Source organism: Pseudomonas sp. SWRI50, assembly GCF_014269095.1.
Classification (GTDB): domain Bacteria; phylum Pseudomonadota; class Gammaproteobacteria; order Pseudomonadales; family Pseudomonadaceae; genus Aquipseudomonas; species Aquipseudomonas kermanshahensis.
Genome location: NZ_JABWRW010000022.1, coordinates 1 through 57671, shown reverse-complemented (window position 1 = coordinate 57671; position 57671 = coordinate 1). Strand labels below are relative to the sequence as shown.

Here is a 57671-nt window from a genome sequence, read left to right as displayed (position 1 = left end):
CCGCTGCGTTCGGCCAGGGTATGGGCAGCGCGGGTGAGGTTCTCGCGGGTGGCCATGGGGCGGCTGGCCATGTGGTCCCGGTGGTTGACCAGGGTGACCTGGCCGCGGGCGCCAAAACGGACTTTGAGCATGTTGCTGACATAGTCGGCTTCGCGCAGGAACACGCTTTGCTGGCCATCGCCGGCCACGACCAGGCTGTATAACTGGATGGCCGGCGCGGTAGGCGGCACCCGTGCCAGCGCGTCCTCTAGCAGGCGGCCCTGGTTGAGCAAGGCCAGGTCTAGCGGGTCGGGCAACAGCGTGCCCTTTTCGTCGCGCACGCGTACGCCATTGACCCAAGTGCCACCCTCGACCTTGCCGTTGCTCAGGGTCAGCCGGCCTTTGCCATGGTAGGCATCGTTTTCGAAGGTGCCGATGTACTGGCTGCCGTCGGCCAGTTGCAGGTTGCCTTGGCCAGAAAAGTGCCAGTCAACGAAACCGCCTTTGTAATGGCTGCCATCGCTGCCGAGCAGTTCACCTTCGCCGACCAGTGAGCCATCCTTGAATTCGCCGATCCACACGTCACCTTCGGCGCTTTCATAGCGGCCGCGGCCTTCCAGGCGGTTGTCCTTGAACTCCCCGATGTATTGCTCGCCGTCGACGCTGTCGTAGGTGCCGCTGCCTTGCAGCAGGCCCTCGACGAAACGGCCGCTGAACTGGTTGCCGCTGGCGTCGCTGCGCACGCCGGCACCGTTCGGTTTGCCTTTGGCGAACAGACCCTGGTAGCGGCTGCCGTCGGCCAGCTCCAGCTCGCCTGCGCCTTCGTACTGGTCGTCCTTGAACTGGCCGCGGTAGGTCTGGTCGGCTTGCTTGAGGGTGCCTTCACCGTCACGTCGGCCGTGGCTGAAGGTGCCGGCATAGTGGCTGCCTGGTGTGGTCAAGTCGCCGAGGCCCTGGAACAGGCCTTCGGCGAACTGGCCCCGGTAGACCTCACCGTTCTGGCCGTGCCATTCGCCCTGACCATGCCATTGGCCGTCCTTGAAACTGCCGGCGTACCAGCTGCCATTGGGGTAGTCGATGCGGCCCTCGCCTTGCAGCAGGCCATTGACCACTTCGCCCCGGTAACGCCCGCCGTCGGGCAGCCGCGCGTCCGGAGGTAGTAGCGATTCGCCATCTCCGCACGCGGCGAGCAACAGGATCAGGGTGACAGGGATCAGTGGACGCATGGTGGAGACCGGGCAATAGGTCTGCCGAGTATGACGCAGAATGGGGGGCTGAGACAGATAGGTGCATGCCTTGTGGGGTGTGTTGCCTGTGAGATCGAGCGCCGCCCGCGCGGCGCTCGATCTCACAGGCGCAGAACCCCTCAAGGCATGCACTTCTAGACCCAGACGCCACCCCAAGCCATGCCCCTCATTCCCTCAATGCCCCCGCAAAAAATCCACCATCTTCCGGTTGACCGCTTCAGCCGCCTCCATCTGCACCATGTGGCCAGCGTCCGGCAATACCAGCACTTCGGCTTCCAGCCCGTCGGCATGGCTGGCCGGTATAATCGCGTCCTTCCCGCCCCAAATCACCAGCGCCGGATGCTGCCCCAGCACGCCGCGCAGGTCGTGGCGCTGCTGGTCGCCCTCGGCGATAGCCGACACCAGCTGGCGCAGCGCCGCATCGACGCCCTCCAGGCGCTTGAACTTGAGCATGTCCTCCAGCAATTGCCGGGTAACCAGCGCTGGGTCGGCAAACAACTGCACCATTTGCGGCTTGAGTGCATTGCGGTTCGCCGCAGCCACGAAACCTTGCAGGTACTGCCCGTTGATCGCAGCCCCAAGCCCAGCGCTGGCCACCAGGGTGAGGCTGGCCACCCGCTGTGGCGCCAGGCGCGCCACGTTGAGGCTGACAGCGCCGCCCATCGAGTGCCCGGCCAGGTGGGCGCGGGGGATGTCCAGGTGGTCGAGCAGTGCCAGCACAGTTTCGCTCAGTTCATCCAGGTCGCCGCGTTGCAGCGCCTTGGCCGACTCCCCGTGCCCCGGCAGGTCAAGGGCGATGACGCGGCGCTCGGCCGCCAGCGCCGGATGGTTGAACAACCAGTTGTTCAAATCACCGCCAAATCCATGCACCAGGACCAGCGGCGTTCCGCCTTCGCCCAGTTCGAACCAGCGCAACAGGCGGCCGCCCACGTCGGCTTTTTGCGGGGTTGGCCCTTGTGCCTGGTCGGCGCCACCTTCGGCGACGAATTCGGCCTGGAAGCGCTGCACCACGGCATCGATCTCGGCCTCGTCGGCTTCGCCTTCCACCACCACCGCCAGCAACGCGCCGACCGGCAGGGTTTCATCTGGCTGGGCCACCAGGCGGCGCAATACACCGCTGAAGGGGGCTTCGACGCTGCTGCTGATCTTGTCGGTCTCGACGTCCAGTACTTCGTCGCCTTTGTTGATGGCGTCACCTTCCTGCTTGAGCCAGGTGTCCACCCGGCCCTCAGTCATCGACAGGCCCCACTTGGGCATGGTCAGCGTATGGATCTGGCTCATGCGGCGCTCCTTGCAGCTTCGATCACTTTGCGCACGGCGGCCTCGATCTTCGCCGCGTCGGGGATGTACAGGTCTTCCAGCGCATCGGAGAACGGCACCGGCGTGTGCGGCGCGGTGACCATCTCGATCGGGCCCTTGAGGGCGCTGAAGGCTTTCTGCGCCACCAGTGCGCTGATGTCGGTGGCCATCGAGCAGCGCGGGTTGGCTTCGTCGATCACCACCAGGCGCCCGGTTTTCTCGACGCTTTCCAGGATGCTGTCCTCATCCAGCGGGCTGGTCGTGCGCAGGTCCAGCACTTCGCAGTCGATGCCTTGGCGGGCCAGGTTGTTGGCGGCTTCCAGCGCCACATGGACCATGCGCCCGTAGGTCACCAGGGTCACGTCGTCGCCGTCGCGCAGGAAGTTGGCTTCGCCGAACGGCACGCTGTAGACCTCTTCCGGCACCTCGCCCTGCAGGCTGTAGAGCAACTTGTGCTCGCAGAAGATCACCGGGTCGTTGTCGCGTATCGCCTGGATCAACAAGCCCTTGGCATCGTATGGCGAGGACGGGCAGACCACCTTGAGGCCGGGGATGTGTGTCCACAGCGAGGTGAGCATCTGCGAGTGCTGGGCCGCAGCGCGCAGGCCAGCGCCGTACATGGTGCGCATCACCAGCGGGGTCACGGCCTTGCCGCCGAACATGTAGCGGAATTTGGCGGCCTGGTTGAGGATCTGGTCCAGGCAGCAGCCGGCGAAGTCGACGAACATCAGTTCGCACACCGGGCGCAGGCCTTGGGTTGCGGCACCCACGGCGGCGCCGACATAGCCGATTTCCGACAGCGGCGCGTCGAGCACCCGCCCCGGGAACTGGTGATACAGGCCCTTGGTCACGCCCAGCACGCCACCCCAGGCGTCCTCTTCACCGGGCGCACCGGCACCGCCAGCCACGTCTTCGCCAATGATGAAGACAGTGCTGTCGCGGCGCATTTCCTGGGCCAAGGCTTCGTTGATGGCCTGCTGGTAGCTGATCTTTCTTGCCATGGTGATTCTCCTCTTGTTCTTGTAATCCGCGGCTCAGGGGTAGCTGACGTAGACGTCGCTGAGCAGGTCGGCGGGCTGTGGCTTGGGATCGGATTTGGCGCGGCGCACGGCGTCTTCGATCAGGTCTTCGACACGCGCGTCGATGGCGTCGAGTTGCTCAGCGCTGAGCAGGCCGGCACGGGTGGTCTTGTTGCGGAACTGCATCAGGCAATCACGGGACTCGCGCAGGTTTTTCACTTCATCCGGGGCGCGGTAGGTTTGCGCGTCCCCTTCGAAGTGGCCGTAGTAGCGGCTGAGCTTGACCTCGATCAGCGAGGGGCCTTGCCCGGAGCGCGCACGCTCGATGGCAGCGCCTGCGGCTTCGTACACGGCGAAGAAGTCGAAACCATCGATGGTCACGCCCGGCATGCCAAAGCCGGCAGCGCGGTCGGCAATGTGGTCGCAGGCCACCGACCAGTTCGACGCCGTGGCCTCGGCGTAGCCGTTGTTCTCGGCGACGAAGAGGCACGGCAGGTTCATGATCGAGGCCATGTTCATGGCTTCGAACACGGCGCCTTCGTTGGAGGCACCGTCGCCGAAGAAGGCCACCGACACGTCATCGCGGCCCTTGAGTTTGGCGGCCAGCGCGGCGCCTGCAACCAATGGCGCACCGGCCCCGACGATGCCGTTGGCACCGAGCATGCCCTTTTCCAGGTCGGCAATGTGCATCGAGCCGCCCTTGCCGCCGCACACGCCGGTCTTCTTGCCGTAGATCTCGGCCATCATGCCGTACACGTCTACGCCCTTGGCGATGCAGTGGCCGTGGCCGCGGTGGGTCGAGGCGATGCAGTCGCTGTCACGCAGGTGGGCCATGACGCCTGCGGCGGACGCTTCTTCGCCGGCATAGAGGTGGACGAAACCGGGGATTTCGCCGGTGGCGAATTCCACGTGCAGACGTTCCTCGAAGGCGCGGATGGTGCGCATCACTTCATAGGCATGCAGTAGTTGTTCTGTACTGAGTTGATTGGACATCTTGTTGTTCTCCAGGGTTGTCTCAACACGCGGTTGCAGGGTGTAGCCGGTGGCCGCGCGGCACGGCCAGCAGGTGATGGCGGGCGGCGTGGGCCAGCACGGCCTCGACGTCCACGGTGAGCGGGCCTTGGTGGTCCAGGGTGATGGTGGGGGTGTCGTGCTCGGCGAATTCGATCTCGCGTTCGCCATCCAGGGCCAGGGTGCCGCTGCTTAGGCTCAGGCGATGGGCGGCGCCGGGCGTCAGCACGCCGCTGGCGGTGATGCCGCAGCCTTGCAGCAGGCCAGGCGCCAGGGGCGCGAGCAGGGCCTGCTCGGCGCCAGGGTTCAGGCGCACCCAGGCGCCGTGCGGGTCCTGGCGTGACACCGGGCACCACAAGCCGCACAGGGCGGACAGGCCAATGGCATGGGGTTCGGCGAAGCAGGCGAACACCTCGCTCAGGTCTTCGCTGCGGCTCAGGGCGCGGGCGCCAATGAAACGCTGGGGCGAAACGGCGACTTCCACCAGTGCCCACTCGTCCAACTGCTGCTCGGGCACCTTCACCCGCAAGCGCTTGTTGCGGCGCAGGCCGATGCTGGCGGGCACCCGGCCGCTGGCGAGCAAGCCGCCCGCCAGGCCGGCGCTGGTGGCTTCGCGTAATTCCGGGAAGGCATTGTTGGTGCCGGTGGACAAGGTCAGCAGTGGGATGTCACCGGCTTCTGCTGCCACTGCCTTGTGGGTGCCGTCGCCGCCGAGCACCGCGATCATCGCCACGCCTTGGCCGACCATGCGTCGGGTGGCCAGGCGGGTATCGGCAACGGTCTGGGTCAATGGCAGGTCGAGCACCTCGATGTTCGGCCAGTGCTGGTCGCGCGCAGCGGGGCCTTGGCTGGCCTTGAGCACGGCGGCGGCGATGCCGGTCATGTCGGTTGGCAGCAGCACCCGGCCGATGCCGGTGGCACCGAAGGCGGCCAACAGCCGCTGGATCGCCGACGCCTTGTCGGTGCTCGAATAGAGCCCGGCACTGGCGGTCAGGCGGCGCAGGTCGCGGCCGGAGGCAGGGTTGGCAATGATCCCGACAGTCGGGGTGGGTTGCGGCATGGCGCACCTCGTATTCTTGTTTGTCAGGGACAGAGCAAGGGAGGTGCCAGCTTTGTTTCATCTGCCTGAAGTGGCTGTGCCAGAGCGGTCTGTGCGTAGGAAAGGGCGTGCGCCCAGCATGCCCGGCGAGACGCGGGGTACCAGGCTGCGGCGGCTTTTGCCGAGACGCTGAGACGCTGCGTCTCAAGCGAGCCGGTATTCACACAGTGCTTGTCGGGGCATGCCCGGAAGCGCTTAATGGCCGCACAACGATAAAAACAGCAATGAGAACCGGAGGGCCAGAATGCTTGCCGCGAACTCCCGAGCCCATGTCGACTGCGTCAGCCGGGTGCTGAAAAACGCCGACCGTCTGCCACAGGCACCGGTGCCGCCGCTGATCCTCGACTCCTGGCGCCGCTCCATGCACTTGTATCGCCTCGACCCAGGCTCCCAGCAGGGCCCACGTATCCTTTCGCAAAGCCTGCTCAACGAATGCCGCGAACGTGCCGAGCTGTTTCTGCGCATCGCCGGCGACGCCGTGGCACGGCTGCATGAGCAGGTCCGCGGCGCCGACTATTGCGTGCTGCTCACCGATGCCCAGGGGCAGACCATCGATTACCGGGTCGAGTCCGCCATCCGCAATGACTGCCGCAAGGCCGGGTTGTACCTGGGCACCTGCTGGTCGGAAGGCGAGGAGGGCACGTGCGGGGTGGCGGCGGTGCTGACCAGCAAGGCGCCGGTCACGGTGCACAAGCGCGATCATTTTCGCGCCGCCTTCATTGGCCTGACCTGCACGGCGGCACCGGTATTCGACCCACTGGGCGAGCTGCTGGGTGTGGTGGATGTCTCGGCCTTGCGATCCCCGGATGACCGCCGCAGCCAGCACCTGATTCGGCAGTTGGTCGAGCAGACCGCGCGCGAGATAGAAAACGCCTTCTTCATGCACAGTGCCCAGGGCCATTGGGTGATGCGCGCGCATGGCACGCCGGGCTATGTCGAAAGCCAGCCCGACTACCTGCTGGCCTGGGATGCCGATGGTCGGCTGCAGGCAATCAACAGCCTGGCTCGGCAGCGCCTGGTGGAGCGCCTTGGCCGCTTGCCTGAGCATATCGGCGAGCTGTTCGACCTGGGCCAACTGCGCTGCAGTAACGAGGCCTCGGCCCAGCGCTTGCCAGGCTGGGGGGAACTGTATGGCCGCGTCAGCGCACCGCAACGGCGCCCGCGCCCGCAGCCTTTGCGCCAGGCACAGGACGCGCGCATCGAGCAGCACCTGCGCCTGGCCACGCGGGTCAAGGACTGTAGCCTGGCGGTGCTGGTGCAAGGCGAGACTGGCTCGGGCAAAGAGGTTTTTGCCCGTCAGTTGCACCAGCAAAGCCAGCGCCGCAAGGGGCCTTTCGTCACGCTGAACTGTGCGGCCATCCCTGAGAGCCTGATCGAGAGCGAGCTGTTCGGCTATGTAGCCGGGGCCTTTACCGGCGCCTCCAGCAAAGGTATGCAAGGGCTTTTACAGCAAGCTGATGGCGGCACCCTGTTTCTCGACGAAATCGGCGACATGCCACTGAACCTGCAAACCCGGCTGCTGCGCGTGCTGGCGGAGGGCGAAGTGGCGCCCTTGGGCGCGGCGCGGCGTGAGCGGGTGGATATTCAGGTGATCTGTGCGACACACCGGGACCTGGCGGCAATGGTGGCGGATGGGCATTTTCGTGAGGACCTGTACTTCCGCCTGGCCAACGCCCGGTTCGCGCTGCCGCCGTTGCGTGAGCGGGAGGATCGGCTGGGTTTGATTCATCAACTGTTAGCCGAAGAAGCCGAAGCGTGCCGGGTAGAGGTGGTGTTGGCGGACGATGCATTGCAGGCGCTGCTGCTTTACCGTTGGCCGGGGAACCTGCGCCAACTGCGGCAGGTGTTGCGTTATGCCTGTGCGGTGAGTGAGGGCGGGTGGGTGCGCCTTGAGGATTTGCCGCAGGAGGTACGCGGCGATGCGGTGGCGTCTGCTGAGGTGGATGCCAGCAGCCCGGCTCGGCAACTGTTGCTCGATGCGCTGATCCGGCACCGCTGGAAGCCGGCTGATGCGGCGCGGGCGTTGGGGATATCGCGGGCGACGCTGTATCGGCGGGTGCATGAGCACCGGATCGAGATGCCTAGAATGAAAGGGTGATGGGTTTGTCTCAGGATATTCAGCGCCTGTGGAATCGAGCGCCGCGCGGGCGGCGCTCGATTCCACAGGCAACACACCCCTAAAGCCCATAAAAAAACCCCGGAACAGGTCCGGGGTTTTGGTACATCACACTACACGATCACTCCTGGCTGGCCAGTTTGTGCTCGAGGTAGTGAATGTTGACGCCGCCTTTGCAGAAACCTTCATCACGCACCAGGTCGCGGTGCAGTGGGATGTTGGTCTTGATGCCGTCGACGACGATCTCGTCCAGAGCATTGCGCATGCGCGCCATGGCTTCTTCGCGGTCCTTGCCGTAGGTGATCAGCTTGCCGATCAGCGAGTCGTAGTTCGGCGGAACCGAATAACCGCTGTACAGGTGCGAATCGACGCGAACGCCGTTGCCACCTGGGGCGTGGAAGTGCTTGACCTTGCCTGGGCTCGGGATGAACTTCTTCGGGTCTTCGGCGTTGATCCGGCACTCCAGCGAGTGACCACGAATCACCACGTCTTCCTGGCGGAACGACAGCTTGTTGCCAGCGGCGATGCTCAGCATCTCCTTGACGATGTCGATGCCAGTGACCATTTCCGACACCGGATGCTCAACCTGTACGCGGGTGTTCATCTCGATGAAGTAGAAGCTGCCGTTCTCGTACAGGAACTCGAAAGTACCTGCACCGCGGTAGCCGATTTCGATGCACGCATCGACGCAACGCTTGAAGACTTCCTGACGGGCCTTCTCGTCGATGCCCGGTGCTGGCGCTTCTTCCAGAACCTTCTGGTGACGGCGCTGCAGCGAGCAGTCACGGTCGCCCAGGTGGATGGCGTTGCCTTGGCCGTCGGACAGTACCTGAACTTCCACGTGGCGTGGGTTGGTCAGGAACTTCTCCAGGTAGACCATCGGGTTGCCGAACGCAGCACCGGCTTCGGTACGGGTCAGCTTGGCCGAGGAGATCAGGTCCTCTTCCTTGTGCACCACACGCATACCGCGACCACCACCGCCACCGGCGGCCTTGATGATCACCGGGTAGCCGACGTCACGGGCGATCGCCAGGGCGACTTCTTCGTCTTCCGGCAGCGGGCCGTCAGAGCCTGGTACGGTCGGTACGCCCGACTTGATCATCGCGTCCTTGGCCGAAACCTTGTCGCCCATCAGGCGAATGGTGTCGGCTTTCGGGCCGATGAAGGCGAAACCGGATTTCTCTACCTGCTCGGCAAAGTCGGCGTTTTCGGCCAGGAAGCCGTAGCCCGGGTGGATCGCGGTGGCGCCAGTCACTTCGGCGGCAGCGATGATCGCCGGGATGTGCAGGTACGAATCCTTGGATGACGCGGGACCGATGCAGACCGACTCGTCTGCCAGGCCCAGGTGCATCAGTTCGCGGTCAGCCGTGGAGTGCACGGCGACGGTCTTGATGCCCAGCTCTTTGCAGGCACGCAGGATCCGCAGGGCAATTTCCCCGCGGTTGGCGATCAGGACTTTTTCGAGCTTCGCAGACATCGTTGGCTCTCCGCGGTTCAAACGATGGTGAACAGCGGCTGGTCGAACTCAACCGGCTGGCCGTCTTCTACCAGGATGGCGTCGATGACACCGCCGATCTCGGCTTCGATGTGGTTCATCATCTTCATCGCTTCGACGATGCACAGGGTGTCGCCTTTTTTCACCGACTGGCCAACTTCAGCAAAGTTAGGCGAGGTCGGCGATGGCTTGCGGTAGAAGGTACCGACCATTGGCGAGCGAACCACGGTGCCTTTCAGCGCCGGGGCAGCAGCTTCGGCGACAGGGGCAGCAGCAGCAGCAGCGGCCGGAGCAGCGACAGGGGCAGCAGCCATTGGGGCGGGTGCGTAGAACTGCTGGGCAGCTGGGGTCTTGCTGTGACGGCTGATACGGACCGACTCTTCGCCTTCCTTGATCTCCAGTTCGTCGATGCCAGACTCTTCCAGCAGTTCGATCAGTTTCTTGACTTTACGGATATCCATTAATCATCAACTCCCAAAGGTTCGGTCAGGGGGCGTAATTGAAAACGTGTCTAAAACGTTTCTCTCAAACCCTGGCCCACTTAGGCCAGGGTCTCTGTCATCAGGGCTGTGCGTTGGCAGCCAGTTGTTCCAGCGCGGACTCCAGGGCCAGGCGATACCCGCTGGCGCCCAGGCCGCAAATCACCCCTACGGCCACATCGGAAAAGTAGGAGTGGTGGCGGAACGGTTCGCGTTTGTGCACGTTGGACAGGTGCACTTCGATGAATGGGATGCTCACCGCAAGCAATGCGTCACGTAATGCGACACTTGTGTGGGTGAAAGCAGCCGGATTGATCAGGATGAAGTCCACACCCTCGTTGCGTGCGGCGTGAATGCGGTCGATCAGTTCGTATTCGGCATTGCTCTGCAGGTACTGCAGATGGTGGCCCGCGGCGCGGGCACGTTGCTCCAGGTCCTGGTTGATCTGGGCCAGGGTCACGGCGCCGTAGTGGCCCGGCTCGCGAGTACCGAGCAGGTTGAGGTTGGGGCCGTGAAGCACCAGTAGCGTAGCCATCTGCGGATTCCTTGGATTTGTAGGGCAATTCGACACAGCGCGGCGAGTGTGCCGTAAAGCGACGGCAAGTGTCCAGTTCCCGGCAATAGCCAGCACGATGTCCGAGATTCGCGCGAAGTATGTGACCGGATAATTAAATCTGGTCACTGTCTTGAGGATTTTTCGCAGCTCGCCGGAAGTTATAGACCGAGTTTGCCGCGCACGCGCGTCAGAACCTCGGCGAAATCGGCGGTGTTTATCTCGCCTATGACCCGATCAGCGGTTATTTCGCTGCCGTTCGCCGCAAAGAACAGCAGCGCAGGCGGGCCGAACAGCTGGTAGCGGTCGAGCAGCGTACGTTGCTCGGCGTTGCTCTCGGTGATGTCGAAACGCAGCAGTTTGAAGGCGCTCAGCTGCGATTGCACCTGCGGCGCATTGAGCACTTCGTGCTCGATCACCTTGCAGCTGATGCACCAGTCGGCGTACCAGTCCAGCAACACCGGCTGGCCCGCGGCCTTGGCCTGGGCCAGTGCCGCGTCGAGCGCGGCGGGGGTGGTGAGGGTCTGCCAGGCATCGGCCTTGACGGCCGGGCTGGCGCTGCCCGTGGCCGCGGCGGGGGCAGGCAAGGGGCGCAGGGGGTCGCCCTGGCCGTTCAGTGCCCCGTACCAGCAGGCCAGGGCGTAGACCAGCAACGCCAGGCCGAGCAATTGCGCCAGGCGTTGGCGCGGGGTTTTGATGACGAATTCCAGGGCCCCGAGGAACAGCGCCACGCCGGCAGCCAGGAAGCCGACCAGCAGCAACGTCACCTGGCCAGGCAGCACGCGGCTGAGCAAGCCGATGGCCAGCCCTAGCAACAGCACACCGATGGCGTTTTTCACCGTGTTCAGCCATGGGCCGCTCTTCGGCAACCAGGCTGCGCCACCGGTAGCCACCAGCAGCAACGGCGCACCCATGCCCAGGCCGAGGGCGAACAGTTTCAGCGCACCCCCCAGGGCATCGCCGCTGGCGCTGATATAAAGCAGGGCACCGGCCAGTGGCGCCGACACGCAGGGCGACACCAGCAAACTGGAAAGCACGCCCAGCACTGCCGCGCCGACTAGCGAGCCACCTTTGGTGCGGTGGGCGAGCGAGTCCAGGCGATTGTTCAAGGCCTGTGGCAGCTTCAATTCGAACAGGCCGAACATGGCCAGGGCGAACACCACGAAGAACAACGCGAAAGGCACCAGCACCCAGGCCGACTGCAGCCGTGCCTGCAGGTTCAAGCCCGCGCCGAACAGGCCCATCAGCGCGCCCAGCACGGCGAAGCTGGCGGCCATCGATACAACGTAAGCAAGCGACAGCGCGAGGCCGCGCAAGCCGTTAGCCTGGCCACGCAGCACCACGCCCGAGAGGATGGGCAGCATCGGCAGCACGCAAGGGGTGAAGGTCAGGCCGACGCCAGCGAGGAAGAACAGCAACAGGGATTTCCAGCTCCAGGCCTGTTCACCTGTGGCCGGTGCCGCGCTGGGGGTGCCACCTTCGCCATCGATGCTCAGGCGCGCGGTTTCCGGGGGGTAGCACAGGCCTTTGTCGGCGCAGCCCTGGTAGCCCACCAGCAGGGTGAACGCGCGAGGGTCGGTGCGTGGCAGCTCGATGTCGAGCACGCCGTGGTACACCTCGACGTCACCGAAGAACTCATCGTGCTTGGCTTCGCCTTTAGGGATGTTGGGCGTGCCCACGGCCACGTCGGCCGGCTCTGTGCGAAAATTGAAGCGGTGGCGGTAGAGGTAGTAGCCCTCGGTGGCGACGAAACGCAGCTTGATGCTCTGGGCATCGGCCTGGATCAGGCTGAGCTTGAACGCTTCGTGCACGGGCAGAAAATCGGCAGCGTTGGACAGCGAAGCGGCGCCGAGGGTGGCGCTGGGGCGGTTGTCGAGCAGGCCCGTGGCGAAGGCAGGGCTGGCCAGCAGCAGGAACAGCAGGAGAAACAGGCGGCGCATGGCGGACTCGCGACGTGGAACGTGCTGGGCATGATAGCGGAGTTGGTCTTGATTTGGCGTGTGTCGACCGGGGGAACGACACATGGCCGATGGCTGATTCGCCTGTACCGGCCCTTTCGCGGGGCAAGCCCGCTCCCACAAGTTCACGCCAACTTCAAGTGCAGAGGTCACCCTGTGGGAGCGGGCTTGCCCCGCGAAAGTGCCGGCCCAGGCAAACGCTCACACCCTGAACGCCCGCACCGCCGTGCTCAGCTCGCTGCCCAGGCTCAGCAATTGCTCCCCTTGCTCACGCCCCTCGCCAATGCGCTGCAAATTGTCCTCGCCCAACTCGTGAATCCGCTCGCTATGGTCACGAATCTCGCTCACCGCACCGCTCTGTTGGGCCGTGACATCGGCAATCCGCACCGCCGTATCGGCAATGGTACGAATGGCGCGGACAATCTCGTCCAGCGCGCCATCTGCGGCCTGGGCCTGGTCGGCGGTGGCTTCGGCATGTTCCAACTGCGCTCGCATGCCGGCCACCGAGCCTCTGGCGGCTTGTTGCAAGCGGTCGATCAGTGTCTGGATCTCGCCGGTTGCGCCTGTGGTGCGCTGCGCCAGGGAGCGCACTTCGTCTGCCACCACGGCAAAGCCACGGCCCATTTCGCCCGCGCGGGCAGCTTCGATCGCGGCGTTCAGGGCCAACAGGTTGGTCTGCTCGGCAATCGAGCGAATCACCGTCAACACGCCGCCAATGGTGGCGGACTCCTCAGCCAGTTGTTCGATCATGCGGGCGTTACCCTGCACTTCGTCCACCAGTTCGCGTAACCCCGACAAGCTCTGGCCAATCACCGCCTGGCCGTGCTCCACCGCACGGCCGGCATCGCGGCTGGCGTCGGCAGCCGCGCTGGCATCGCCGGCCACTTGCTGGATGGTCGCTTCCAGTTCACCCAGCGCGTCGCGAATCTGCCCGGTGTCGCCCGCCTGGCGCTCGGCACCGTCGTGCAGGGCGGCGCTCATACCGGCCAGGGCATGGCTGCTGCCGGCCACCTGTTCGGCGTTGTGGCGGATGGTGCCGACCAGTTCCACCAGGTAGTGGCGCAGGCGGTTGAGCGACTCCTGGATGTCGTGCAGCTCGCGGTTGGTTTTGCCCAGGGCGATCGGCTTGGCGAAGTCGCCCTCGGCCCAGTGCGACAGGGCCGGCGCCAGGCTGGTCAATGTACGCGCCAAGCGCCGCTGCAGGGTGTCGATGAGCAGCGCGATCAGCAGGATCAGGCCGATCATCAGGCCTTGGCTGATACGCACTTCGGCGGCGATCTTGGCGTGCAGCCCGCGGACTTCAGGCTCCAGGCCGGCGATGGCCTGCTGCACCGCTTCAAGGCGTTGGCCCGTGCTGGCGGCCAGGGCGGCGCGGCGCTCGATTTGCTCGCGGGTGCGTTGCAGTTCGGTCGGGTAGCGCGTGAGCAGGCTCTGCAGTTCGCGCTTGAGGGCGACGGCAATGTCTTCCTGCTGCGCGCTGGCCTGGGTTTCCAGGCCCATCAGGGCGGCGAAATCATCGGCATTGGACTCGGCTGCACGGGTAACACCCAGCAACGGCAAGCTGTCGAGGGCCTGGGCCTGGGCGCGGATCAGTTGCAGCTCGCGCTCCACTTCGTCGGCCAGTTCAGGGCGGCCACTGCTGACCAGTTTGTCCCGGGCCAGCGACAGGCGGCCCAAGTGCACGGTGGCGTCGAGCACAGGCAGCAGATAGCGGTTGGCCTCGGCGCTGCCGCTGTCGCGGGCGTAATTGGCCAGTTGTTCGAAGTTGGCCCCCAGTTCGCGCTCGGCTTGCAGTAGCAGCGCTTGCGGGTCGCCGGCCAGCTTGCCGGCCGCCAGCAGTTCTTCGGCGGTAAAGGCCTGCAGGCTGTCGAGGCTGGGGTGCAGTTTGGCGGCCAGCGCGTCGGGCCATTCGGCCAATGCCGTCTGCAACTGCTGGTTGGCCTCCATCGCAGCGGCATGGCGCAAGGCATCACCATTGGCCAGGTAGGCCTGGATGTTGTGCGCTGCCTGGTTCTGGAACTGTTGGGACAGGCCCAGGTAGCGTTCCATCATCTGATAGGGGCGCTCCAGGGCACGCTGTGACCACCACAAGGTCACGGCCAGGGCGATACAGACGGTTACCAGCAACAGGGTGTTGAAATTGGTCAGCCACTTCAGGCGCATAGCCGCGAACTTCCTGCGGGGAGTGGGAGAGGTAAGCGCCTGAAGTTATTGCGATTTTGTTACGCAGTGATGACGTCTGTGTCCTGATGTAAAAAAAGATGGCACTTTGCCTTGTTAAGGCTCCACCCGAACCACGCAGTTACGCCCCGCGTGCTTGGCCCGGTACAACGCCTCGTCCGCTGCACTGGCCATGGTCAGCGCATCCAGCTCATCGTCCAGTTGCACCACCCCCGCGCTGAACGTGCAGTTCAGGTCCCGTGGCTGCGCCGGATAGAGGATCTCGGCAAAACGCCGGCGGATTTCGTCCAATACCTTGTGCGCGGCATCCAGGGCGGTGTTGGGCATGACGATGGCGAACTCTTCGCCGCCATAACGCCCGATGAAGTCGGTCTTGCGCAGCCGTTGCTTGAGGAACAGTGCCAGGCTCTTGATCACCCGGTCGCCCATGGGATGGCCATGGCGGTCGTTGATCTTCTTGAATCGGTCGATGTCGAGCATGGCGAAGCTCAAGGGCTGCTGCTCGCGCCGGGCGCGGAAGCTGCAATCTTCGAGCAGTTGCAGGATATGGGTGTGGTTGTACAGCCCGGTGAGGCTGTCGCGCACCATGCGTGCCTTGAGGTGGCGGGCGCGGGCGGCGCGGTTGCGCACGGTGGTGATCAAGTGGCGCGAACGGAACGGCTTGGTGAGGAAGTCATCGCCACCTTCGCTCATGGCGTCGAGCTGCTTGTCCAGGTCGTCCTCGGCCGACAGGTAAATGATTGGCACACTGACATAGCGGTCGTTGTGGCGGATTACCTTGGCCAGCTCCGGGCCGGTACAGGCGGGCATGTACAGGTCGAGGATGATCAGGTCCGGCTGGAAGTCGGCCAGTTCCGCCATGGTGCGGATCGGGTCGGTCAGGCTGCGGGTGATCATGCCCGCGCTGCTCAGCACTCGTTCGGTGTGCAGCGCCTGGGTGCGTGAATCGTCGATGATCAACACCCGCAGCGGGTCGAGCGGGGTGGTGCTGGTGAGCAGCTCGACCTTCTCCAGCAGGCTGGAGGCTTCCAGGGTGCCGGTCAGAAACTCTTTGCCGCCAGCGCGCACCGCGGCAAGGCGGGTCGGGGTATCGGTTTCGTGGTGGCTGAAGAACAGCAGCGGAATCGTTTGCGGCACACCTTGCTGAGCTTGGGCGGCCAAGCGCAGGCCCTGGCCGCTGCCGGTGAAGTCGACATCCATCACCACCGCCGCAGGCGGGCATTCACTGAGCGAAGCCCGAAACGCATCCGCACTGAACAAGGCCTGCACACCGAGGCCGAAAAACTCCAGCTGCTGGGCCAGGCGTTGGGCGCGCTCATGGTCCTGCAAAAGGATGTATACAGGCTTGCGCAGGGGCGGCAGGGGCACCGGGTTGAGCGGGTCATCCTTGCGCAGGCCGGGACGCGACAGGTGCTGGGCGGGGCACTGGTGGCTCGGATCGACTGCTTGGCTCATGTCCTGGCTACTTTTGGGTGGGTGGTGTGCAGGTGCGATGATGGCTCTATGCTAGCAGCTCTTTTCCGTTGGGTGAGTGCCCTCCATCAACAAAGCGTTTAGAACGAATATTCAGTTACTGACCCACTGGTCGCTTATGCGTACGGCAGTGTCTGCTTTATAGTGCAGCGATGCGGGCTTGCCGTGGCACCCTGGCGAAGGCCTGGGGTCCAAGCCTCTGAACCGTCTTGACTGATTAAGGACAATGCCATGCTGGACTGGAAAAACCGCGAGGCCAAAGCCGAACCCCGCGAGCGTGTTGATGGCCGTGGCGCCGCCGCCCGTAGCTACCTGGGCGGCCTCTGGAGCCGTGCCCTGGGTACTCTGATCGGCCTGTATCTGCTGGTCTGTATCGGCCTGGGCTGGTACTGGAGCCAGGAGCCGGAGCTGTTCCCGGTGCAGCAGAACGCCCAGGCTGCGGCCGAGCGTAATGGCCAGCAGATGGTCATCGGCTATACCACCATCGAAACCCTCAAGACCGTCGCCGGTACCTTGCTGAACAAGCCGGGCGGTTACATTTCCAACGACCGCTTCCCGCCGGGGCTGTGGATGGACAACATGCCGAGCTGGGAATACGGCGTGCTGGTCCAGGTCCGCGATTTGTCCCGCGCGTTGCGCAAAGACTTCGCCCGCTCGCAGTCGCAGTCCACTGAAGACGCCGACCTGGCCAAGGCCGAGCCGCGCTTCAACTTCGACAACAAGAGCTGGATTTTGCCGTCGAGCGAGTCTGAGTTCGAAGAAGGCATCAAGTCGCTGAACCGCTACCAGACCCGCCTGGCCGCTGGCGACAAGGGCGCGATCTTCTACACCCGTGCCGACAACCTGAACAACTGGCTGGGCGATGTGGCTACCCGCCTGGGTTCGCTGTCGCAGCGCCTGTCGGCCAGCGTTGGCAGGGTCAAGCTCAACACCACCCTGAAGACCGAGTCGGTACAACCTGGCCAGGCACCGCAGGTTGACGAAGAGCTGGTCGAAACCCCATGGCTGCAGATCGACAACGTGTTCTACGAAGCCCGTGGCCAGGCCTGGGCGCTGTCGCACCTGCTGCGCGCCATCGAGGTCGACTTCGCCGATGTGCTGGCGAAAAAGAATGCCACGGTCAGCGTGCGCCAGATCATCCGTGAGCTGGAAGCCTCGCAGGAAGCACTGTGGAGCCCGATGGTGCTCAATGGCAGCGGCTTCGGCATGTGGGCCAACCACTCGCTGGTCATGGCCAACTACATCTCCCGGGCCAACGCTGCGGTCATCGACCTGCGTCAGCTGCTGTCGCAGGGGTGATCGTGGCCATCAGCACCCAAGAAGCCGCCCATCGGGCGGCTTCCGACCGTGAGCTGGTTGCCTGGGTCGACGAAGCCGACCAGGTGCTCGGCGCCTTGCCCCGGGCAGAGTTGCGCGAGCGCGGGCTGATTGGCCGTTGCACGTTCATCTTGCTGTTCAATAGCGCCGGGGAGTTGTGCGTGCACCGGCGTACCTTGAGCAAGGCGCTGTACCCAGGCTTTTGGGATGTGGCGGCGGGCGGCATGGTGACGGCGGGCGAGGGCTACGCCGAGTCGGCTGCGCGGGAGTTGGCCGAAGAACTGGGTATCGACGGCGTCGCGTTGCGCTTTCATGAACGGTTCTACTTCGACCAACCCGATAACCGCTTGTGGTGTGCGGTGTATTCGGCGGTGTCCGATGCACCGTTGCGCTTGCAGCCGGAAGAGGTGAGCGAGGCGCGGTTCATCAGCCTGGCGCAGGCGGAACAAGAAAGCCACACCAAGCCGTATTGCCCGGACTCGTTGGCGGCGTTGCAGCGGTACAAAGCCAGCTTGCCCTAGTTGCACGGCGTTGCAGCCTATTCGCGGGCAAGCCCGCTCCCACAGGTTTACCGGAGCCTTTAAGAACCGTGCAGTACCTGTAGGAGCGGGCTTGCCCGCGAAGGGTCGCAAAACATTCGCAAAATGGCGCATTCCAGTACTTAGCAATCCCCTGATTTATCGTTACACTGCGCGCCCTTTTCGGGCTGTCGCAAGATCTTGCGGCAGTAGCGCCGCCCCTGCCAGAGTGGGGCTTCGCGGTCGGCTCCCGCCGACCAGTTTTTGTCCTCAGCACAGAGGAACAAAAGTGGCCAAGAAAGCTTCTTCCTTTTCCGCCCTTGGCGGTCTCGTGTTCTCCACCGATGCCGGTCGGCACTGCCCTGACTGTAGCCAGCCGGTGGATGCCTGCACCTGCAAGCAGCAAATCATCCCCGAAGGCGACGGCATTGCCCGCGTACGCCGGGAAAGCAAAGGCCGCGGTGGCAAGACCGTGACCACCGTCACCGGTGTGCCGCTGCCCCTCGATCAGCTCAAGGAGCTGGCCACCACGCTCAAGCGCCGCTGCGGTACCGGTGGCGCCTTGAAGGACGGGGTTATCGAGATTCAGGGCGACCATGTCGAGCTGTTGATCGGCGAGCTGACCAAACAGGGTTTCAAGGCGAAAAAGTCGGGCGGCTGAGGCCGTCGCGCGTTTTTTTGCCCAGTGCTTTCTAAACTCGTTCCTGTTGGAAGGGTCTACCCCTGAACCGGACGAATCGTCATTTTCAGCTTCTACACTGCGCCGGCCCTTTTCGTTGGGGCAGTGTTTTCGACTTATCTATAGGGGACTTGAATGTCCGTACGACGCACACGCAAAGACGATGGTAGCCAATGGACCGTGGCCGACAGCCGCAGTGTTTACGGCATCCGCCATTGGGGCGCTGGTTATTTCGCCATCAATGAAGCCGGGCGCGTCGAAGTACGCCCTAATGGCCCCAATAGCGCGCCGATCGACCTGTTCGAGCAGGTCGACGAACTGCGCCAGAGCGGCCTGTCGTTGCCGTTGCTGGTGCGCTTCCCCGACATCCTGCAAGACCGTGTACGCCAGCTGACCGGTGCCTTCGACGCCAACATCGCGCGCCTCGAGTACCAGAGCCAGTACACCGCGCTGTACCCGATCAAGGTCAACCAGCAGGAAGCGGTGGTGGAAAACATCATCGCCACGCAGAACGTCTCGATTGGCCTTGAGGCCGGCTCCAAGCCCGAGCTGCTGGCAGTGCTGGCGCTGGCGCCAAAGGGCGGCACCATCGTCTGCAACGGTTACAAGGACCGCGAGTTCATCCGCCTGGCGCTGATGGGCCAGAAGCTGGGCCACAACGTGTTCATCGTCATCGAGAAGGAATCCGAGGTCGCCCTGGTGATCGAGGAGGCCGCCGAGCTCAAGGTCAAGCCGCAGGTCGGCTTGCGCGTGCGCCTGTCGTCGCTGGCGTCGAGCAAGTGGGCCGACACCGGTGGCGAGAAGTCCAAGTTCGGTTTGTCGGCTGCGCAGCTGATTTCGGTGGTGCAGCGCTTCCGCGATGCCGGCCTGGACCAGGGCATCCGCCTGTTGCACTTCCACATGGGTTCGCAGATCGCCAACCTGGCGGACTACCAGCACGGCTTCAAGGAAGCCATCCGCTACTACGGCGAGCTGCGTGCACTGGGCCTGCCGGTCGACCACATCGACGTCGGCGGTGGCCTGGGTGTGGACTACGACGGTACTCACTCGCGCAATGCCAGCTCGATCAACTACGACATGGATGACTATGCCGGCGTGGTGGTGGGCATGCTCAAGGAGTTCTGCGACGCGCAGGGCCTGCCGCACCCGCACATCTTCTCCGAGAGCGGCCGTTCGCTGACCGCGCACCATGCCATGCTGGTGATCCAGGTGACCGACGTCGAAAAACACAACGACGACGTGCCGACCATCGAAAACAAGGAAGCCCTGCCCGAGACCGTGCAGTGGCTGGCCGACCTGCTGGGCCCGACCGACATCGAGATGGTCACCGAGACCTACTGGCGCGCTACCCACTACATGGGTGACGTGGCGGCGCAGTACGCCGATGGCAAGATCAGCCTGGCCGAGAAAGCCCTGGCCGAGCAGTGCTATTTCGCCGTGTGCCGTCGCCTGCACAACTCGCTGAAGGCGCGCCAGCGTTCGCACCGCCAGGTGCTGGACGAGCTCAATGACAAGCTGGCCGACAAGTACATCTGCAACTTCTCGGTGTTCCAGAGCTTGCCGGATACCTGGGCCATCGGCCAGGTACTGCCGATCATCCCGCTGCATCGTCTGAATGAAGAGCCGATGCGCCGCGCGGTGCTGCAAGACCTGACCTGTGACTCCGACGGCAAGATCAACCAGTACGTCGACGAGCAGAGCATCGAGACTAGCATGCCGGTGCATTCGCTCAATGAGGGCGAGGACTACCTGCTGGGCGTGTTCCTGGTTGGCGCCTACCAAGAGATTCTGGGTGACATGCACAACCTGTTCGGTGATACCGACTCGGTGAACATCTACCAGAATGCCGATGGCAGCGTGTACCACGCCGGTATCGAGACCCACGACACCATCGAAGACATGCTGCGTTACGTGCACCTGTCGCCGGAGGAGTTGATGACTCACTACCGCGACAAGGTTGCCAGCGCGAAGATCACCGCCCGCGAGCGGACGCAGTTCCTCGATGCCTTGCGCCTGGGGCTGACCCGCTCTTCGTACTTGTCTTCGTAATCGCCGGGGCCGCTTTGCGGCCCATCGCCGGCAAGCCAGCTCCTACAGGTATTGCACGTGGCTCGGGCCATGCAGTGATTCTGTGGGAGCTGGCTTGCCAGCGATGGGCTGCAAAGCGGCCCCAAAATCACTGAACCCACAGCCCCTTTTGCTGCAACCGCCACCCAACCCACCCCAACGTCACCGCCCGCAATGCCATGAACCCGAGAAACGCCAACCACAAGCCGTGGTTGCCAAACCCACTCATGGCCCACGCCACCGGCAGCGCAATCACCACCGACGCGAGCATCGCATTGCGCATCTCCCGCGCACGCGTCGCGCCGATGAACAACCCGTCGAGCAGGTAGCTCCACACCGCAATCAACGGCAGTACCGCCAAGTACGGCAGGTACGGGTAAGCCGCCGTGCGCACACTGTCGATATCGGTCTGCAGGTCAATGAACAGGTGCCCACCCAGCAGGAACAGCCCGGCAAAGCCAACGCTGGTGATCAGCGACCAACCGCATGCTACTACCAGCGAGCGGCGGAGCGTATCGCGGTCGCGGGCGCCGATGGCATGGCCGCACAAGGCCTCGACTGCATGGGCGAGCCCGTCGAGCGCGTAGGCGGTCAGCAGCAGGCCATTGAGCAGCAGGGCGTTGGCTGCCACCGTCGCTTCACCCAGCCGGGCGCCTTGCACGGTGATCAACAGGAACACCAGTTGCAATGCCAGGCTGCGTAGGAAGATGTCGCGGTTGACGGCCAGCAGCGGCCTCCAGGCCTGCCAGCGCTTGAGCGCCGCCCAGGCGATGTGCCCGGGGTACGCGCGCAAGGCCGGGCGGGTCAGGGCCAGGCCCAGCAGTGCGGCGCTCCACTCGGCGATCACCGAGGCCCGCGCTGAACCCAGCACCCCCCAGTCCAGGCCGAGCACGAACCACAGGTTGAGGATGATGTTCAGCAGGTTGGTGGTCAGCAGGATGGCCAGCGGCGCCCTCGCATTCTGGGTGCCGAGGAACCAGCCGACCAGCGCGTAGCTGGCCAGTGCCGCAGGCAGCCCGAGCAGGCGGGTGTGGAAGAAGTCCTCGGTGGATTGCTGCAACGCCGCGCTGGGCTGCATCGCGTGCAGCGCCAACTGGCTGAAGGGCAGCGCCAACAGGCCGATGACCACGGCAAAGCCCAGGGCCAGCAGCAGCCCTTGCACCAACACCTGGCGCAACGCCGCGCCGTCACCGCGCCCAGCAGCCTGGGCTGCGAAGCCGGTCGAGCCCATGCGCAGAAAGCCCATCAGGCCAACCATGAAGGTGAACAGTGTGGCGCCCACGGCAACAGCGCCCAGCTGGTGGGCGTGGGGCAGGTGGCCGATGACGGTGCTGTCGACCAGCGCCACCAGGGGTACGGAGATGTTGGAGAGGATCATCGGTGCGGCCAGGCCCCAGACCTTGCGGTGGGTAGGGCGGTCGCGCCAGTCGGTGGTCAGTTGAGACATTTCAAATCCTGGCATTAGCAGTGCCACAGTGTACCGGCCAGGCAACCAATTCGCGCGAACGCGGTCTCACCTGGCGCTACACGGCGGGTGACGCGCTCGTCGTTGCGCTATAGTTGCTGCCCTCACGTACACGCTGCCTAAGAGTTCCTACTCCATGTTCAACAAAGGATTGTTGCTGGCCTGCGCGCTGGCTTTGCTCAGTGCTTGTGACTCCTCCGCGCCGGGCAAACCCGCGCCGGCCGAGAAACCGGCAGCCACCGCGCCCGAGGAGGCCCCAGCGGCCAAGCGCGAAGACCCTGCCGTGCTCGCCAAGCGCTACGAGGGCCGGGCGCTCACGGTGCTGGACGTCTCGGAAGTGCAGCTCGACGGCGCCAGCGCGCTGTCGATCAGCTTCTCCGCGCCGCTGGATGCCACAGAGGACTTCGCCGGCAAACTGCACCTGGTCGACACCGTCAAAGGCAAGGTCGACGGGGCCTGGGAACTCTCCGACAACCAGATGGAGCTGCGCCTGCGCCACCTGGAGCCACAGCGCAAGCTGGTGCTCACGGTCGACAAAGGCCTGCTGGCGGTCAATGGCAACGCGCTCGACAGCGAGTCGGTCACCCGCCTGGAAACCCGCGACATGCAGCCGACCATCGGCTTTGCCAGCCGCGGTTCGTTGCTGCCCACGCGCCTGGCCGAGGGCTTGCCGGTGATCGCCCTGAACGTCGACAAGGTCGATGTCGAGTTCTTCCGCGTGAAGCCCGAGATGCTCTCGACCTTCCTGGTCAACTGGGGGCGTAACAGCAGCCTGTACTACTACCAGTCCAAAGAAACCCTGGACATGGCCGAGCTGGTCTACAGCGGCCGCTTCGATCTCAACCCCGCGCGCAACACCCGCGAGACCGTGCTGCTGCCGATCGCCGGGATCAAGCCGCTGCAGGAACCGGGCGTGTACCTGGCAGTGATGCGTGCCTCGGGCACCTACGATTACTCGCAGCCTGCAACCCTGTTCAGCCTCAGTGACATCGGCGTCTCTGCGCACCGCTACCGCGACCGCCTCGATGTGTTCGCCCAAGCCCTGGACGGCGGCAAGGCGATGAAAGACGTCAACCTCGAGGTGCATGACGAGAAGGGCAAGTTACTGGCCCAGGCCAAGACCGATGGCGACGGCCACGCCGAACTGCCGATCACGCCCAAGGCCGATACCCTGATTGCCACGCAAGGCGTGCACACCACGTTGCTGCGCCTGAACACTGCAGCCCTGGACCTGGCCGAATTCGATATCACCGGCCCGCAAGCCAACCCTTTGCAGTTGTTCATCTTCGGCCCGCGCGACCTGTATCGCCCGGGTGAGACCGTGCTGCTCAACGGCCTGCTGCGCGACCAGGATGGCAAGCCGGTCAAGGCCCAGCCGGTCAGTGTGGAAGTGCGTCGCCCTGATGAGCAGGTCAGCCGCAAGTTTGTTTGGGAGGCGGATGGCAGTGGCCTTTACCAGTACCAACTGCAACTGGCCAGCGAGGCGCCGACCGGTCGCTGGCAATTGCTGCTCGACCTGGGGGGCGGGCGCAAGCAGGTCTACGAGTTTCTGGTCGAAGACTTCCTCCCCGAACGTTTGGCGTTGGAGCTCAAAGGCAGCAGCGCACCGCTTGCGCCTGATCAGGACGCCCACATCCAGGTCAATGGCCGCTACCTATACGGCGCGCCGGCTGCGGGTAACCGGCTGAGTGGCCAAGCTTACGTGCGTCCGTTGCGCGAAGCGGTGCCGGCGCTGCCGGGTTACCAGTTCGGTTCGGTCACCGAAACCGAGTTGAACCAGGACCTGGAGCTGGACGAAGTCACCCTCGACCAGGCCGGCAAGGCAGTGGTCGATATCGAAAGCCGCTGGGCCGAAGCCCGCTCGCCACTGCAACTGACCGTGCAGGCCAGCCTGCAGGAGTCTGGTGGCCGGCCGATCACCCGTCGCCTGGAACAGCCGATCTGGCCTGCCGAACGTTTGCCGGGCCTGCGCGGCCTGTTCGAAGGCGAGGAAACCGACAGTGACGGCCCGGTGGAATTCGAGTTCCTGGTGGCCGACCGTGATGGCAAGAAGCTGGCGGCCAATGACCTCAAGGTGCGCTTGATTCGCGAGCGCCGTGACTACTACTGGAACTACTCGCAGAGCGACGGCTGGAGCTACAACTACAACGAGAAATTCCTCACCCAGAGCGAAGAGACCGTCAGCGTCAAGGCCGGCTCGACCGCCAAGTTGTCGTTCCAGGTCGAGTGGGGCCCTTACCGGGTCGAGGTCGAAGACCCAGAGACTGGCCTGGTGTCCAGCGAGCGCTTCTGGGCGGGCTATCGCGCCCAGGACAACGCCGAAGGCGGCGCAGTACGCCCGGACCAGGTCAAGCTGGCCCTGGACAAACCGTCCTACGCCGATGGCGCCACCGCCAAAGTCACGGTGACCCCGCCTGCCGCCGGCAGCGGCTACCTGATGATCGAGTCCAGCGATGGCCCGTTGTGGTGGCAAGAGATCGAGGTGCCGGCCGAAGGCAAGACCTTCGACGTGCAACTGGACAAGAAGTGGGCACGCCACGACCTGTATATCAGCGCCTTGGTGATTCGCCCCGGCGAGCGCAAGGCCAATGCCACACCGAAACGCGCGGTGGGCGTGTTGCACCTGCCACTCGACCGGGCCGGGCGTAAGCTCGCGGTCAGCTTGCAGGCGCCGGAGAAGATGCGGCCCAAGCAGCCGTTAACAGTCAAGTTCAAGGTGGCCAATGCCGATGGCAGCCCCGTGGCTGCGGGGCAGCAGGTGCATGTACTGCTGTCGGCAGTTGATGTCGGCATCCTCAACATCACCGACTTCAAGACCCCTGACCCGTTCACCAGCCTGTTCGGCCGCAAAGCGTATGGCGCCGACCAGTTGGACATCTACGGCCAGTTGATCGAGGCCGGCCAGGGCCGCCTCGCCAGCCTGGCCTTTGGCGGTGACGCGGCCATGGCCAAGGGTGGCAAACGCCCCAACACCACGGTGACCATTGTCGCGCAGCAGAGCCTGCCGGTGACCCTGGACGAGAAGGGCGAGGGCCAGGCCACGGTCGACATCCCCGACTTCAATGGCGAACTGCGGCTGATGGCGCAGGCCTGGACCGAAGACCACTTCGGCGTGGCCGAGGGCAAGACGGTGGTGGCTGCGCCGCTGATCGCCGAGCTTTCGGCACCGCGCTTCCTGGCCGGTGGCGACCGCACCAGCCTGGCGCTGGACCTGGCCAACCTGTCGGGCCGCGCCCAGCAACTGAATGTGGAGATCAGCACCGAAGGCCAGTTGAGCCTGGTTGCGAGTGCGGTGCAAAGCGTCGCGCTGGACGAAGGCCAGCGCCGCACGCTGATGATTCCGGTGCAGGCCCAAGGCGGCCTGGGGCAGGGCAAGGTGCGCGTGCGGGTCAATGGCCTGCAACTGCCAAACGAGCCGGTCACGGCCTTCGAGCGTGAATGGACCTTGGGTGTGCGCCCGGCTTATCCGGCGATGCTCAAGCACTACCGGGTTGCCTTGAAGGACCAGCCATGGGCGTTGCCCGAGGCGGACCTGGCCGCCTTCGAACCGGCGGGCCTTGAAGCCAGCCTGGTCTTGTCGAGCCGGCCGCCGCTGAACCTGGCCGAACAGATTCGTGCCCTCGAAGCCTACCCCTATGGGTGCCTGGAGCAGACCACCAGCGGCCTTTATCCGTCGCTCTACGCCGATGCCGAAAGCCTCAAACGCTTGGGGATCAAGGGCGAACCGGCCGACGTGCGCAAGCGCAAGATCGAAATGGGCATCGAGCACCTGCTGGGCATGCAGCGTTACAACGGCAGCTTCGGCCTGTGGAGTTCGGACAGTGAAGAAGAGTACTGGTTGACCGCCTACGTCACCGACTTCTTGCTGCGCGCCCGTGACCAGGGCTACGGCGTGCCCGCCGAGGCGCTGAAGAAGGCCAACGAGCGCTTGCTGCGCTACCTGCAGGAACGCAACCTGATCGAGGTCGACTACAGCGAGAACGCTGACCATACCCGCTTCGCCGTGCAGGCTTATGCTGCCCTGGTTCTGTCGCGCAGCCAGCAGGCGCCCTTGGGTGCCTTGCGCGGGCTTTTCGAACGCCGTGCCGACGCCCGCTCCGGCTTGCCGCTGGTGCAACTGGCGGTAGCGCTGGAGAAGATGGGCGACAAGCCACGTTCCGAGCAGGCCCTGCAAGCCGGCCTGGGTATTGGCCGCAGCAAAGGCTGGATGGCTGACTACGGCAGCAGCCTGCGTGACCAGGCGCTGATTCTGGCGCTGTTGCAGGAGAGCAACCTGGCCAGCAAGCAGGTCGACCAACGCCTGTTCGCACTGTCGGACGAGTTGGCGGCCAACCGCTGGCTGTCGACCCAGGAACGTAACGCGTTGTTCCTCGCTGGCCGTGGTTTGCTCGGCAAGCCGGAAGGCAAGTGGCAGGCGCGTCTGGATAGCGCGGGTGAGATCCGCGAGTTCAACAATGCCGAAACCGGCCTCAAGCTCGAAGGCCCGCTGCTGGCGTCGCCGCTGACGGTGCAAAACGAAGGCAGCGAGACGCTTTACCAGCAGCTGACGCTGTCTGGCTACCCGCGCCAGGCGCCGGCAGCCGGTGGCAATGGTCTGCAGATTCGTCGTGAGTACCTGGGCATGAACGGCCAGGCATTGGACCTGCACAACCTGCGCAGCGGCGACCTGGTGCTGGTGCACCTGGCCCTCAAGGCCGAGGACCGTGTGCCGGATGCGCTGGTGGTGGATTTGCTGCCAGCGGGGCTTGAGCTGGAAAACCAGAACCTGGCACAGAGTGCGGCCAGCCTGGAGAACGCCAGCAGTGCCGTGAAGGCGTGGCGTGAGTCGATGCAGAACGCCAGCGTGCTGCACCAGGAGTACCGCGATGACCGTTACGTCGCAGCGCTCAAGCTGGACAGCTATGGCACCACGCACCTGCTGTACCTGGCGCGGGCAGTAACCCCGGGCACCTACCGTGTGCCGCCGCCGCAGGTCGAGTCGATGTACCGCCCGAACCTGCAGGCAGTGGGCGATGGGCAAGGCGAGATGACCGTCAAAGCCCGCTAAAAGCCTGCCTCTTGTAGGAGCAGCCTTGTGCTGCGAAGAGGCCGGTATGAGCAACGAAAATCCTGTTGCCTGTACCGGCCTCTTCGCAGCACAAGGCTGCTCCTACACACACACACACACACACTGCGAGGTGCGGCGATGGCCTTTAGTGAATCACCCAGCTCATCACCCACAACCCCAGCACCAACCAGATGATCCCGAGGATGATCGAAGCGCGCATGAAGGCGCGGATTGCCGAGTACAGCAGCATCAGGCCGACGACCAGGGCAAGGATGCTGACCAGCGAGGTGTCCATGCCCAGGGTGCGTGCCAGGCCATCGATGAAATTGCCGCCGGCATTGGCCAGCAGGTTGAACAGCCCGCTCAATGCGTCGACGATAAAGCGGATCAACGACCCGAGTGCGTGGCCCAGCCACCCGAAAAAATCTTCTACATGCATAGTTGCTTCCTGATCAACACACCGGCGAGGTTGCCGTTCCCAAGCCTTTGGCCATCAGTTGGCCAAGTCGGTTCCCGATGCCAAGCTTAGCGCGGCCGCGCACGCGTGCGGGCAGGATTGTGCGTGGTAGCGCCATCACCCTGGTCCTGGCTGTTGGCCTGGTGTGGCTGGCCGACCGTATCTGGCCGTTGCCCATGCCCGGCGACGACCTGGCGCGGGTGGTGCTGGCCGAAGACGGCACGCCGTTGTGGCGCTTTGCCGACGCCGATGGCGTGTGGCGCTACCCGGTCAGCCCGGAACAGGTCTCGCCGTTGTACTTGCAGGCGCTGCTGACCTACGAGGACCGCTGGTTCTATCGCCACCCTGGGGTCAACCCGCTGGCCCTGGCCCGTGCGGCCTGGCTGAACCTGCGCGGAGGGCGCGTGGTGTCGGGGGGCAGTACGTTGTCGATGCAGGTGGCGCGCCTGCTCGATCCGCATGACCGGACGCTGGCCGGCAAGCTGCGCCAGTTATGGCGTACGGCGCAGCTGGAGTGGCACCTGTCGAAGCGCGAAATCCTGCAGATCTACCTCGACCGTGCACCCTTTGGCGGCACCCTGCAGGGCGTGGCAGCGGCCAGCTGGGCGTACTTGGGCAAATCGCCCAAACACCTGACACCTGCCGAGGCGGCGCTGCTTGCGGTGCTGCCCCAGGCACCCAGCCGCTTGCGCCCGGACCGCCACCCCGAGCGTGCCCAGCGTGCACGCGACAAAGTGCTGCAGCGCCTGGAGGAATACCAGGTCTGGCCAGCCCAGCAGCTCAAGGAAGCTGCCGAGGAGCCCTTGCTGCTGGCGCCACGTCAGGAACCGGCACTGGCACCGTTGCTGGCGCGGCGGCTTAACACGGCGAATAGCCCACCGCTAATCCGCACCACCCTAGACGCAGCCTTGCAAAGGCGCCTCGAAGACCTGCTGCTGGGCTGGCGCGCACGCCTGCCGGAGCGCACGTCGGCGGCGATCCTGGTGGTCGAGGCGCAGACCATGGCAGTGCGCGCCTACCTGGGTTCGATCGACCTTAGCGACGCACGCCGCTTCGGCCACGTCGACATGGTGCGCTCATTGCGCTCGCCCGGTTCCACGCTCAAACCCTTCCTCTACGGCATGGCCTTGGATGACGGCCTGATCCACTCCGAATCGCTGCTGCAGGATGTGCCTAGGCGCTACGGCGACTATCGGCCCGGCAACTTCTCGATGGGGTTCAGCGGGCCGGTGTCGGCCAGCTCGGCACTGGCGCTGTCGCTCAACCTGCCGGCCGTTCAGTTGCTGGAAGCATATGGCCCGAAACGCTTCGCCGCGCAATTGCGCATGGCCGGCATGCCGCTGATGCTGCCGCCCTTGGCCGAGCCCAACTTGTCGTTGATCCTCGGGGGGGCGGGCAGCCGCCTGGAAGACCTGGTCGGCGGTTATGCGGCGCTGGCACGGGCCGGCAACAGTGCGCGCATCCGCCTGCAGCCGCAGGACCCGCTGGTAGAGCGACGCCTGCTGTCGCCAGGGGCGGCGTGGATTATCCGGCGTATTCTGAGCGGCCAGGCACGCCCTGACCGCGACCCGCACGCCGAACTGGTGCAGCGCCCGCAACTGGCCTGGAAGACCGGTACCAGCTATGGCTTTCGTGACGCCTGGTCGATTGGGGTCGGCCCGCGCTACTTGATTGGTGTATGGATCGGCCGCCCCGACGGCACACCGGTACCCGGGCAGTTCGGTCTGGCCTCGGCGGCGCCGTTGATGCTTCAGGTGCATGACCTGCTAAGCAATCGCGATGCCCAGCGCGGTATCAGCGTGCCGGTCGAGCAGGTGCCCCCTACCATCGGCGTGGCAGCCATCTGCTGGCCGCTGGGCCAGCCGATGAATCGGCAAGACCCCAACTGCCGCCGCCAGCGCTTTGCCTGGACCCTCGACGGCACCACACCGCCGACCTTGCAGGCGGCCGATCAGCCGCTCGGGCTGGGCCTGCGTGAGCGCGTCTGGGTCAATGCGCAAGGGCTGCGGGTCGACGGCAGTTGCCCGGGGGCCAAGGTACGCGACATCGCGCTCTGGCCCGCCCCGCTGGAGCCTTGGCTGCCCAGGGTCGAACGGCGTGCAGCGCGCCTGCCGGCAGTAGACCCGGCCTGCCCACCGCAGGCGCCCGCCAGCGCACCGCCGCTGTCGATTGTCGGCGTGCGCCCGGGGGACAACCTGCGCCGTCCGGCAACCAGCAGCGAACCGTTGCAATTGCACGTTTCCGCCTTGGGCGGCGGCGGGCGGCGCTGGTGGTTCCTCAATGGTCAGCCGTTGGGCGAGACCCAAGGCCAGGACAGCCTGCTGGTACGTTTCGAACGGCCCGGGCAAATCGAGCTCAGCGCGCTGGATGAAAGTGGCGAGACCGCGCGGGTGGCGTTTCAGGTCAGCGAGTAGCCGTTCGACGATTGCCGGGCCAGCACCTACGCTTTGCACAAGACGGGTGTGACCGGCTGGCGCCCCGGTACACGAGGGATCATGGAGCGTCCTATGCGTCCTCTGGTCATGCCTCTTTTGTTGCTGCCCTGGGCCGTGATGGCCCGCGCGGAGCCGTTGCCGGGCTTTCTCGACAGCCACGAAAACGAGCGTCGCCTGCCCGCCGCCAACCTGCCGCTGGACGCCTACCGCCCACTTGCCCCACACCTGCGGCTGGCGCTGCCGAACGCCAGCGCGGCAGGCTGGGCGCCGCTGGAGACCCGCCTGGTGTTGCACAAGGTGCGCTTCGAAGGGGGGACGGTGTTCCCCTTGAGTGACCTGCGTGACCACTACCAGCCGTTGATCGGGCGTGAAACCACGCTGGGCGAGTTGCAGCAGTACACCGCGCGCCTTACTCAACGTTACCGGCAAGAAGGCTACCTGCTGTCGTACGCTTACCTCCCGCCGCAGGATGTCGCTGACGGCCGTGTTGAGGTGGTTTTGGTCGAGGGCTATATCCATGGGTACCAGCTGGAAGGCGACATCGGCTCGGCCCGCACCTACCTGCAGCAGTTGCTGCAGCGCTTGCAGGCGGAACGCCCGCTGACGCGGGAAACACTCGATCGCTACCTGGGCCTCGCCGAGCGCCTTCCCGGCGTGGTGGTGGACGCTGAATTGGCTGCGGCGCAGTCGCCTGAGGGCGCCGCTCAGCTCACGGTCCACGCGCGGCGTACGCCGTTCGCCGCTGGCGTTACCGTAAGCGATGGCAGCCGTGAGGACGCCCAGGCGCTGTTCGCCGTCACCAGCAACGCCCAGACCCGCTATGCCGAGCAGTTTCAGGCAAGCGTGTTGCTGCCGCCCGGCGATGACCAGGCGCATTACCAGCGGTTGGACTACAGCCAGTACCTGGATGCTGAAGGCAGCCAGTTGCTGGTGTCTGCCTCGCGCTATCGCAGCACGCCGGGCACCCGAATTCGGCTGGAGGACGGCAGCGATTTGACTCAGCAGCGTGAAAGCGAGCGTTATTCGGTTGGCCTTGGCCAGCCGCTGATCGTCAAGGCGGATGAGTGGATGACGGTGGCGGGGCGCTTCTACGCGATCAGTGAGCACCTCGAAGATCGGCCTGCGGGGCTGTTGCCGTCACACCAGTACGACAGCTACGTACGCGCAGTGTCATTTGAAGGCAGTTGGCGCAAGGCCGACGATCGTCGCTTGCGTATTGTCAGTGCCGGTGTCTATCAAGGCCTGGATTACCTGGGGGCACGCAGCGACGCCGACTATGACCTGGACTTTCTGCGATTTCGCCTCTCGGGGTTGCAGAGCGACGCGTTGTTCAATGATTGGCAGGGGGTGGCGTCTGGTGCCTTGTACTGGAGTGACGACACGCTGCCCGACAGCGAGCGGGCGGTGTTTGGCGGGCAAACTTTCGGCCGCGGTTATCCACGCGACCAGGCAGCGGGGGACAAGGGGTGGGGGGTAGCGTACGAGCTTGGCTACAGTGTTCGGCCCAACGGCAACTGGCTGAAGGTGCTGCAACCCTATGCGGTACTCGATGCTGCGCAGGCTTGGTACAACCGCAGCAATGTCGAGAATGCCCACATGGCGTCCGCTGCGCTGGGGCTGCGGTTGGGGGATGGGCGCTACTTCAATTTGGCGGTGGAAGTCGCGAAACCCTTGGCGGATGTTGCCCTGGATAGCCTGAGCCGCGGGCCACGCGTGACGCTAAACCTTACCTACCAGATGGAATGAGCCCTGGGGCTAATGGCCTATCAACGGCAACTCGGATGCCGCTGACAGGCCAGTATTTCAATGAGCGGTAAAGCGCTGATGCACCGGTGAAGAACTCGGCGTCAGCGCGAGCGCCAGCTGCGTGCGGTTGTGCATGTGGGTCAGGCGCAGTACTTGAGAAACGTAGAGTTTCACGGTGTTCTCGGTAATGCCCAGTTCACAGGCAATTTGGTAATTGGTCTTGCCTTTGCTCACCAGGCGGGCCACTTCCAGTTGACGCGGCGACAGCTTCTCGAATACGGCGGGCAGCTCGTTTTCACTTTCTTCGACATCGCTGGCACGGCGGTGCACGCCTTGGCCGCGGGCCTTTTCCAGGTCGTGGTAGAGCTCGTCGACCGACTCTGCCAGGTCCTGCAGGCGCTGGTTGAGGCCACCGAGGTCTTTCATGTTGCGCTGACGCTCCAGCAGAGCCTTTTCCTGACGGCGCAAACCTTCGAGCAGCTCGTTAAAATCTACCGGTTTTTGGTAATAGTCGACAAAGCCCGCGCGCAAGGCGCGGATCACGTCCTGCTTGTCGGCACGACCGGTCAGCATGATGGCTTCGAACATACGCTTGTTGCCGGCCAGCTCCTTCAAGGCGTGGACCAGCTCAATGCCATCACGCTCGGGCATGTGCAGGTCGCACAGCACCAAGCCAATCTTTTGGTCAGCCGAGTAGCGCTCGATGGCTTGGGCAGTGGAATGGGCTGGGACGCACACGTGGCCCTGGCTTTCGAGGTATTCACACAATTGTTCGACGATCAATGGCTGGTCATCGACCACCAGCACCTTCACTTCACTGGACGGCTTGTTCACGATCAACTCCCTGTTCGTAATCGGCCCTGCTCCCGGGCTAGACACTCCGGCAGCTTAAAAATAGTCGCAGTTGGCAATTCTGTACAAGGTCCGTACAAGTTATAGGACAACAGGGATGATTATTGGATCCATACGGCTGTCAGCATAAAGCCCGCCAGGACGTACGGTACGAAGGCCTGTTTGTCGCCCATTTGCTCCGTCAGGGCCTGCAAGCGCTTCTTGACCTTAGGATTGAGCAAGGTCCACAGGCGGCGACGCGACAGCAGCCAGAGCACGACTGTGATACCCGCACCAATGAAGGTGCCGAGCACATATTGAGGACTGGTGGCGAGCGCCAGGGCACCCATCAATTTGACGTCGTCGGCGCCGAAACGCCCGAGCATGTAGCCGGGTAACGTCAGCAGCATGACGATGGCCAGCGCCCAACCGGCGTCGCTGGCGTCGGCACCGATCCAGCTGTGGCCGGTGGCGAACAGCCAGGCCAGGGCGCAGGCAGCGACGCCCAGGGTCAGCGCGTTGGATATTTGCCGTTGACGCACATCCTGTTCGGAGCACAAGGCAAGCCACATCAGAAGAACAATGCTTTGCATTGGCAGGTCGCCTTCCCTAATTGTTGAACACTTCTACCCGGTCAGTCAGGTTTCCTTGAATTCAGGGTAGACGCGAAGTTGCAAGCGGGCGCGGCGGGAAGGGAAAAAGGCGTGACGGGATCAGAAGATGTCGCAGCTGACGGGGCCTGTGTTGGCCCATCGCCGGCAAGCCGACGATGGGCCTCGGCGCATTACTTCTTGCTGCCGGGTGGGTAGTTGCTCAGCACATTGGTCACCGTATTCTGGATCGCGTTGTTACGTTCTTCCGGGCTTGGCGGGTAATTGTTCATGATCTGTTCAGCGCTGCCACGCCAGACCAGCTTGTCGTCCCGCCCATCGAACATGTCGACCTGGATGGTGGCGACCTTGTAGTCGACGCTGCGGGTTTCGTTGTACATCGGCCCGCCCCAGTAGCCTCCCCAGTAACCACCCCAGCCACCGCCATAGTTGGTGGTGATCTGCTGTTGGCGCTGCTCGACGATGAGGTAGGCGCGCACTTTCAGGTCAGGCCGCGCATTGCCCTGCGCCGGGCGCAGGCCGCGTTGGTCGAGCTGCTCGGCCACGGCCTGGCGAATGCGCTGCTCGGTCAGGTCGCTTTTGATGCGAGGGTCGTCCGGGCGGTATTGCAAGCCGGGTTCCTGCCACGCCCAGCTGCGGTAGGCGGCAAAATCGCGGCTGGCGTCGAAGTCCTGCTGGACGTTGTTGCTCGAGCAGGCCGTGAGCACCAGCGCGAATGACAGTAGAACGAGACGGCGCAACATGATGGTTCTCCGTTAAACGTTAACTGGGAGGATAGCCGCTGAGCGCCTTGTGCACCGAATCACGCAAGGCGCTTTCGCGATCACGCGGCGAGTCCTTGTCGCTGTTGCTTTCAGCACTGGCGCTCCACACCGGCTGGCCGCTGCGAGCGTCGTACAGATCGATGCGTACCACCATCACCTCCACCTCGTAGGTGCGCACGATCGGCGTGCTGGCATAGGCACCGTAGCCGTTGCGGTAGCCGCCATAACCCACACTGCCGTAGGGGTAGGGGCCGTAGTAGGGGTCGTAGGTGTCGTAGTCACGTACTTGGCGCAGGCGTTTTTCCAGGCGCATGTCGGCGCTTACCAGCAAATCGCCGGCGCTGCCCCGGGCAGGGCGCAGGCCATGCTGGTCGAGCGCGCCGCTGATGGCATCGGCCAGTTGTGCCGGGTCGGCATTGGCTGTGCCGCTGGGCAACTGGCCGTCACGCCAGCTCCAGCTGCGGTAGTGCCCGTAGTCGCGGGCGGGTGCCGGGTAGGCACTGGCATCGAAGGTGGTGGCCGCCTGCGCAGGGGCGGGCGGTAAGGGGCGGCTACTGGCGACATACGGGTTGCTGCCCTGGCAGGCAGCCAGGGCAAGGGGCAGCAGGGCCAGGCACAACAGACGGTACGGCATGTATTCCTCCCGGCGGGCGGGGTCAGCGGGGGCGGCAGATCCAGTGCAGGTAGCGACCGAGCCCGGCAAAGCTTGGGTGTCGGCGGTGGGCCAGTTCCATTTCCAGCAGGTCGAGCATTTCGGCCTTGGCTTGGAACTCCTTGGGCATGTAGTCGTGGAACACCCTGACGCCACTCTCGCTTTCGACCTGCCACATAGGATCAAGTTGCGCCTTGAGCTCACGCGGATCAAGGGGTTTCTGCGGGGTCAGGCTCTGCTTTTCACCTTCCAGGCGGTTGCTGCGCAGTTTGCGGAAATGGCCCTTGAGCAGGTTGCGATAGACCAGTGCGTCGCGGTTGTAGAACGCCAGCGAAAGCCACCCGCTGGGCGCAGTGAGCTGGTGCAGCACGGGCAGGATGCTTTCGGGTTCGGCCAGCCATTCGAGCACGGCGTGGCACAGCACCAGGTCGTAGGGTTCGGTCAGCTGGCCCAGCAGGTCCTGCCACGGTGCCTGGATGAAGGTGGCCGTCTGGCCGGCCTCGGCAAAGCGCGCGCGGGCACCGTCGAGCATGGGCGCGGCGGGTTCGGCGAGGGTCAGGTGATGGCCGCGTTGTGCCAGCCACAGGGCCATGTGGCCCAGGCCTGCACCGATGTCGAGTATGCGCAGCGGGCGATCGGGCAAGGTTTCGGCCAGGTCGGCCTGCAGCACGGCCAGGCGAATGGCGCCCTTGGCACCGCCGTAGATTTTCTCGGCGAAGCGGGTGGCCAGTTCATCGAAGTGACGGTCGTTCATCGGGCGAAGCGCCTTTCACTGTCGGCCAGCTTGGCCCTTACCACCTGGTCCATGTCCAGGCCCAGCTCGCTGCACAGCAGCAACAGGTAGAGCACCACATCGCCCACCTCTTGGCCGGCGTGGGCGAGTGTGTCGGCAGGCAGCTGGCGGGATTGGTCCTCGCTCAGCCACTGGAAGATTTCGACCAGTTCGGCCATTTCAACGCTGGCGGCCATGGCCAGGTTCTTTGGGCTGTGGAAGCCGCGCCAATCGTTGTTGTCGCGGATCCGGTGCAGGCGTTCGGTGAGTTCTTGCAGGTTCATCGGGGGTCTCCTAATGCCGCATAGCTTCGGCGCAGGCCCGATGCAAAGCAAGAGGCCTGCGCCTACAGGCCACCCCAACGGCCAACCATGTGCAGCAACTCACCCTGCCCATCCAGCCGTAGTTCACCTTCTGGCCCGGCTTCGCTGGCACTGAGCACCACCTCGGAAGGCAATCGCACCGGTTTGCGGAACTCCACCTCGAAGCTGTAGCCGCTGTGTGGCAGATGCCCGCGCAGGGCCGCCAGTGCCATGGCCTTGCTCCACATGCCGTGGGCAATGGCCTTGGGGAACCCGAACAGTCGCGCACTGGCAGCGCTCAGGTGAATCGGGTTGTAGTCGCCACAGACCTTGGCGTAACGCCGGCCGATATCGCTGTCGGCATACCAGCGGCTCGCCTCTGCCAGTGCGTCAGGCGCGCTGTCTGTTTGCTCACTGGCCTGGCCCTCCAGGCGTAGCCCGCGTACCAGCGTGCGGCTGCATTCGCGCCAGAGCAGGCCCAGGCCATCTTCGGCTTCCGTAATGAGGTCGAAGGTGGCGCCCTTGGCGTGGGGTTGCAGGTTGTCGGCGTAGACGGCGAAACGTAATGCATCGATGCCGCCCAGTGGCCGCAACACCTCGATGCGGTTCTGCAGATGCACCAGCCCGAGCAAGGGGAAGGGGAAGCTGTGCGCCGTCAGCAGCTGCAATTGCAGGGGGAAGGCCATCACATGGGGATAAGTAGCGGGCAGGCGGCCATCGTCGGTGAAGTGACAGAGTCGGCGGTAGGCTGCCAGGTTGTCGGGCTGAACCCGTATCACGCAGCGCAGGCCTTCGTCGGGCAGCTTGTCGCCGCTGATCTTGCGCTTGCTGGCCGCACGCAGGTAAAGGCTCGCGCGTGAGTCCGGGGCGTGCAGGTCGTGCCAGTGTCGGCTCATGGTCAGGCCCCCATCAGCGCTTGGCCACAGACCCGCAGCACCTGGCCATTGACCGCGCCGGAGCCTGGCTGGCTGAGCCAGGCAATGGCCTCGGCGACGTCTTGTGGCCGCCCGCCTTGGCCCAGTGAGCTCAAGCGCCGCCCGGCCTCGCGCAGCCCCATAGGCATGGTGGCGGTCATGTGCGTTTCGATGAAGCCGGGGGCCACGGCATTGATGCTGGCACCCTGCGCTGCGAGTTTTGCCGCCCAGGCCTGGGCGAAGCCGATCAAGCCGGTCTTGCTCGCCGCATAGTTGGCCTGCCCGCGGTTACCGGCAATGCCGCTGACCGACGCCAGCAGCGTGATGCGCGCGTTCTCGCCGAGCGCGCCTGCGTCATACAGTGCCTGGGTGAGTACCTGCGGTGCCTTGAGGTTCACGGCCATCACCGCATCCCAATATTCGGGGGTCATGTTGGCCAGGGTCTTGTCGCGGGTGATGCCGGCATTGTGCACCACGATGTCGATACCCCCGGGCAGCGCTTCGAGCAACTGCGCTGCGGCGTCATTGGCGCAGATGTCCAGCGCCAGTGCCTTGCCGCCCAGCCGCGCGGCGAGGGCTTCGAGGTCTTGCCGGGTTTGCGGCACATCCAGCAGCAGCACCTCGGCGCCGTCCCGCGCCAGGGTTTCGGCAATCGCGGCGCCGATACCGCGTGCAGCGCCGGTCACCAGGGCGCGTCGTCCGCCAAGCGGGCGGGTCCAGTCCTCGACCTGGCTGGCGCAGGCTTCAAGGCGCAGCACCTGGCCAGAAATGAACGCGCTCTTGGGCGAAAGGAAGAAGCGCAGGGCACCTTCCAACTGGTCTTCAGCACCTTGGCCGATATACAGCAACTGTGCGGTCGCGCCGTTGCGCAGCTCTTTGGCCAGCGAGCGGCTGAACCCTTCGAGCGCCCGTTGCGTGACACTGGCCAGTGGGTCGTCGAGGCCTTCTGGCGCGCGCCCGAGCATCACCACGTGGGCGCAGGGCGCCAGGCTGCGCAGCAACGGCTGGAAAAATTCGCGCAACTGCTTCAATTCATCGCTGTCGGACAGGTGAGTGGCATCGAACACCACGGCTTTGAGCTTCGGCCCAAGCCCTGCAACCCAGGCCGGCGCCTGTAACCCTTCGGCATTGAAGCTGTAGAGTTCGTCGGTGAGGCGTGGGGCGATGGCCTCGACCTGGCGCGTCAGTGGCCCGCCACCCAGTACCAGGGCACCCTCTACCGGGCGCAGGCGGCCTGCCTGCCAGCGCTCCAGCGGGGCCGGGTGTGGCAGGCCGAGGGCATCCACAAGGCGGCGGCCGAGGTTGGAGTTGGCAAAGCCGAGGTAGCGATCGCTCATGAGTGGGTCTCCCTGAAGGCAAGCTTGAAAGTGTGGACCAACTTTGTGGCAAGGTCGTTCGAATGCGGTAAAAACACCTAGGCTGTACGGTTTAAATTGTTTCAGGAGGAACATGCGCATGCGTTCACCTCGCCGGGTCGCGATCCTGGGCGGCAACCGAATCCCGTTCGCCCGTTCCAATGGTGCCTACGCCACCGCCAGCAACCAGGCAATGCTGACCGTCGCCCTGGAGGGCCTGATCGAGCGTTACCGCTTGCATGGGCTGCAGCTGGGCGAAGTGGTGGCGGGCGCGGTGCTGAAGCACTCCCGTGACATGAACCTGACCCGCGAATGCGTGCTCGGTTCGCGTTTGTCGCCGCGCACGCCGGCCTACGACATCCAGCAGGCCTGCGGCACGGGGCTGGAGGCGGCCTTGCTGGTGGCCAACAAGATTGCCCTTGGGCAGATCGACAGCGGCATCGCGGGCGGTGTCGACACCACCTCCGATGCGCCGATTGCCGTTAACGAAGGGTTGCGCCACATACTGCTGGAGGCCAACCGCGGCAAAAGCCTGGGTGAACGGCTGAAGCCGTTCCTGAAGTTGCGCCCTGGTCACCTGAAGCCTGAGTTGCCGCGCAATGGCGAGCCGCGCACAGGCCTGTCGATGGGCGAGCATTGCGAGCGCATGGCGCAGGCCTGGCGGATCGACCGCGCCGAGCAGGATGCACTGACCTTGCTTAGCCATCAGCGGCTGGCGGCCTCCTATGCCGAAGGCTGGCAGGATGATCTGCTCACGCCCTTCCTGGCACTTAGCCGTGACAACAACCTGCGGCCGGACCTGACCTTGGAGCAACTGGCCAAGCTCAAACCGGCATTCGACCGCAGCGGGCTGGGCACGCTTACCGCAGGCAACTCCACCCCTTTGACCGATGGCGCATCGCTGGTGCTGTTGGGCACGGAGGAATGGGCGCAGGCACAGGGGCTTCCGGTATTGGCCTACCTAGTTGACGGCGAGACCGCAGCGGTTGATTTCGTCACGGGCCGTGAAGGGTTGTTGATGGCGCCGGTGTACGCAGTGCCGCGCCTGTTGGCGCGCAATGGGTTGAGCCTGCAGGATTTTGACTACTACGAGATTCACGAAGCCTTCGCCGCCCAGGTGTTGTGCACCCTCAAGGCCTGGGAGGATGCGGAGTACTGCCGTGATCGCCTGGGGCTGGACGCACCGCTTGGGGCAATCGACCGTAGCAAGCTCAACGTAAAGGGCAGCTCGCTGGCGGCGGGGCATCCGTTTGCCGCGACCGGGGGACGAATATTGGCCCACCTGGCGAAGCTGCTGGCCGCGGCGGGGAAGGGCCGCGGTTTGATATCGATTTGTGCGGCAGGTGGGCAAGGGGTGACGGTCATCGTCGAACGGTGATCAGGCGGCGCAGATGCCACAGTCATGGCGCGTAACTGGTAGGCTTGTCCGATCAGAACTACAAGAAACCGCCATGCCGATCATCGGACATCCCCGGGCCATCCCGGCGCTCGACCACCTGCCCAGGCCCCTTTATGCCCGCGCCGAAAGCCTCGGCGCCGGCTCCTGGACCACTCGCCATCAGCACGACTGGGTGCAGTTTTCCTACGCCATCAGCGGCGTTCTTGGCGTTTACACCCGCGATGGCAGCTATTTCGCGCCCCCTCAGTGGGGCGTGTGGATCCCGGCGGACGCCGAACACGAGGTAGTAACGTCGATGCAGGCCGAAATGCGCAGCCTGTACGTGCGCCGCGATGCCTGCCCGTGGGCGCCGGAGCACTGCCGGGTGCTGGAGGTGACGCCGCTGGCGCGGGAGTTGATCAAGCAGTTCTGCCTGTTCCCGGCGGATTACCCGGAAGCCGACAGCGCCGAATCGCGATTGGTCGCGGTGCTGCTTGACCAGTTGCGCACGTTGCCGGAAGTCGGGTTCTCGTTGCCCCTCCCGCGTCATCCGGGGTTGCTGGCGTTGTGTAATGGCCTGATCGCAGCGCCAGATACAGCCCAGACCTTGCAGCAATGGGCGCTGCAACTGGAGTGTTCGGAGAAGACGCTGATGCGGCTGTTTCAGCGTGAGACGGGGTTGAGCTTTCGCAACTGGCGTCAGCGCATGCGGCTGCTGTCATCGCTGGCGTTGCTGGAGGCGGGGGAGAATGTAACGGAGGCCGCGTTGGGGTGTGGGTATGACTCGACTTCGGCTTACATCGCGGCGTTCAAGCAGTTGTTTGGGGCGACGCCTGGGGAGCTGAAACTGTAGGAGCAGCCTTGTGCTGCGAAGAGGCCAGTGATAGCAGCGAAAAACTATGCTGTTGTCACCGGCCTCTTCGCAGCACAAGGCTGCTCCTACAGGTCGCTTGCTGGCTGTCAGGTGCGGAAGCGTCGTACCAGCGAATCCAGCTCGTTGGACAACCCTGCCAGGCTCTCCGAGTCTTGGCGCGCAGCCTGGGCCAGTTCGGCCACCAGTTGCGCATCGCCATGGATCTGGCTGATGTGCCGGTTGATGTCCTCGGCCACCTGATGCTGCTCTTCCGCTGCCGTGGCGATCTGCGTGTTCATGTCGCGAATCACGTCCACCGACTCACGGATCTGGCCAAAGCTGTCGCGGGCCAGGCCGATGCGGCTGACCGACTGCTGCGACACTTCCAGGCTGGCGTGCATCTGTTCGGCAACCTCGGCGGTGCGGCTGGCCAGGTTGCCCAGCAGGCCATCGATCTCGGCGGTGGAGTCGGCGGTACGCTTGGCCAGCGCCCGCACTTCATCGGCGACGACGGCGAAGCCACGGCCCTGTTCACCGGCGCGGGCGGCCTCGATCGCGGCATTGAGGGCCAGCAGGTTGGTCTGCTCGGCAATCGAGCGAATGGTGCCGAGGATCGACTGGATGGCGTTGCTGTCGCGTTCCAGCTGCTGAATCGACTGGGCCGATTGCTCGATCTCCTGGCTCAGGCGGTCGACGCTGTTCACGGCTGCATCGATCTGCTGCTGGCCTTCACGGGCTTGCTGCTGGCCACTGTCGGCCGACTGCGCCGCCTGGCTGCAAGAGCGGGCGACTTCGTTGGCGGTGGCGACCATTTCGTGGAAGGCGGTAGAGACCATGTCCACGGCTTCGCGCTGGCGCCCGGCCGCCTCGGCCATGTCACTGGACACCCGGGTCGAGCTGGTGGAGGTGCTGAGGATCTTGCTGGCGGCAGAGCCGATGTGCTGGATCAGGCTGCGGATCGCGCCGAGGAACTGGTTGAACCAGCTGGCCAGTTGGGCGGTTTCGTCGCGCCCGCGCACTTCCAGGTTGCGGGTCAGGTCGCCTTCGCCCTGGGCGATGTCTTCCAGGCCGCTGGTGACGCTGTTGATCGGGCGCACGATCAGCTTGGCGAACGCCGCACCGACCACGGCGAACAGCGCGGCCAGCACCAGTGCGATGGTGCCGATCAACCACGTCAGGCGGGTGGTGGTCTGCATCACTTCGCTTTGCTCGATCAGGCCGATGAAGGTCCAGCCCAGTTGCTCGTCGGGGTAGATGTTGGCCATGTAGCGCACGCCATTGAGCTCGACTTCGACCAGCCCTTTACCTGCCTTGGCCAGGTCGGCATAGCCGTTACCGAAGCTGCCCAGCTGCTTGAAGTTGTGGCTGGCGTCTCGCGGGTCGACCATCACGTTGCCGTTGTTTTCCACCAGCATCAGGTAGCCGCTTTCGCCCAGCTTGATCTGCTGGACGATCTGGGTCAGGCCCTTGAGCGACACATCGATGTTGACCACGCCACCCGGGTTACCCAGCTGGTTGGCCACGGCGCGCACGGTGCTGACCAGCACGGCGTCGTCGGCGGCCCAGTAATAGGCGCCGGTACGCAGGGTTTTGCCAGGGTTGGCCATGGCCAACTGGTACCACGGGCGAGGGCGGGGGTCGTAGTTGACGAACTTCTGCCCCGCGGGCCAGCCGACATAGCCGCCATCGCTGACACCGTAGGAAAGGTAGGCGTAGCCTGGGTGGGAATCGGCCAGGCGGGTGAAGAACTCGAGCACCTGCTTGTCCTGCTCGCCCAGCTCATACGATGGGTTGGCGCTCATGAACTTGTTCAGGTTGTTGCCCGTGGCCGCAATCATGGGTTGCGAGGCCAGGTATTCGACGTTCTGGTTGATGCCCTGGAAGAAGATGTTCATCGCGTTGCTGACCTGGCGAATTTCCCGGCTGCTGCTGTCGAGGAATCCGTCGCGGGCTTCGCCGCGCAGGTTGAGGACCACCAAGGTGGCCACGAGGACGATGGGCAAGCCGGCGATGACCGCGAATGCCCAGGTCAGTTTCTGTTTGATGCTCATCGACGCTCCCGGAATTTTTTTGTTGTCGACACACGAGGCAGGTAGTTACTGCATCGGCAGCGTCCGGGATTAGATGAAGGCAAATGCCCGTATTTATTAGGGAATGTCGCACTAGGCGATGATTCGGTCGTGTTTGGGCGAATATGGCATACCAAGGCGTCGTGGCGAGCCTCAGCGGCAACATCCGCCAACGTTTCCGTTTGCTAAATCCTTCAGGATCGGACAGTCCGGCCGCTCGTCTCCCTGGCAGTGGGAGACCAGGTCGCTGAGGGTGTCGCGCAGGCTCACCAGCTCTTCTATGCGCCGGTTCAGCTCATCGATATGTTGCATGGCCAGCGCCTTGACGTCGGCACTGGCCCGTTGCCGGTCTTGCCAGAGGGTCAGCAACTTGCCGACCTCTTCCAGAGAAAAGCCCAAGTCGCGGGAGCGCTTGATGAAGGCCAGGCTGTGCAGGTCTTCCGGCTGGTAAAGGCGGTAGCCGCTGTCACTGCGGGTGGCTGGCTTGAGCAGGCCGATGGACTCGTAGTAGCGGATCATCTTGGTGCTGAGCCCGCTGCGGCGGGCGGCCTGGCCGATGTTCATGGGGCCTCCTGGGAGCTGCTGGTGGGTTTCCAGGTCTTGAGCCACAGCGCATTGCTGACCACGCTGACGCTGGACAGGGCCATGGCGGCGCCGGCGAGTACCGGGTTGAGGTAACCCAGCGCGGCCAGGGGGATACCGACCAGGTTATAGATGAACGCCCAGAACAGGTTCTGGCGGATTTTCGCGTAGGTCTTGCGGCTGATCTCCAGGGCTGCGGGTACCAGGCGTGGGTCGCCGCGCATCAGGGTGATGCCGGCGGCCTGCATGGCCACGTCGGTGCCACCGCCCATGGCGATGCCGATGTCGGCAGCGGCAAGGGCCGGGGCATCGTTGATGCCGTCGCCTACCATCGCCACCACGCCGTCCTGTTTCAGTGCCGTCACGGTGGCAGCCTTGTCGGCAGGCAGCACTTCGGCATGCACGTCGTTGATCCCGAGGGCGTCGGCAACCACCTTCGCGCTGCCGCGGTTGTCGCCGGTCAGCAGGTGGCTGCTGATGTGTTGTGCGTGCAGGCTATCGATAGCCTGCTTCGCGCCCGGTTTGAGGCTGTCGCCGAAGGCGAACAGGCCCAGCACGCGAGGTTGTGCGCCGCGCTCGATCAGCCAGGACAGCGTACGCCCTTCAGCCTCCCAGGCGTGGGCTTTGGCGGCCAAGCCGCCGGGTTGCAGCGTGCTCTCGTCGAGCATGCGACGGTTACCCAGGGCCAAGTCACGGCCTTCCACCCGCCCGGCGATGCCCCGCCCGGTCAGCGACTGGCTGTCGACGACTGTTGGCACCTCCAGTTGCTGCTCAGCGCACGCCTCCAGCACGGCTTTGGCCAATGGGTGCTCACTGCCGCGCTGCAGGGCGCCGGCCAAGCGGTGCAGCTCGGCGGTGGTGCCGACCAGTGCCTGGCTGTGGACCACGCGTGGGCTGCCGGACGTCAGGGTGCCGGTCTTGTCGAACACGACCCGGTTCACCGCATGGGCACGCTCCAGGGCTTCGGCGTCCTTGATCAGGATGCCGTGGCGGGCGGCGACACCGGTACCGGCCATGATCGCCGCTGGCGTTGCCAGGCCGAGTGCACAGGGGCAGGCAATCACCAGCACGGCGACCGCATTGATCAGCGCGGTTTCCAGCGGGGCACCGGCCAGCCACCAGCCGATCAGCGTGATCAGTGCGATCACCAGTACGGCGGGGACGAATACCTGGCTGACCCGGTCCACCAGCTTCTGGATAGGCGCCTTGGCCGCCTGGGCATCTTCGACCAGGCGGATGATCCGGGCCAGCACGGTTTCGGTACCCAATGCCTGGGTGCGCACCAGTAGCCGCCCTTCACCATTGATGGCGCCACCGGTGACGGGGTCGCCAGGCTGCTTGGGCACTGGCAGGCTCTCGCCGCTGATCAAGGCCTCGTCGGCATGGCTGCTGCCTTCCTCGACTTCGCCATCGACCGGGAAGCGTTCACCGGGTTTGACCACGACCAGGTCACCCACACGCAGTTGGTCGATGGCCACGTCTTCTTCGCGGCCATCGACCACGCGCACTGCGCGTTCGGGGCGCAGTGCTTCAAGGGCCCGAATGGCGCTGGCGGTCTGGCGTTTGGCGCGGCTCTCCAAGTACTTGCCCAGCAAGACCAAGGCAATGACCACGGCCGAGGCTTCGAAATACAGGTGCGGAACCATGCCGGCAGGGGCTTGTGCCCATTGGTACAGGCTCAGGCCGTAACCGGCACTGGTGCCAAGGGCCACCAGCAGGTCCATGTTGCCGGCGCCGGCACGCACGGCCTTATAGGCGGCCACGTAAAAGCGTGCACCGAGAATGAACTGTACGGGCGTAGCCAGCAGGAACTGCGCCCAGGCGGGCAGCATCCAGTGCAGGCCAAAAGGCTGTACCAACATCGGCAAAACGAGTGGCAGGGCCAGCAGCAAGGCGGCACCGACCGCCAGGCGTTCGTTGCGCAGGCGGCGCTGGGCATCGCGCTGATCATCGTGGCCTGCGTGCGGCAGGCTGGCGCTGTAGCCGGCCTTTTGCACGGCGTCGATCAGCAGGCTGTCGTCGAGGGCCGCGAGCACCTCGAGGTGCGCGCGTTCGCTGGCCAGGTTAACGCTGACCTGTTCGACCCCAGGCAGTTTGCCGAGTGCGCGTTCGACGCGGCCGACGCAACTGGCGCAGGTCATGCCGTCAATCTGCAACTCGACAGTACGGGTGGGCACGCCATAGCCGGCTTCACGCACGGCGTCGAGCAAGGCCGGCAGGCTGCTGGCCGGGGCCTGGACCCGGGCCTGTTCGGTGGCGAGGTTGACGCTGACCTGTTCAGCGCCGTCGACCTTGCGCAGGGCGCGCTCGACCCGGCCAGCACAGCTGGCGCAGGTCATGCCGGAAATCGGCAGGTCGAAGGTGGTGGATGCGGGCATGGCTGTCCTCCTTGGATTGGCCTCCAGCATCAACCTTGCCACGTAGGCAAGGTCAATAGCCTAGGCCGGCGCGCTTCAATTCCAGCCCATTGTGGCCCATGGCAATCCGGTATTTGTTGATCTGGCCCGCCTGCAGGTTCAAACGTGTGCTGCGCTGGTCTTCGATACCGGGGGCGCAACCGGGGGTCTGCCCTGGCAGTAGGCGCAGGCGTATATCCACAGGGCCTGGTGGCAGGTTGAAGGCGGTCGATTGCTCCTGGAATACGCGCCCGGAGAGCTGATCGTTGAGGTACACGCCGATTTCGCAGTTGGTGGCCACTTCCAGGCGCTCCCGCGAAATGATCAGTACGCTGTAGTCCGAGTTGCCTTCGGCGTTGGCCGGTGGCACCGCAGCCAGCGCGCTCAAAAGCCCGACGACGCCCAATGCTGCCCTGAACATGATGAATCTCCTGCTTGCCTGATCGTCAAAGGCGCAGCTTGGCCGACGTGAGCGCGGATTTCCAGCCCGGACGCGCGCAGGGGCTTGACCTTGCCCCGATGGCAAGCTTGAAACTGCGTGAAAACCTGAAGGAGGCAACCCTATGCAAGTGTTCAATGTACAAGGCATGACCTGTGGCCATTGCGTCAAAGCGGTGACCCGTGCGGTGCAGGGGCAGGACGCCGATGCCAAGGTCGAAGTCGACCTGGCAGGCAAGCAGGTGCGGGTGCAGAGTGCCATGGCGGTGGAGCAGATCCTCACCGCGATTCGTGACGAGGGTTACCAGGCCGAGCTGGCGTGAAGCCCTGCGCCGGGGGCGCATGAGGCCCCCGGTTTTGTTGCAAATCTTTTCATGCTGGTCGAGTCCTTAGCAGGTAGACTTACGCACTTGCTTAGCCTGCTATGGATTCCTGATGAACCTGCGAATGGTGCTCATCCTGGGCGCATTGAGTGCGTTCGGGCCTTTGGCGATCGACTTTTACCTGCCCGCCTTCCCGGCCATGGCGCAGGCTTTCGCCACCGATGAAAAACACGTTCAGGCCACCTTGGCCGCCTACTTCCTTGGCCTGTCCATCGGGCAGTTGGCCTATGGCCCGGTGGCCGACCGCTTCGGACGGCGTAAGCCGCTGTTGTTCGGCGTGGCGCTGTTTACCCTGGCGTCGCTGGCCTGTGCCTATGCCCCCAACCTCGACACCCTGGTCCTGGCGCGGTTCGTCCAGGCCCTGGGCGGTTGTGCCGGGATGGTGCTGTCGCGGGCGATCGTCAGCGACAAGTGCGACCCGGTGGCGTCGGCCAAGGTGTTCTCGCAGTTGATGCTGGTGATGGGCCTGGCGCCGATCCTGGCGCCAATGCTTGGCGGGGTGTTGGTGAACCTGGCCGGTTGGCAGTCGATCTTCCTCGTCCTGAGCCTGTTCAGCGCGGCCTGCCTGCTGGCGGTCAGCCTGGGCCTGCCGGAAAGCCTGCCGGCGGACATGCCGCGCCAGCCGCTGTCCGGGGCGCTGCGCCAGTACCTGCGTTTGTTCAATGACCGGGTGTTTCTTGGCCATGCCTTGACCGGGGGTATTGCCATTGCCGGTATGTTTGCCTACATCGCGGGGTCGCCATTCGTCTTCATCAAGTTATATGGCGTACCTGCCGAGCACTATGGCTGGTTGTTCGGCACCAACGCGGCTGGCTTTATCCTCGTGGCGCAGGTCAATGCCCGTTTGCTGGCCAAGCGCGGCCCAGCCTTCCTGCTGGTGCGTGCTGTGTGGATGTACCTGGCTGCAGGTTTGGTATTGCTGGGCGTCGCTGCACTGCGGCCGAGCCAGTTATGGCCGCTGTTGGTGCCGTTGTTCGTGTGTATCGCCAGCCTGGGTTGCATCATCCCCAATGCGTCGGCCTGCGCCATGAGCGGGCAGGGCGCACGCGCAGGCAGCGCCTCGGCGCTGATGGGCTGCCTGCAATTCAGCGTCGCCGCAGGCGCGGCGGCGTTGGTCGGGCTGTTGCACGATGGCAGTGCGGTGCCAATGACACTGGTGATCAGCCTGTGCGGGGCGCTGGTGGTCAGTGTCGCGCTGCTGACCCGGCGTTTGCAGGCCAGGCGTCCCGCATAAGCGGGTGAGGCGCCTGCAGGCGGGTTTCCAATGTGGCGACGAAGGCACGCGCCTCGGCCTCGCTGCGGAAACTCACCACGTGTTGGTCGAGCTGAACCTGCCAAGGGCAAACGGGGTTGCGGCTCGACGCACTGACGACAATTTTCATCGCGGCATACCTCCAATGGGGTGTGAGCGGAAGAAGTGTAGCGCTGTGCCCTGTGCCTGCCATGACCGGCATCCGTGGTCTGACTGACGGTCATTTCCCCCCTGTTCTTCCCTACTGACCGTCATGCTCCGCGTGTAATACCTGGAGGCATGTAGAAGCTTCGCTTTTGTTTGCGCTATTTATGGAAGCTGCTTGTCGGTCGCGTCCGAACCTGCACAGGGCTAATAGTGCTCATGACCTGCCTCTGTCCCGCTGAGTGCTGGGGCACTGCTCAACTGCGGGGTATTGGGCGGGCTCACTGCACAGACACATCATCTCTCATGGGTAGGTATACCCAGTGGACTTCTGACAGGTGGGCTGAAGCGGCTAGCGCCCTGAGAGGGGGTTTCTGCGGCTTATACTGGCGACCAGCGCCGATGCCAGCGAGCAGGGTTTCCCTCTCAAGGCCGGCGACTGTCAGGCAGGCGATCCCAGTGCCAGGGTTGGCCATTGCATCCATATAAAAACGTGCAGGGAGTTACAGGGACATGAACGCAGTCAGCAGTATCAGCCAGATCGCCAGCCTGATGGCCGACCCCAAGCGCAGCGCCATGTTGTGGGCGCTGATCGACGGCACCCCACGGCTGGCCAACGAGCTCGCGATGATGACCGGGCTGACCTCGTCTTCCGCCTGCGCCCACCTCTCGTTGCTGTCTTCGGCGGGTTTGCTGCGGCATGAGGCGCGGGGCCGCAAACGCTATTTCCGCCTGGCCACGCCTCAGGTAGGGGCAGCGGTGGAAGCACTGGCCAGCGTGCAGTTGGGCAGCGCCAGAGACGACCACCCCGAGGCGGCAGCCTTGCAGTTGCCGATGTCGATCCGCAGGGCGCGGCGCTGCGGTGACCACCTCGGCGGCGAGCTGGCCGGGGAGTTGTATCACCGTCTGGTGGTGGCGGGCTGGTTGGAGGGCACTGACCGGCAACTGGTGGTCAGTGAGCAAGGGCGGGCAGAGCTGGCGCTGGTCGGCGTCTACATAGATGCCTTGGCGCCGCACCAGCAACGGGGGTGTGTGATCTGCCGTTGCACTGACTGGAACAACCAGGGGCCACACTTGGGCGGCGTTCTGGGGCAGGCCTTGTTCAGGCTGTTTCTGCAGTCGGGTTGGATGCGCGAATCGGAGGACACGCGGGCTTTGCATATCTCGGCGCTGGGCATCCAGCAGATCAATCGCATTGCCCGCGTGCAGACGTTGCAGGTTGGGTAACCGCAACGCCAACGGCTGATCAGACCAGTCGCGCGTCCAGGCTGTTTTGCGCCAGACGGCGCGCTTGGTCTTCGGTCATGCCCAGGTGGGTATGCAAGGCATGGAAGTTTTCGGTGACGTAGCCGCCGAAGTAGGCCGGGTCGTCAGAGTTGACAGTGACCTTCACCCCGCGCTCAAGCATGTCCAGGATGTTGTGCTGGCTCATGTGGTCGAACACGCAGAGCTTGGTGTTCGACAGCGGGCAGACGGTCAGTGGGATCTGCTCGTCGATGATGCGTTGCATCAGCCGCTCGTCTTCGATGGCGCGTACGCCGTGGTCGATACGCTTGATGTGCAGCAGGTCCAGGGCTTCCCAGATGTATTCGGGCGGGCCTTCTTCACCGGCGTGGGCAACGGCGACGAAGCCTTCGCTGCGGGCGCGGTCGAACACACGCTGGAACTTGCTCGGCGGGTGGCCCATTTCGGAGCTGTCCAGGCCTACGGCAATGAAGGCATCGCGGAACGGCAGTGCCTGGTCCAAGGTCTTGTGCGCTTCGTCTTCGCTGAGGTGGCGCAGGAAGCTCAGGATCAAGCCACTGCTGATGCCCAGTTGGTCCCGGCCATCCTTGAGGGCCTGGTTGATGCCGTTGAGCACCACCTCGAAGGGGATACCGCGGTCTGTGTGGGTTTGCGGGTCGAAGAAGGGTTCGGTGTGGACGACGTTCTGCGCCTTGCACCGTTGCAGGTAAGCCCAGGTCAGGTCGTAGAAGTCTTGCTCGGTACGCAAGACATCCGCGCCTTGGTAATAAAGGTCGAGAAATTCCTGCAGGTTGTTGAAGGCGTAGGCGCTTCGCAAGGTTTCGACATCGTCCCAAGGCAGGGCGATCTTGTTGCGCTCGGCCAGGGCAAACAGCAGCTCGGGCTCCAGCGAACCCTCCAGGTGCAGGTGCAGTTCGGCCTTGGGCAGGGCGTTCAACCAGTCATACATAGTTGGTTATCTCGATCAGGTACGGTTGCCGCCATTCTACAGGGCCTGGCCAGGCATTGCGCCCGGCCAGGCCCTGTGTTGCCTCAACCGGCGATGAGCTGCGCGGCCGCCTGGCGGTGATCGGCGATCAGGCCTTGGATATCCAGGCCTTCGATTTGCCCGTCGATGACCCGCCACTGGCCACCGACCATGACTCGGTCGGCGCGGTCGGCGCCGCACAGCAGCAGCGCCGACAGCGGGTCATGGCTGCCAGAGAAGCGCAGTTCGTCGAGCTTGAACAACGCCAGGTCGGCTTGCATGCCGACGGCCAGCTCGCCGATGTCCTGGCGCCCCAACAGCCGCGCCGAGCCGCGCGTGGCCCAACCCAGGGCACGCTCTGGGGTGATCTGCTCGGCGCCATAGCGCAAGCGCTGCAGGTACAGCGCCTGGCGGGCTTCGAGGATCATGTTGGAGGCGTCGTTGGAGGCCGAACCGTCTACGCCCAGGCCCACGGGGGCACCGGCGGCTTCAAGGTCGACGGTTGGGCAGATGCCCGAGGCCAGGCGCATGTTCGAGCTGGGGCAGTGGCAAATACCGGTGCCGGCCGCGCCCAGGCGGGCGATTTCTTCGCCATTGAAGTGGATGCCGTGAGCCAGCCAGGTGCGTGGGCCGAGCCAGCCGACGCTGTCCAGGTAGTCCACGGTGCGCAGACCGAAACGCTGCAGGCAGAAGTCTTCCTCATCAAGGGTCTCTGCCAGGTGGGTGTGCAGCCGCACGTCCAGCTCTTCGGCCAGCGTGGCACTGGCCCGCATGATCTCGGGTGTGACCGAGAAGGGCGAGCAGGGTGCCAGGGCAATCTGGATCTGCGCACCTTCGCCGCGCTCGTGGTAGCTGTGGATAAGCCGCTGGCTGTCGGCCAAGATCACTTCACCCTGTTGCACCGTTTGCTGGGGTGGCAGGCCGCCGTCGTCTTCGCCAAGGCTCATGGAGCCGCGGGTCAGCATCGCGCGCATGCCCAGCTTGCGCACCACTTCGACTTGCACGTCGATGGCGTTATCCAGGCCTTGCGGGAACAGGTAATGGTGATCGGCCGCAGTCGTGCAGCCCGACAGCAACAGTTCAGCCAGTGCCACCTGGCTGGCCAGCGCCAGCTTCGCGGGGGTGAGGCGTGCCCATACCGGGTACAGCGTCTTCAGCCAGGGGAACAGCGGTTGGTTGACCACCGGTGCCCAGGCGCGGGTCAGCGTCTGGTAGAAGTGGTGATGGGTGTTGATCAGGCCGGGGGTTACCACATGTTCGCGGGCATCGAACACTTGGTCGCACGGTTGGCTGGGGCTTTCGCCAAAGGCCAGGAGTTGTGTGATGCGGCCGTCTTCGATGACCAGCCCGCCACGGGCGTCGGTGCCGTTGGCAGTGAAGATGGCAAGGGGGGATTTCAACCAGATACGGGTCGCAGGCATGGTGCCGGCTCCTCTGAAAGTGGGTTCAGGTTAGCCAGCTCAGTGTTGCCCTGTCTGCTGATCCAGGTCCGCCACGGGGGCGAGGCATCGAGTCTACTGCCTCGCCACGCGGCTTTCAATTCACCAGATCAGCGGTTCACCTTTGTAGTTGATGAAGCGCAGGCCGCCCTTACCGCTTTGCGCCTTGATCTGCTCGAGCATGCCGCGGGTGCTGGTCAGCACGTCGATCTCCGCATTTTCGCCGCCCATGTCGGTCTTCACCCAGCCGGGGTGCATGGCCAGCACGCAGAGGCCGGGGCGCTGTTGTTCGACGACAAAGCTGTTGATCATCGAGTTCAGGGCCGCCTTGCTGGCTTTGTACAGGCAGACTTCACCGCCGTCCGGGATCGTCACGCTGCCCAGGATCGAGCTCATGAAGGCCAGCACGCCGCTGCCTTCGCGCACCTGGCCAACCAAGCGGCGGGCGACGCGGATGGGGGCCACGGCGTTGGTCATGAACAGGTCGCCGATGTCCTGGTTGCGGACGGTTTCCAGGTCTTGTGGCAGCGGCCCCATGACGCCCGCGTTGACGAATACCAGGTCGAACACTTCGCCTTGCAGGCGTTGCTTCAAACCATCGAGCTGAGCGGTGTCGTTCATCTCCAGCTGTTCGATGCGCACACCGGGAACGTGGGCCAGGGCGCCGGCCTTATGCGGGTCACGCACGGTGGCGATGACGTTCCAGCCATCTTCTTGCAGGCGTTGCACCAGCCCCAGGCCAAGGCCGCGTGAGGCGCCGATGATGAGGGCAGTTCTTGAGTTAGCCATAGGAACATTCCTTTATCGGTGTAGGAAAAAGGATTTGAGCATACTGCAGAGTCGCTAACTGTGCCTGCGCTGCAGCTGGTCAAAAAATGATCGATGGCGCCAGGCTGCTTGTAGACGGGCGCTTCGCCTGTTGGCTAACGGGTTATCCACAGGCTGTTCCACAGTTATTGTGTGCAAGCCGAGCGGAGTGGCCAGTGCGTAACCACTCCAGGAATTGGGGATAACTTTTGAGGTTTCAGCAATTTGCGACTGTCATCAAATAGTGATCAAAATATGATCAAAGCTCTGGGGGCCTTGAAACCAATGGGCTGCAAGAGAGTGCCCCAAGCTTATCCACAGGCAGGCCCACAGTTCTTGTGAGCAATGTCCAGCACATGTGAACAGTTATTCAGCGCGCTTCCAGCAGAATGCGCCCACGGCTCAGGTCGGCCAGTTGCTGGCGCAAGGGGGCCAGGTGGGCTTCACCGACCGCGATGTGCAGGTCAACGCCATTGGCGGTGAACTGTTCATCCAGCACCAGGCCGTCGACGTCCGCCAGGCGCAGCTTCACCAAGGCCAGTTCGCTGAAGCTGCAACTGCAGGTGTATTCGCTGCGCTGCACCAGCACCCGCTTGGGCGCCTGTTGCAGGCATTTGTTGGCGCCACCGCCATAGGCCCTGGCCAGGCCACCGGTACCCAGCTGGATGCCGCCATACCAGCGGATCACCAGCACCACCACCTGATCGCAGTCTTGCGCTTCGATGGCGGCCAGAATAGGGCGCCCGGCGGTGCCGCCCGGTTCGCCGTCATCATTGCTGCGGTATTGCCCGCCAAGCTTCCACGCCCAGCAGTTGTGGGTGGCCGCCAGGTCGCTGTGGCGTTCGATGAAGCTCATCGCCTCGGCAGCACTGTTGATTGGGCCGGCGAGGGTGATGAAGCGGCTTTTGCGGATTTCTTCACGAAACTCGCAGAGGTCGAGCAGGGTAGAAGGCATAAATGGCTGTCAGGCACTCGGCTTGATGCCGCACCCCTTGAGAATGATATGGATAAGGTTGCTGCTCGCGTCTTCCATGTCTTGCTTGGTCAGGCGGCTGCGGCCGGTGACCTGGCAGATCTGCGTGGCGAAGTCGGCATAGTGCTGGGTGCTGCCCCAGAGCAGGAAAATCAGGTGCACCGGGTCGACCGGGTCCATCTTGCCTGCTTCGATCCAGGCCTGGAACACTGCGGCCCGGCCACGGAACCACTCGCGGTAGTCGGCGCTGAAGTACTCGTTCAGGCAATTGCCGCCGCTGATCACTTCCATGGCGAAAATGCGCGAGGCTTGCGGGTTGCGTCGCGAGAACTCCATCTTGGTCCGAATGTACTGGCTCAGTGCCTCGCCCGGGTCGTCCTCGACGCTCAAGGCATTGAAGGTGCTGTCCCACAACTCGATGATGTTGCTGAGCACGGCAATGTACAGGCCCAGCTTGTTGGTGAAGTAATAATGCAGGTTGGCCTTGGGCAACCCTGCTTTCAGCGCGATGGTGTTCATGCTGGTGCCCTTGAAACCATGGCGGGCGAATTCATCTTCGGCGGCCTGGATGATGGCCTGTTCGTTTTTCTGGCGGATGCGGCCGGCGGGCTTGCCCGAGGCGGAGAGGCGATGCGCTGGGACTTCAAGGGTCATGGACGATTCCGTACGGGTCAGTGGCAGCGGCTGTCGGACAAGATTACCTGCCTACGCCGAAGTGACAAGCGTTTGCGTCAGAGACAGGCATCAGCGTGTCGCAGCCAGGCTATCCAGGAAGCTCTCGAGCACCAGGTTCGGCCGCCGCCCTTTGCGCGTCACCCAACTCAGGCTCAAGTCATAGAAGCGCTGCCGGGGCTTGAGGGCACGCAGCCGGCCTTGCTGCACCCAGAAACTGGCGTAGTGGTCGGGCAGGTAGCCGATGTAGCGGCCCGTCAGGATGAGGAATGCCATGCCTTCGCGGTCCGACGCGCTGGCCGTGCAATGCAGCGCCTGGTAGTGGGCCTGGATATCGGCGGGCAAGCGGAAGGTGGGGGTGATGGCCTCTTGGCTGTTGAGCCGGTCGTCGTCTATCTGGTGGTCGTCGGCATAGAACAGCGGGTGTCCTACTGCGCAATAGAGCAGCGAACGCTCGCTATACAGCGGTTGGTATTCAAGCCCTGAAAGGGCGATGGTCTGCGGCACTACGCCGACATGCAGGCTGCCGTCGAGGACGCCGTGCTCGACTTGGCTGGGCGCGATCATGCGGATGTTGATACGCACATCTGGGCCGCGGTCCTTGAGCTCGGCAAGCGCGTGGGTGATGCGCATGTGCGGCAAGGTCACCAGGTTGTCGGTCAGGCCGATGTTCAACTCGCCACGCAAGTGCTGGTGCAGCCCGTTGACCTCAGTGCGGAAACTTTCCAGGGCACTGAGTAACTGCAGGGCCGAATGGTAGACCTCGCGGCCTTCCTCGGTCAGTGAGAAACCGGCTCGGCCACGCTGGCACAGGCGCAGGCCGAGGCGTTGCTCCAGGTCGTTCATCTGTTGGCTGATGGCCGAGCGGCCGATCCCGAGCACGTTTTCGGCTGCCGAGAAGCCGCCGCACTCGACGACGCTGCGGTAGATCTTCAACAGGCGAATGTCAAAATCGCTCACTTGGGCGAGTGGGTCGGGGCGTCGGCTCATTAGTTTAGTGTTGCCCTATCTGAAGATTAGAAAAGCAGGCTTTTTCAGACTTTATCGCCGTGCCAATTTAGCCGCAACAAGATCCATCGTTGCCTAATCGTCTTTCGAGGAACCGCCGATGAACATGCCGGAAACCGCTCCCACCGATATCGCCAGCCAGCTCAAGCTGGATGCCCACTGGATGCCCTACACCGCCAACCGCAATTTCCATCGCGACCCACGCCTGATCGTGGCGGCGGAAGGTAACTACCTTGTGGATGACAAGGGGCGCAGGATCTTCGACGCCCTGTCTGGCTTGTGGACCTGCGGCGCCGGGCATACCCGTAAGGAAATCACCGAGGCCGTAGCCCGTCAGGTCGGTACCCTGGATTACTCTCCGGCCTTCCAGTTCGGCCACCCGCTGTCGTTCCAGCTGGCGGAAAAGATCACCGCGCTGACCCCGGGCGATCTGAACCACGTCTTCTATACCAACTCCGGTTCCGAGTGCGCCGATACCGCGCTGAAGATGGTCCGTGCGTACTGGCGCCTGAAAGGCCAGGCGACCAAGACCAAGATCATTGGCCGTGCCCGTGGCTACCATGGCGTGAACATCGCCGGCACCAGCCTGGGTGGCGTGAACGGTAACCGTAAGATGTTCGGCCAGTTGCTGGACGTCGACCACCTGCCTCACACCGTGCTGCCGGTGAACGCGTTCTCCAAGGGCTTGCCAGAGGAGGGCGGCATTGCCCTGGCCGACGAAATGCTCAAGCTGATCGAGCTGCACGACGCCTCCAACATCGCTGCGGTGATTGTCGAACCGCTGGCGGGCTCGGCGGGTGTTCTGCCGCCACCGAAGGGCTACCTCAAGCGCCTGCGCGAGATCTGCACCCAGCACAACATCTTGCTGATCTTCGACGAAGTGATCACCGGCTTCGGCCGTATGGGCGCGATGACCGGGGCTGAAGCCTTCGGCGTGACGCCAGACCTGATGTGCATCGCCAAGCAGGTCACCAACGGTGCCATCCCGATGGGTGCGGTCATTGCCAGCACCGAGATCTATCAAACCTTCATGAATCAGCCGACGCCGGAATACGCGGTGGAGTTCCCCCACGGCTACACCTACTCGGCCCACCCAGTGGCCTGTGCCGCCGGCATTGCCGCACTGGACCTGCTGCAGAAGGAAAGCCTGGTGCAGGCTGCGGCCGAACTGTCGCCGCACTTTGAGAAACTGCTGCACGGGGTTAAAGGCACGAAGAACGTCGTCGATATCCGCAACTATGGCCTGGCCGGCGCGATCCAGATTGCTGCCCGCGACGGCGATGCGATCGTGCGCCCTTATGAAGTGGCGATGAAGTTGTGGAAGGCCGGCTTCTATGTGCGCTTCGGTGGCGACACCCTGCAGTTTGGCCCTACCTTCAATACCCAGCCGCAGGAACTGGACCGCCTGTTCGACGCGGTGGGCGAGACCCTGAACCAGATCGATTGATCGTTGCGATTTTGATGGCAAGCGCGTGAAGTGATCACGCGCTTGTGTCACCCCTCTTTATCTGGAGTTTTGCATGAGCATTGTTCAACACCTGATCAACGGCGAGCTGGTTACCAAGGGTGAGCGCACCGCCGATGTCTTCAACCCGTCCACTGGCCAGGCCGTGCGCAAGGTCGAACTGGCCAGCCGTGCGACCGTTCAGGAAGCCATCGATTCGGCCAAGGCTGCCTTCCCGGCCTGGCGCAACACGCCGCCGGCCAAACGTGCCCAGGTGATGTTCCGCTTCAAGCAACTGCTGGAGCAGAACGAAGCCCGCATCTCGCAGATGATCAGCGAAGAGCATGGCAAGACCCTGGAAGACGCTGCAGGCGAACTGAAGCGTGGTATCGAGAACGTCGAGTTCGCCTGTGCGGCACCTGAAGTGCTCAAGGGCGAGTACAGCCGTAACGTTGGCCCGAACATCGACGCCTGGTCCGACTTCCAGCCGCTGGGTGTGGTCGCCGGTATTACCCCGTTCAACTTCCCGGCCATGGTCCCGCTGTGGATGTACCCGCTGGCCATTGCCTGCGGTAACGCCTTTATCCTGAAACCGTCCGAGCGTGACCCCAGCTCGACCTTGTACATTGCCCAACTGCTGCTGGAAGCCGGCCTGCCTAAAGGCATCCTTAACGTGGTGCATGGCGACAAGGAAGCTGTGGACGCGCTGATCGAAGCTCCGGAAGTGAAAGCGCTGAGCTTCGTCGGCTCGACCCCGATTGCAGAGTACATCTACGCCGAGGGCACTAAGCGCGGCAAACGCGTGCAGGCGCTGGGTGGTGCGAAGAACCATGCCGTGCTGATGCCCGATGCCGACCTGGACAACGCTGTCAGCGCGCTGATGGGTGCAGCTTATGGTTCGTGCGGTGAGCGCTGCATGGCGATTTCGGTGGCGGTGTGCGTGGGTGATCAGGTTGCCGATGCACTGATCGCCAAGCTGGAGCCGCAGATCAAGGCGCTGAAGATTGGTGCCGGTACTTCGTGTGGCCTGGACATGGGCCCGCTGGTTACCGCTGCTGCCCGCGACAAGGTGGTTGGCTACATCGACGACGGTGTGGCTGCTGGCGCCAAGCTGGTGGTGGATGGCCGTGGCTTGCGCGTTGCAGGTAATGAAGATGGCTACTTCGTGGGTGGCACCCTGTTCGACAAGGTGACCCCGCAGATGCGCATCTATAAAGAAGAGATCTTCGGCCCCGTGCTGTGCGTGGTCCGGGTTAACAGCCTGGAGCAGGCCATGCAGCTGATCAACGATCACGAATATGGCAACGGCACCTGCATCTTTACCCGTGATGGCGAGGCAGCGCGCCTGTTCTGTGACGAGATCGAAGTGGGCATGGTCGGTGTGAACGTGCCGTTGCCGGTGCCGGTGGCGTACCACAGCTTCGGCGGTTGGAAGCGTTCGTTGTTCGGCGACCTGCATGCTTATGGCCCGGATGGGGTGCGTTTCTATACCCGTCGCAAGGCGATCACCCAGCGTTGGCCGCAGCGGGCCAGCCATGAGGCATCGCAGTTTGCGTTCCCTAGCCTATAAAGCATGAACAAAAGCGGGGAGGCCGGAGGGCCTCCCCGCTTTGTTTTTCAGCTTTATTAAGGTTTCTTGGAATTAAAGGTTGACGGGGTTTCGAATCCCCTTATAATGCGCCCCACTTCCAGCGTGATTGGAACGAGAAACTCCTTGAGTATCAACGAGTTAATCGATTCAGGCAGTGTTGTAAGGGCTTCGATCGAAAGATCGTCAGCG

Annotated in this window: 46 protein-coding genes and 2 pseudogenes (1 of these 48 running past the window's edge); 15 read left to right on the top strand and 33 right to left on the bottom strand. The window is 64.0% G+C overall.

The window, feature by feature from the left end; genetic code table 11:
- From HU750_RS20850 to HU750_RS20830, 5 genes and pseudogenes are all read right to left on the bottom strand, one after another.
- Positions 1-1205, bottom strand: the 5' portion of a protein-coding gene (locus tag HU750_RS20850) for a C13 family peptidase (RefSeq protein ID WP_186682125.1). 529 nt of this gene lie to the left of the window's left edge; the window shows 1205 of its 1734 coding nt (coding positions 1-1205); the start codon lies at positions 1203-1205; the stop codon falls past the left edge of the window.
- A 195-nt stretch (positions 1206-1400) separates the two neighbouring features.
- On the bottom strand, positions 1401-2507 hold the full coding sequence (locus HU750_RS20845) for an acetoin dehydrogenase dihydrolipoyllysine-residue acetyltransferase subunit (protein ID WP_186682123.1): 1107 nt from the start codon (positions 2505-2507) through the stop codon (positions 1401-1403).
- Positions 2504-3526: an alpha-ketoacid dehydrogenase subunit beta gene (locus tag HU750_RS20840; RefSeq protein ID WP_186682121.1), complete on the bottom strand. Its 1023-nt coding sequence runs from the start codon at positions 3524-3526 to the stop codon at positions 2504-2506. The genes HU750_RS20845 and HU750_RS20840 overlap by 4 nt, the downstream gene beginning before the upstream one ends.
- Before the next feature lie 33 nt (positions 3527-3559).
- Complete coding sequence (locus tag HU750_RS20835) at positions 3560-4537, bottom strand: thiamine pyrophosphate-dependent dehydrogenase E1 component subunit alpha (protein WP_186682119.1); 978 nt, start codon at positions 4535-4537, stop codon at positions 3560-3562.
- 38 nt (positions 4538-4575) lie between these two features.
- Positions 4576-5615, bottom strand: a pseudogene (locus HU750_RS20830) (ATP-NAD kinase family protein); the annotation flags it as partial.
- Positions 5616-5898: 283 nt separating this feature from the next.
- Here HU750_RS20830 and HU750_RS20825 point away from each other — a divergent pair.
- The gene (locus HU750_RS20825) at positions 5899-7752 is read left to right on the top strand and encodes a sigma-54-dependent Fis family transcriptional regulator (protein ID WP_186682114.1); all 1854 of its coding nucleotides are present in this window, start codon (positions 5899-5901) and stop codon (positions 7750-7752) included.
- 139 nt (positions 7753-7891) lie between these two features.
- On the opposite strand, the gene accC is transcribed toward HU750_RS20825, so the two are convergent.
- The 6 genes from accC to HU750_RS20795 all read right to left on the bottom strand — a co-directional run bounded on the left by accC (position 7892) and on the right by HU750_RS20795 (position 15891).
- A complete protein-coding gene (accC, locus tag HU750_RS20820) occupies positions 7892-9247 on the bottom strand; it encodes an acetyl-CoA carboxylase biotin carboxylase subunit (protein WP_027594949.1) in 1356 nt (451 codons plus the stop codon).
- A gap of 17 nt (positions 9248-9264) precedes the next feature.
- Positions 9265-9726 carry an acetyl-CoA carboxylase biotin carboxyl carrier protein gene (gene accB / locus HU750_RS20815; protein ID WP_186682112.1) on the bottom strand — a complete coding sequence of 154 codons (462 nt, stop codon included), beginning with the start codon at positions 9724-9726 and terminating at the stop codon, positions 9265-9267.
- Positions 9727-9826: 100 nt separating this feature from the next.
- Positions 9827-10279, bottom strand: a complete 453-nt coding sequence (aroQ, locus tag HU750_RS20810) for a type II 3-dehydroquinate dehydratase (protein WP_008093086.1) — start codon at positions 10277-10279, stop codon at positions 9827-9829.
- A 179-nt stretch (positions 10280-10458) separates the two neighbouring features.
- Entirely contained in the window at positions 10459-12237 is a 1779-nt protein-coding gene (locus tag HU750_RS20805; protein ID WP_186682110.1) for a protein-disulfide reductase DsbD, read from the bottom strand.
- A 219-nt stretch (positions 12238-12456) separates the two neighbouring features.
- Positions 12457-14202 (bottom strand): methyl-accepting chemotaxis protein, encoded by a 1746-nt coding sequence (locus HU750_RS20800; RefSeq protein ID WP_514132426.1) that lies wholly within the window; start codon positions 14200-14202, stop codon positions 12457-12459.
- A 330-nt stretch (positions 14203-14532) separates the two neighbouring features.
- Complete coding sequence (locus HU750_RS20795; RefSeq protein WP_027594953.1) at positions 14533-15891, bottom strand: diguanylate cyclase; 1359 nt, start codon at positions 15889-15891, stop codon at positions 14533-14535.
- 249 nt (positions 15892-16140) lie between these two features.
- Here HU750_RS20795 and HU750_RS20790 point away from each other — a divergent pair, with 249 nt between their 5' ends.
- The 4 genes from HU750_RS20790 to speA all read left to right on the top strand — a co-directional run bounded on the left by HU750_RS20790 (position 16141) and on the right by speA (position 20472).
- The gene (locus tag HU750_RS20790; protein WP_027594954.1) at positions 16141-17208 is read left to right on the top strand and encodes a DUF2333 family protein; all 1068 of its coding nucleotides are present in this window, start codon (positions 16141-16143) and stop codon (positions 17206-17208) included.
- 2 nt (positions 17209-17210) lie between these two features.
- On the top strand, positions 17211-17747 hold the full coding sequence (locus HU750_RS20785; protein ID WP_186682106.1) for an NUDIX domain-containing protein: 537 nt from the start codon (positions 17211-17213) through the stop codon (positions 17745-17747).
- Between the two features lie 286 nt (positions 17748-18033).
- Entirely contained in the window at positions 18034-18405 is a 372-nt protein-coding gene (locus HU750_RS20780) for a translation initiation factor Sui1 (RefSeq protein ID WP_027594956.1), read from the top strand.
- A 153-nt stretch (positions 18406-18558) separates the two neighbouring features.
- On the top strand, positions 18559-20472 hold the full coding sequence (gene speA, locus HU750_RS20775; protein WP_186682104.1) for an arginine decarboxylase: 1914 nt from the start codon (positions 18559-18561) through the stop codon (positions 20470-20472).
- A gap of 127 nt (positions 20473-20599) precedes the next feature.
- On the opposite strand, the gene HU750_RS20770 is transcribed toward speA, so the two are convergent.
- Complete coding sequence (locus HU750_RS20770) at positions 20600-21937, bottom strand: MATE family efflux transporter (RefSeq protein ID WP_186682102.1); 1338 nt, start codon at positions 21935-21937, stop codon at positions 20600-20602.
- A gap of 154 nt (positions 21938-22091) precedes the next feature.
- On the opposite strand from HU750_RS20770, the gene HU750_RS20765 reads away from it, so the two are divergent.
- Positions 22092-27002: an alpha-2-macroglobulin family protein gene (locus HU750_RS20765; RefSeq protein ID WP_186682100.1), complete on the top strand. Its 4911-nt coding sequence runs from the start codon at positions 22092-22094 to the stop codon at positions 27000-27002.
- 145 nt (positions 27003-27147) lie between these two features.
- On the opposite strand, the gene HU750_RS20760 is transcribed toward HU750_RS20765, so the two are convergent.
- Positions 27148-27441 carry a hypothetical protein gene (locus HU750_RS20760; protein ID WP_027594960.1) on the bottom strand — a complete coding sequence of 98 codons (294 nt, stop codon included), beginning with the start codon at positions 27439-27441 and terminating at the stop codon, positions 27148-27150.
- Positions 27442-27518: 77 nt separating this feature from the next.
- On the opposite strand from HU750_RS20760, the gene pbpC reads away from it, so the two are divergent.
- Both pbpC and HU750_RS20750 read left to right on the top strand, forming a co-directional pair.
- On the top strand, positions 27519-29873 hold the full coding sequence (pbpC, locus tag HU750_RS20755) for a peptidoglycan glycosyltransferase PbpC (RefSeq protein WP_186682098.1): 2355 nt from the start codon (positions 27519-27521) through the stop codon (positions 29871-29873).
- Positions 29874-29966: 93 nt separating this feature from the next.
- A complete protein-coding gene (locus HU750_RS20750; RefSeq protein ID WP_186682096.1) occupies positions 29967-31640 on the top strand; it encodes a ShlB/FhaC/HecB family hemolysin secretion/activation protein in 1674 nt (557 codons plus the stop codon).
- Positions 31641-31697: 57 nt separating this feature from the next.
- Here the strand turns inward: HU750_RS20750 and HU750_RS20745 are convergent, their stop codons facing one another.
- From HU750_RS20745 to HU750_RS20710, 8 genes are all read right to left on the bottom strand, one after another.
- Positions 31698-32474 (bottom strand): response regulator, encoded by a 777-nt coding sequence (locus tag HU750_RS20745; RefSeq protein ID WP_186682094.1) that lies wholly within the window; start codon positions 32472-32474, stop codon positions 31698-31700.
- A 119-nt stretch (positions 32475-32593) separates the two neighbouring features.
- Positions 32594-33064: an A24 family peptidase gene (locus tag HU750_RS20740; RefSeq protein ID WP_027594964.1), complete on the bottom strand. Its 471-nt coding sequence runs from the start codon at positions 33062-33064 to the stop codon at positions 32594-32596.
- Positions 33065-33255: 191 nt separating this feature from the next.
- A complete protein-coding gene (locus HU750_RS20735) occupies positions 33256-33825 on the bottom strand; it encodes a DUF4136 domain-containing protein (protein ID WP_186682092.1) in 570 nt (189 codons plus the stop codon).
- 19 nt (positions 33826-33844) lie between these two features.
- Positions 33845-34480, bottom strand: a complete 636-nt coding sequence (locus HU750_RS20730) for a DUF4136 domain-containing protein (RefSeq protein WP_085273990.1) — start codon at positions 34478-34480, stop codon at positions 33845-33847.
- Positions 34481-34502: 22 nt separating this feature from the next.
- Complete coding sequence (locus HU750_RS20725) at positions 34503-35252, bottom strand: methyltransferase (protein ID WP_099428255.1); 750 nt, start codon at positions 35250-35252, stop codon at positions 34503-34505.
- Positions 35249-35554 (bottom strand): MazG-like family protein, encoded by a 306-nt coding sequence (locus HU750_RS20720; RefSeq protein WP_027594968.1) that lies wholly within the window; start codon positions 35552-35554, stop codon positions 35249-35251. The genes HU750_RS20725 and HU750_RS20720 overlap by 4 nt, the downstream gene beginning before the upstream one ends.
- 62 nt (positions 35555-35616) lie before the next feature.
- The gene (locus HU750_RS20715) at positions 35617-36468 is read right to left on the bottom strand and encodes a MaoC family dehydratase (RefSeq protein ID WP_186682090.1); all 852 of its coding nucleotides are present in this window, start codon (positions 36466-36468) and stop codon (positions 35617-35619) included.
- A 2-nt stretch (positions 36469-36470) separates the two neighbouring features.
- Complete coding sequence (locus HU750_RS20710) at positions 36471-37823, bottom strand: 3-oxoacyl-ACP reductase (protein WP_186682089.1); 1353 nt, start codon at positions 37821-37823, stop codon at positions 36471-36473.
- Between the two features lie 118 nt (positions 37824-37941).
- Here HU750_RS20710 and HU750_RS20705 point away from each other — a divergent pair, with 118 nt between their 5' ends.
- Together HU750_RS20705 and HU750_RS20700 are read left to right on the top strand one after the other, a co-directional pair.
- On the top strand, positions 37942-39219 hold the full coding sequence (locus HU750_RS20705; RefSeq protein ID WP_186682087.1) for an acetyl-CoA C-acetyltransferase: 1278 nt from the start codon (positions 37942-37944) through the stop codon (positions 39217-39219).
- A 73-nt stretch (positions 39220-39292) separates the two neighbouring features.
- Positions 39293-40072, top strand: a complete 780-nt coding sequence (locus HU750_RS20700; protein WP_027594972.1) for an AraC family transcriptional regulator — start codon at positions 39293-39295, stop codon at positions 40070-40072.
- A gap of 107 nt (positions 40073-40179) precedes the next feature.
- Here HU750_RS20700 and HU750_RS27630 read toward each other — a convergent pair whose 3' ends face one another.
- From HU750_RS27630 to HU750_RS20680, 5 genes and pseudogenes are all read right to left on the bottom strand, one after another.
- Positions 40180-40908 (bottom strand): methyl-accepting chemotaxis protein, encoded by a 729-nt coding sequence (locus tag HU750_RS27630; RefSeq protein WP_371918165.1) that lies wholly within the window; start codon positions 40906-40908, stop codon positions 40180-40182.
- Between the two features lie 129 nt (positions 40909-41037).
- Positions 41038-41967 (bottom strand): annotated as a pseudogene (locus HU750_RS27625) (HAMP domain-containing protein); the annotation flags it as partial.
- 327 nt (positions 41968-42294) lie between these two features.
- Positions 42295-42705, bottom strand: coding sequence for a Cu(I)-responsive transcriptional regulator (gene cueR, locus HU750_RS20690; protein ID WP_027594974.1), 411 nt, complete (start codon positions 42703-42705; stop codon positions 42295-42297).
- Positions 42702-45101 carry a heavy metal translocating P-type ATPase gene (locus tag HU750_RS20685; protein WP_186682085.1) on the bottom strand — a complete coding sequence of 800 codons (2400 nt, stop codon included), beginning with the start codon at positions 45099-45101 and terminating at the stop codon, positions 42702-42704. Before HU750_RS20685 ends, cueR begins: the two co-directional genes overlap by 4 nt.
- Positions 45102-45153: 52 nt before the next feature.
- Positions 45154-45540, bottom strand: coding sequence for a hypothetical protein (locus tag HU750_RS20680; protein WP_027594976.1), 387 nt, complete (start codon positions 45538-45540; stop codon positions 45154-45156).
- 142 nt (positions 45541-45682) lie between these two features.
- On the opposite strand from HU750_RS20680, the gene HU750_RS20675 reads away from it, so the two are divergent.
- Both HU750_RS20675 and HU750_RS20670 read left to right on the top strand, forming a co-directional pair.
- Positions 45683-45880: a heavy-metal-associated domain-containing protein gene (locus HU750_RS20675; protein ID WP_027594977.1), complete on the top strand. Its 198-nt coding sequence runs from the start codon at positions 45683-45685 to the stop codon at positions 45878-45880.
- Positions 45881-45992: 112 nt separating this feature from the next.
- Positions 45993-47174, top strand: coding sequence for a multidrug effflux MFS transporter (locus HU750_RS20670; protein WP_027594978.1), 1182 nt, complete (start codon positions 45993-45995; stop codon positions 47172-47174).
- Here the strand turns inward: HU750_RS20670 and HU750_RS27225 are convergent.
- Positions 47125-47322 (bottom strand): hypothetical protein, encoded by a 198-nt coding sequence (locus tag HU750_RS27225; RefSeq protein ID WP_085273983.1) that lies wholly within the window; start codon positions 47320-47322, stop codon positions 47125-47127. The genes HU750_RS20670 and HU750_RS27225 overlap by 50 nt on opposite strands.
- A 527-nt stretch (positions 47323-47849) precedes the next feature.
- Between HU750_RS27225 and HU750_RS20665 the strand changes: the two genes are divergently transcribed.
- Positions 47850-48563 carry an ArsR/SmtB family transcription factor gene (locus tag HU750_RS20665; RefSeq protein ID WP_186682083.1) on the top strand — a complete coding sequence of 238 codons (714 nt, stop codon included), beginning with the start codon at positions 47850-47852 and terminating at the stop codon, positions 48561-48563.
- Between the two features lie 19 nt (positions 48564-48582).
- Here HU750_RS20665 and HU750_RS20660 read toward each other — a convergent pair whose 3' ends face one another.
- The 6 genes from HU750_RS20660 to HU750_RS20635 all read right to left on the bottom strand — a co-directional run bounded on the left by HU750_RS20660 (position 48583) and on the right by HU750_RS20635 (position 54429).
- The gene (locus HU750_RS20660; protein ID WP_186682081.1) at positions 48583-49530 is read right to left on the bottom strand and encodes an adenosine deaminase; all 948 of its coding nucleotides are present in this window, start codon (positions 49528-49530) and stop codon (positions 48583-48585) included.
- Between the two features lie 83 nt (positions 49531-49613).
- Positions 49614-50969: an 8-oxoguanine deaminase gene (locus HU750_RS20655; RefSeq protein ID WP_186682079.1), complete on the bottom strand. Its 1356-nt coding sequence runs from the start codon at positions 50967-50969 to the stop codon at positions 49614-49616.
- Between the two features lie 120 nt (positions 50970-51089).
- Positions 51090-51776 carry an SDR family oxidoreductase gene (locus HU750_RS20650; protein WP_186682077.1) on the bottom strand — a complete coding sequence of 229 codons (687 nt, stop codon included), beginning with the start codon at positions 51774-51776 and terminating at the stop codon, positions 51090-51092.
- A gap of 388 nt (positions 51777-52164) precedes the next feature.
- Positions 52165-52749: an IMPACT family protein gene (locus HU750_RS20645; RefSeq protein WP_186682075.1), complete on the bottom strand. Its 585-nt coding sequence runs from the start codon at positions 52747-52749 to the stop codon at positions 52165-52167.
- A 9-nt stretch (positions 52750-52758) separates the two neighbouring features.
- Entirely contained in the window at positions 52759-53421 is a 663-nt protein-coding gene (locus tag HU750_RS20640; protein ID WP_027594985.1) for a TetR/AcrR family transcriptional regulator, read from the bottom strand.
- A 90-nt stretch (positions 53422-53511) separates the two neighbouring features.
- Positions 53512-54429 carry a LysR family transcriptional regulator gene (locus HU750_RS20635; RefSeq protein WP_186682074.1) on the bottom strand — a complete coding sequence of 306 codons (918 nt, stop codon included), beginning with the start codon at positions 54427-54429 and terminating at the stop codon, positions 53512-53514.
- A 118-nt stretch (positions 54430-54547) separates the two neighbouring features.
- Between HU750_RS20635 and aptA the strand changes: the two genes are divergently transcribed.
- Together aptA and HU750_RS20625 are read left to right on the top strand one after the other, a co-directional pair.
- Entirely contained in the window at positions 54548-55894 is a 1347-nt protein-coding gene (aptA, locus tag HU750_RS20630; RefSeq protein WP_027594987.1) for an omega-aminotransferase AptA, read from the top strand.
- 73 nt (positions 55895-55967) lie between these two features.
- Entirely contained in the window at positions 55968-57461 is a 1494-nt protein-coding gene (locus HU750_RS20625; RefSeq protein ID WP_027594988.1) for a CoA-acylating methylmalonate-semialdehyde dehydrogenase, read from the top strand.
- Positions 57462-57671: the final 210 nt, after the last annotated feature.

Bases quoted from the DNA above. Each gene is read 5' to 3' on its own strand.
- HU750_RS20840 (WP_186682121.1), bottom strand. From the start codon at position 3,526: ATGGCAAGAAAGATCAGCTACCAGCAGGCCATCAACGAAGCCTTGGCC.
- accB (WP_186682112.1), bottom strand. From the start codon at position 9,726: ATGGATATCCGTAAAGTCAAGAAACTGATCGAACTGCTGGAAGAGTCT.
- HU750_RS20845 (WP_186682123.1), bottom strand. From the start codon at position 2,507: ATGAGCCAGATCCATACGCTGACCATGCCCAAGTGGGGCCTGTCGATG.
- HU750_RS20625 (WP_027594988.1), top strand. From the start codon at position 55,968: ATGAGCATTGTTCAACACCTGATCAACGGCGAGCTGGTTACCAAGGGT.
- HU750_RS20720 (WP_027594968.1), bottom strand. From the start codon at position 35,554: ATGAACCTGCAAGAACTCACCGAACGCCTGCACCGGATCCGCGACAAC.
- HU750_RS20740 (WP_027594964.1), bottom strand. From the start codon at position 33,064: ATGCAAAGCATTGTTCTTCTGATGTGGCTTGCCTTGTGCTCCGAACAG.
- HU750_RS20680 (WP_027594976.1), bottom strand. From the start codon at position 45,540: ATGTTCAGGGCAGCATTGGGCGTCGTCGGGCTTTTGAGCGCGCTGGCT.
- HU750_RS20675 (WP_027594977.1), top strand. From the start codon at position 45,683: ATGCAAGTGTTCAATGTACAAGGCATGACCTGTGGCCATTGCGTCAAA.
- HU750_RS20670 (WP_027594978.1), top strand. From the start codon at position 45,993: ATGAACCTGCGAATGGTGCTCATCCTGGGCGCATTGAGTGCGTTCGGG.
- aptA (WP_027594987.1), top strand. From the start codon at position 54,548: ATGAACATGCCGGAAACCGCTCCCACCGATATCGCCAGCCAGCTCAAG.
- aroQ (WP_008093086.1), bottom strand. From the start codon at position 10,279: ATGGCTACGCTACTGGTGCTTCACGGCCCCAACCTCAACCTGCTCGGT.
- HU750_RS20765 (WP_186682100.1), top strand. From the start codon at position 22,092: ATGTTCAACAAAGGATTGTTGCTGGCCTGCGCGCTGGCTTTGCTCAGT.
- speA (WP_186682104.1), top strand. From the start codon at position 18,559: ATGTCCGTACGACGCACACGCAAAGACGATGGTAGCCAATGGACCGTG.
- HU750_RS20730 (WP_085273990.1), bottom strand. From the start codon at position 34,480: ATGCCGTACCGTCTGTTGTGCCTGGCCCTGCTGCCCCTTGCCCTGGCT.
- HU750_RS20735 (WP_186682092.1), bottom strand. From the start codon at position 33,825: ATGTTGCGCCGTCTCGTTCTACTGTCATTCGCGCTGGTGCTCACGGCC.
- HU750_RS20760 (WP_027594960.1), bottom strand. From the start codon at position 27,441: ATGCATGTAGAAGATTTTTTCGGGTGGCTGGGCCACGCACTCGGGTCG.
- HU750_RS20635 (WP_186682074.1), bottom strand. From the start codon at position 54,429: ATGAGCCGACGCCCCGACCCACTCGCCCAAGTGAGCGATTTTGACATT.
- HU750_RS20640 (WP_027594985.1), bottom strand. From the start codon at position 53,421: ATGACCCTTGAAGTCCCAGCGCATCGCCTCTCCGCCTCGGGCAAGCCC.
- HU750_RS20800 (WP_514132426.1), bottom strand. From the start codon at position 14,202: ATGGAGGCCAACCAGCAGTTGCAGACGGCATTGGCCGAATGGCCCGAC.
- HU750_RS20705 (WP_186682087.1), top strand. From the start codon at position 37,942: ATGCGTTCACCTCGCCGGGTCGCGATCCTGGGCGGCAACCGAATCCCG.
- HU750_RS20770 (WP_186682102.1), bottom strand. From the start codon at position 21,937: ATGTCTCAACTGACCACCGACTGGCGCGACCGCCCTACCCACCGCAAG.
- pbpC (WP_186682098.1), top strand. From the start codon at position 27,519: ATGCCAAGCTTAGCGCGGCCGCGCACGCGTGCGGGCAGGATTGTGCGT.
- cueR (WP_027594974.1), bottom strand. From the start codon at position 42,705: ATGAACATCGGCCAGGCCGCCCGCCGCAGCGGGCTCAGCACCAAGATG.
- HU750_RS27630 (WP_371918165.1), bottom strand. From the start codon at position 40,908: ATGGTCTCTACCGCCTTCCACGAAATGGTCGCCACCGCCAACGAAGTC.
- HU750_RS20665 (WP_186682083.1), top strand. From the start codon at position 47,850: ATGAACGCAGTCAGCAGTATCAGCCAGATCGCCAGCCTGATGGCCGAC.
- HU750_RS20805 (WP_186682110.1), bottom strand. From the start codon at position 12,237: ATGCGCCGCCTGTTTCTCCTGCTGTTCCTGCTGCTGGCCAGCCCTGCC.
- HU750_RS20790 (WP_027594954.1), top strand. From the start codon at position 16,141: ATGCTGGACTGGAAAAACCGCGAGGCCAAAGCCGAACCCCGCGAGCGT.
- HU750_RS20645 (WP_186682075.1), bottom strand. From the start codon at position 52,749: ATGCCTTCTACCCTGCTCGACCTCTGCGAGTTTCGTGAAGAAATCCGC.
- HU750_RS20795 (WP_027594953.1), bottom strand. From the start codon at position 15,891: ATGAGCCAAGCAGTCGATCCGAGCCACCAGTGCCCCGCCCAGCACCTG.
- HU750_RS20700 (WP_027594972.1), top strand. From the start codon at position 39,293: ATGCCGATCATCGGACATCCCCGGGCCATCCCGGCGCTCGACCACCTG.
- HU750_RS20710 (WP_186682089.1), bottom strand. From the start codon at position 37,823: ATGAGCGATCGCTACCTCGGCTTTGCCAACTCCAACCTCGGCCGCCGC.
- HU750_RS20725 (WP_099428255.1), bottom strand. From the start codon at position 35,252: ATGAACGACCGTCACTTCGATGAACTGGCCACCCGCTTCGCCGAGAAA.
- HU750_RS20685 (WP_186682085.1), bottom strand. From the start codon at position 45,101: ATGCCCGCATCCACCACCTTCGACCTGCCGATTTCCGGCATGACCTGC.
- HU750_RS27225 (WP_085273983.1), bottom strand. From the start codon at position 47,322: ATGAAAATTGTCGTCAGTGCGTCGAGCCGCAACCCCGTTTGCCCTTGG.
- HU750_RS20715 (WP_186682090.1), bottom strand. From the start codon at position 36,468: ATGAGCCGACACTGGCACGACCTGCACGCCCCGGACTCACGCGCGAGC.
- HU750_RS20660 (WP_186682081.1), bottom strand. From the start codon at position 49,530: ATGTATGACTGGTTGAACGCCCTGCCCAAGGCCGAACTGCACCTGCAC.
- HU750_RS20750 (WP_186682096.1), top strand. From the start codon at position 29,967: ATGCGTCCTCTGGTCATGCCTCTTTTGTTGCTGCCCTGGGCCGTGATG.
- HU750_RS20655 (WP_186682079.1), bottom strand. From the start codon at position 50,969: ATGCCTGCGACCCGTATCTGGTTGAAATCCCCCCTTGCCATCTTCACT.
- HU750_RS20650 (WP_186682077.1), bottom strand. From the start codon at position 51,776: ATGGCTAACTCAAGAACTGCCCTCATCATCGGCGCCTCACGCGGCCTT.
- HU750_RS20825 (WP_186682114.1), top strand. From the start codon at position 5,899: ATGCTTGCCGCGAACTCCCGAGCCCATGTCGACTGCGTCAGCCGGGTG.
- HU750_RS20835 (WP_186682119.1), bottom strand. From the start codon at position 4,537: ATGTCCAATCAACTCAGTACAGAACAACTACTGCATGCCTATGAAGTG.
- accC (WP_027594949.1), bottom strand. From the start codon at position 9,247: ATGTCTGCGAAGCTCGAAAAAGTCCTGATCGCCAACCGCGGGGAAATT.